The sequence below is a fragment of the Pedobacter gandavensis genome (assembly GCF_032678745.1).
GTDB classification, from domain to species: domain Bacteria; phylum Bacteroidota; class Bacteroidia; order Sphingobacteriales; family Sphingobacteriaceae; genus Pedobacter; species Pedobacter gandavensis_C.
In genome coordinates this window covers 56,212-113,882 of sequence record NZ_JAVTST010000011.1, presented here as the reverse complement: position 1 = coordinate 113,882, position 57,671 = coordinate 56,212, and the positions used below count along the sequence as shown (strand labels likewise).

Sequence of the window (57,671 nt, the reverse complement as noted above, 5' to 3'; positions counted from 1 at the left end):
TAATGAGCGCATCTTAATCCATACGTCTAACTTTAGAAAAGTGAAGCGTACCCAGGATGTGATCAAAACGTTTGAAAAGATTCAGAAAAAGATCCCTTCTAAATTATTAATGGTGGGTGATGGTCCTGAGCGTGTTTATTGTGAACAATTGTGCAGAGACCTGGGGATTTGCGAGCATGTACGTTTTCTTGGGAAACAAGATGCGATAGAAGAAATCCTTTCTGTATCTGATTTATTCCTGATGCCTTCAGAGTCTGAAAGTTTTGGATTGGCAGCATTGGAAGCAATGGCTTGTAAGGTGCCTGCGATCACTTCTAACGCAGGTGGACTTCCTGAGTTGAATGTGAATGGCTTTTGTGGTTTTATGAGCAACGTAGGCGATGTAGAGGATATGGCTGCTAAAGGGATCCAGATTCTGGAAAATGATGAGATATTACAACAGTTTAAGGAAAATGCCTTTATTAGAGCGCAGGACTTCGACCTGAAGAAAATCCTTCCAATATATGTAGCTTATTACCGCCAGATTATTGAAGAAGCAAAAATTAACAACCCTGTTAAAGTAGTCTTAAAAGCAGCTACGAAATAAATTACTCTTGTAATTTCAAACTTAAAAAAGAAAGGCCTTCGGATATTCCGAAGGCCTTTCTTTTTTAACACCTTTTGATCTTATAGCCAGTTGTTGATTATTTAACTGGAGCAAAGATTAAGCAAACCGGAGCGCCTACTTCAATTCTTTTACCGGTATCAGTTAATGCACCCGTTTCGACATTACGTTCAAAAATAACAATGTTATTGGTGTATTGGTGTGCTACTAATAAGTATTTTCCGCTTGGATCAATGGCGAAGTTTCTCGGGCCTTTCCCTAAAGTAGGGACATAACCTCTTACGCTAAGTAAGCCACCCTTTTCAATAGCAAAAATGGTGATCTTATTTTCGGAGCCTCTGTTACTTGCATATAGAAATTTACCATCAGGAGAAAGGTGAATATCGGCAGCTCCATTTTCTCCTTTGAAACCATCTTCTGTGATTTTAGTCTCCTGAATTTCGGTCAGATTACCATCGCTGTAACTGAACACGGTGATTCCACCATCGATTTCATGAATCAGGTAAGCATATTTACCATCTTTACTGAAAACAAGATGTCTGGGGCCAGCTCCAGGGTTAATTGCAACACTATCTTTAATACTTAGTACTTTATTTCCACCATTTGGATTGTATGCATACGTATACACCTTATCCGTACCCAGGTCGTTCACGACTACATATTTGTGATCAGGACTAAACTGTACCATATGTACGTGAGAACTTCCCTGACGGTCTTTATCAACACTTCTTCCACTATGTTTCACAAGTTGCTTAATAGGGGATAACGCAGCATTCTTTTCAATGCCAAATACGGAGATGCTACCGCCTGAATAATTTGCGGTAATCACGTTCTTTTGATCGGCAATAATAAAACAAGGATCTGCGCCATTGGTAGGCTGTTTGTTTATTAAAGTCAATTTTCCGGATGGGGCGTCAAAAGTAAAGGCAGTTACTGCGCTGGTTCCTGAAGTTTCATTGACTGCATAAATAGTTTTATTTCCATCACCCAGAGCCAGGTAACTTGGGTTTTCTACATTTTTAATGACGCTTTTTGCTTTAAAAGCAGAGGTGTTGGCATCGAAGTCGTAGACATAAATCCCCTCACTTTTCCCTGTATTGGTATATGTACCTACAATTAAATTATAATCTTTTTTTTGAGCGCAGCTTTGTAGTGCCAGCATAATGATTGGGAAAAATAAGAGTTTCTTCATGAGGGCTAATTTATTTAAAATTATCTTAAAAAAACAAAAGCCTGTTCCTTATGGTTAAGGGACAGGCTAATGATGTTTTATTGGATCTTTTTAAGGAGATTACTTGATCAGATGTTTGATCTGAATCAATTCATGCTCTTCTAAATATCTCCATCTTCCACGTGGAAGGTCTTTTTTAGTCAGGTTACCGTAAACTACACGGTCAAGTTTCACGACATCATAACCTAAGTGTTCAAATATTCTTCTTACGATTCTATTTTTACCACTATGGATCTGGATACCGATTTCTTTTTTAGAACCACCAGCTACATAAGAGATATTATCAGGTTTGATCAAACCATCTTCCAATTCTAAACCGAACTGAATTTTGTTGAAATCACCTTGACTTAAAGTCTTACTTAATTCTACATGGTAGATTTTTGTGATGCCATTTCTTGGGTGAGATAACTTATCAGCAAGATCGCCATCATTGGTCATCAACAATAAACCTGTAGTGTTACGGTCTAATCTTCCTACCGGATAAATACGTTCTCTGCTTGCTTTCTCTACCAATTGCATTACGGTACGGCGTTCCTGAGGATCATCAGTAGTCGTAATATAATCTTTAGGCTTGTTTAACAACACGTAAATTTTCTTTTCGCGTTTCAACAATTCACCGTTATAACGGATTTCATCTTTCGCAGGGTCAATTTTATGACCAAGTTCAGAAATTGCTTCTCCATTTACTGATACCACACCAGCAGCAATCAGCTCATCCGCTTTACGACGGGAGCAAATGCCTGAATTGGCGATGTATCTGTTCAAACGAATTAAGCCGTCATCTTTAACGATAGGTGCTTTTCTACTACGCATAGTAGTATTGCCACCTTCTGCGCGATCAGGACGTGCATCACGAGGTTTGAAATCTCTTGAACCGCCTTCGTCTTCTCTTTTTCTAAAAGGTCTGCTGTCAGTACTTCTTGAAGTACCACCTTTATTATCATCAAATTTCCTGAAAGGTTGATCCCCTTTTCCGAAATGGTCTTTCTTTATATAACTACGGGTTTTGTCAGAAGGAGGTACATCTCTTGAGCTTCCTGCACTATGAGGTTTGAAATCTCTTGAACCGCCTTCACGAGGTTTGAAATCTCTTGAACCGCCTTCACGAGGTTTGAAATCTCTTGAACCACCTTCACGTGGTTTGAAATCTCTTGAACCACCTTCTCTAGGTTTGAAATCTCTTGAACCACCTTCACGAGGTTTGAAATCTCTTGAACCGCCTTCACGAGGTTTGAAATCTCTTGAACCACCTTCTCTAGGTTTGAAATCTCTTGATCCACCTTCACGTGGTTTGAAATCTCTTGAACCACCTTCACGTGGTTTGAAATCTCTTGAACCACCTTCACGTGGTTTGAAATCTCTTGAACCACCTTCTCTAGGTTTGAAATCCCTTGAACCACCTTCACGTGGTTTGAAATCCCTTGATCCACCTTCTCTAGGTTTATAGTCTCTAGAACCGCCTTCTCTTGGGTTAAAATCTCTCGGGCCACCAAACTTTTTATCTTTCCCCTCTTTGTCGTCAAACTTGCTTTTGCCTTTATAGGAGGAATCTCCTCCGCTACGGCTTTGGCCTGTTGAACTTCTGTTTCCCGGTTTGGACTTGTCATCCCGACTGTTCCTGTTGTTGTCTTTCATCATGATACGCTATTATTCCGCATAATTTATGCGGGTGCAAATTTAGTAAAAATCGAGCAATTTATTGCTAATATTTTGCGAAGTTGTAAGAGTTGTAAAAAATCGCTGTCTATGGGTGTTTAAACGTGGATTTTGGAGACACTTTCTGTAAAAGGTTGATAATTAAGATAATATACGTTATCTTTGCAAACGTTTTAAAATTGTTAACCAAAAAAAGGAGGAAAATGATAAAGAAACACATAATAACATTAACGGTAATAATTACATTACTGGTAATCGCAAAAGTGTTTGCTTACAACATGCCCCAAGCAGCAGAAAGTCTTTTAAAAGAAGAAAAAACAACAAAAAATACGGATACATTAGTATCAGAGATCGAAGAGCCAGCTCAAACAATGGCTGATCTAAAATTTGCAGAGGAAGGACTACCATTAGGGGATGCCATTGTGGAGCGGAAAATGGAAAGAGCCCTTGCTAAATTTAGTTACAGTAATCTACAAACCAACCGTTTGCATAATAAAGCAGCAGAATGGTTTCCTGTAATAGAACCAATACTTGCCGCCTACGGCATTCCTGAAGACTTTAAGTATATGCCTTTAGTGGAATCAGGATTAAAGTCGGGCGTATCTCCAAAAGGAGCAGCAGGATTCTGGCAGTTTATGCCGGCTACTGCACGCAGTTATGGTTTGAGAGTTAATTCGAAAGTAGACGAGCGAAACAACTTACGCAAGTCAACAATCGCTGCCGCCAAATACATCAAAGAACTCTACGGAATTTTTGACAATTGGGCACTCGTTGCAGCGGCCTATAATGTTGGTGACAACCACATGAGGAAGCAGATTAACAGGCAAAAACAAGACAATTATTTCAAGATGAAACTGAACAGCGAAACGGCTAGTTACGTTTACAAATTGATTTCCATGAAACAGATCATGGAATATCCGGATCAATACGGTTATAAAGCGCCAAGAGCCTTTATTGCTTACAATGCGGAGAAAGCTGCAAGCGAAGCTGATAAAGCAGAGCGAGCAGAGTAATAAAAGAATAAAACACACACAAAGGGGGGAGCCGGAATTTATTCCGGCTTTTTGTTTTCTCGGAAAATCACTATTTTACTGCCCTATGAAACTGTTAAAATTGCGCATTACCGGAATGACCTATAGTCCGGGCGAAACACTGCTCATCAGTTTTGAGCCAATTGCAGCGCCGAAACCGAGCTATCTGGCCGGACAATTCTTAACGCTTGTATTTGAGGTAAATGGAAAAGAATTGAGGAGGTCATATTCCCTTTGCAGTTCTCCGGATCTGGATGAACCCTTAGTTATTGCGATCAAAAGAGTAGAAAATGGAGAAATTTCGAGGCTCTTACATCATAAAACTGCCATAGGTGATGTGCTTACCGCATTAGAACCGAATGGACAATTCAGCTATCTTCCGCAGGAAGAGATCAAAAGAACGGTATTTTTATTCGCAGCAGGAGTGGGGATCACGCCATTATTCTCGATATTAAAGACGGCATTGACTGTTGAAAAACATACCAAAGTCATTTTAGCATACAGCAACAAATCTGCTGAAGGCAGTTTATTCTATGAGGAACTCAATGAATGGCAGCAAAAGTATCCGGATCGTTTAAAAATCATTTACTTGTTCAGCACCGCTAAAAATCTGATGATGGCCCGATTAAACGGCCAGCTTATCGAGCGTATTGTTGCTGAAAACAATGAATTTGAAAAAGAAGACACCTTACTTTATACCTGTGGTCCGGTAGATTACATGGATGTCTGTAGAATTACCTTATTAAATCTGGGTTTCCAGCAGGCGCAAATCAAAAGAGAAACTTTTGTGCTACCTGAAGATGAGGCTGATGAAGACGATACTACAGAAAAGATCGTAAAAGATACCAATACCTATTCTGTGATCCTCAATTTCAAAGGAGAAATAAAGGAAATCATGGTTCCTTACCACCAGAGTATTTTGGATGCGGCTTTAGAACAGGGCATCAACCTCCCATATAGTTGTCATGCGGGCATTTGTAGCACCTGTACTGCCAATTGCATCAAAGGGCAGGTAAGAATGGATTATAATGAAGTTTTAATGGACAACGAGATTGAAGCAGGAAGAGTGCTAGTCTGTACCGGACACCCGACTGAAAACGGGACTACATTAGTTTGGTAATTATGATCAGCCCTATGGCTTTAAGCTTTTCTTTTGATAAAATTTTTAGCATTTTTGTGGCTGAAAATTTGTTGTCTTAAATATATAGATATCAGTATTGTTTTAATAAAAATATGAGCAAAAATACCGTTGACCTGGGCGAGCAAAAGGATGTAGAAGTATATGGTGCCAGGGTACATAACCTTAAAAATATAGACATCTCCTTTCCCCGAAACAAGCTGGTAGTGATTACCGGATTGAGTGGAAGCGGAAAGTCCTCTTTGGCATTTGATACCATTTATGCGGAGGGACAGCGTAGGTACATGGAAACTTTCAGCGCGTATTCCCGCCAGTTTATGGGTGGAATGGAGCGTCCTGATGTGGATAAAGTATCAGGATTAAGTCCGGTGATTGCCATTGAGCAAAAAACAACCAGCAAAAACCCAAGATCTACCGTTGGTACCATTACAGAAATCTACGATTTCATGCGTTTATTGTATGCCCGTACGGCGGATGCTTTCTCTTACAATACCGGGGAGAAAATGGAACGCATGAGCGAAGATCAGATCCTTGGAAACATCTATAAGAAATTCGCAGGTATGCCGGTGAATATCCTTGCACCCGTAGTAAAGGGACGTAAAGGACACTATAGAGAATTATTCGAGCAAATTCGCAAACAAGGATATATTAAAGTGCGCATAGATGGAGAAATCCAGGATATGAGCCCTAAAATGCAGGTGGATCGTTATAAGATCCATGATATTGAGGTGGTTATAGACCGTCTGATTATCGATAAGGAAGACCAGAAAAGACTTCAGGATTCTCTTCAAACTGCAATGAAGATGGGAAAAGGCATCATTAAAATCAGCGATAAGGACAATAATGTCTCTCATTTTAGTCGCTTTCTGATGTGCCCAACCACGGGGATTTCTTATGATGAGCCACAGCCTAACAGTTTCTCTTTTAACTCTCCTTACGGAGCTTGCGAAAGTTGCGACGGTCTAGGTTACATTTTCGTGATTGATAAAGAATCGGTGATGCCGAATCCTAAGCTGAGCATCATGAACGGCGGTTTAGCACCATTAGGCGAATACCGCGACATCTGGGTATTCCAGGTATTGAAAGCATTGGCTAAAAAATATAGCTTCTCTTTATCTACGCCGCTTGAAAAACTTACTGAAGAACAAATTGGGATCATTCTGGACGGTTCTCATGAATTATTAAGCGTAGCTGTAGAGTATAACAAATGGAATGTTCAGAACTACCAGATCACCTTTGATGGGATCATTAAGCTGTTAGAAGAACAACAAGAGAAAAAAGGCGAAGGTGCAATTGATGATATGGAGACCTTCCGTAAACTGAAAACCTGCCCGGTTTGTAATGGTGCAAGGTTAAAGAAGGAAAGTTTGCACTTTAAAATTGACGGAAAAAACATCTTTGAGCTGGCAGAAATGGATATCAACAGCTTAAAAGCCTGGTATGTGGACTTGGAAAGCCGTTTGTCTGAGCGTCAAAATACGATTGCTAAAGAGATTCTTAAAGAAATCAGGACCAGATTGGGCTTCCTGACAGATGTAGGCTTGAATTACCTTTCTCTGGACCGTACGGCACGTACTCTATCCGGTGGAGAGGCGCAAAGGATCCGTTTGGCGACACAAATCGGCTCTCAGCTGATGAATGTGATGTATATTCTGGATGAGCCAAGTATCGGTTTGCATCAGCGCGACAATGAGCGATTGATCGGTGCCTTGAAAAATTTAAGAGACCTTGGGAATACCGTATTGGTGGTAGAACACGACAAAGACATGATTCTGGAAGCAGATCACGTAATTGATGTTGGACCTGCAGCGGGAGTTCGCGGCGGTGAAATCGTAGCACAGGGTACTCCCGCGGAGATTCTAAAATCGGATACCTTAACCGCAGCTTATCTGAACGGTAAAAAAGGGATTGAAGTCCCTAAAAAACGCAGAAAAGGAACTGGACATAAATTATCTATCATTAAAGCTAGCGGACATAATTTAAAAGACGTATCAGTAGACTTCCCACTGGGTAAATTTATTGCCGTAACTGGTGTATCCGGAAGTGGGAAATCCAGTCTGATTACCGAAACCTTATATCCGATCTTAAACCATCATTTTTTTAGGGCTAAGAAACATCCTTTGCCTTACGAAAAAATCAGTGGCATCAAAGAAATAGATAAAGTAATTGAAATCGATCAGGCACCTATCGGGCGTACGCCAAGATCTAATCCTTCCACCTATACAGGCGTTTTTTCTGACATCAGGAACTTGTTTGTACAATTGCCGGAAGCAAAGATCAGAGGCTATAAACCTGGTCGTTTCTCCTTCAATGTAAAAGGAGGAAGGTGTGAAACTTGTCAGGGGGGAGGAATGAAAGTCATAGAAATGAACTTCCTTCCGGATGTACAGGTGCCTTGTGAAGAATGCGGAGGAAAAAGATACAACAGAGAAACACTGGAAGTGCGTTACCGCAGTAAGTCCATCAGCGATGTACTTGACATGAGTATCGAAGAAGCTTGTGATTTCTTTGAGAACATGCCAGTGATCTACAGAAAGATCAAAACCCTTAAAGATGTAGGTTTAGGATATATCACTTTAGGTCAGTCTTCTACCACGCTTTCCGGTGGAGAAGCCCAAAGGGTAAAACTGGCTACTGAACTTTCTAAAAAAGATACGGGAAAAACATTTTATATTCTGGATGAGCCTACTACTGGCTTACATTTTGAGGATATTAATGTACTCCTTGGGGTGTTGAATGAACTGGTAGAAAAAGGAAATACCGTACTGGTCATAGAGCATAACCTGGACGTCGTAAAAGTAGCGGATTGGGTGATCGATTTAGGAGAAGAAGGTGGTATTGGCGGTGGTCGGATCATCTTTGAAGGAACTCCTGAAGGATTGGTACAAAACCCGATTAGTTTAACCGGTAAATTTTTGAAGAAAGAAATGGGTTTATAAAATCTATCCTATGTCAGTTTTCTTAAATGCCTATTTACCCGATACAGATCCATCGAGTAAAGAACAGGTAGTTGATTCTGGATTAAAAAAACAAAGTGCAGAAGCGAGTGCTTCTCCATATAAATTAGTTGAACTGGCCGATATACGCGGTATGGTAAAGCCCAGAGTGGCTTTTTCTCATAAGGGAACTTATGGCCATGCCCTGCTCATTGCCGGCGAAGAAAAGACCATGGGCGCTGCGTTGCTGTGTGCTAAGGGCTGTTTATACGCAGGAGTTGGATTGCTGAGCCTTTCTATTCCTGCGCAGGGCTTAATGGCGCTAAATAGCACTTTGCCAGAGGCAATGTACCTGGAGCGCTCCAGTTTGCTTAGATCAAGAACATTAGATAACTACGATGCGATTGCTATCGGACCGGGCATTGGCCGGATGTTAGATAGCATTACCATTATGGCGGGGATTTTCGCATTGAAACAACCGGTGGTGATCGATGCGGATGCTTTAGCCATATTAGGAGGCCATCCGGATCTATTCCATCTTTTGCCTAAAGATTCCATACTTAGTCCACATGTAAAAGAATTTGACCAGCTTTTTGGTCCCCATGAAAACTGGTGGGATCGCTTGCAAACTGCCAGAATGGAGGCTAAAAAGAGAGGAATAGTGATCCTGCTTAAAAATCAATATACTTTCATAATCGATCATGAAGGGGATGTGTCTATCAATCAAACGGGCAATCCGGCGATGGCGCAGGGAGGAATGGGGGATGTGTTAACGGGCATACTGACTGCTTATCTGGCGCAAGGATATAGCGCTAAAGCTGCGGCCTTACTGGCTTGCTATTTCCATGGCAAGTCCGGTGACGAGCTGAGCAGTACGCATTTCAATGTAACAGCCTCACAGGTAGCGATGCAAGTTCCAATTACTGTAAAAAGCATATTTGATAATAGATAAGGGAAAGTGCTTAAACGCCACCCATGGCAATCATTTGATCCATTGTTGGACCAGCTGAACCACCTCTTTTTTCTAAAGTAACGGCAAAGGCATCTGCACCTGCAATTTCCTTCATTTTCAAAAGAATGTGGCTACTATCTGTCTTCACATCAAATACACCAAGGTCTACCGGTTTTCCTTTTACCAGGGCCCAAAGTTGATATTGATGTGCCTCATCGTTTTTAGGAAGGCTCATTTTAGAATTATCCAACATGACATGGCGACCTGAAGTATGCCAATACACCGTCATTTTAGCCTGAGGATCCATTTTCGTTCCTGCCAAACGCACAGTTTTCCAGTCCGGATCAGCAGGCATATCTGCAATGGTTTGCAATTCCTTATTGGTTTCTGTCATGTAATTCACCGTAGCGGCAAATCGTTGTTTATCTTGATTTAAAGCAATGATCTGATTTTTTGCAGTATCTAATTCCGTGTGTGCAGAATAAAGGGCAATGCCACTTACCACTAATAATGTTGCGCAGGCTGCTAATGCAATTTTTAAGGTTCTGATTTTCGCATCATATCCATGTGGTGCCAGAGGCAAAACTTTTGTTGCTTCCTGTTGATCAGCAACAGCTGGAATGGGTTTGGCCACAGGTGTTTCCTGAGCATTTTCCATGGCAGTGATTTTACCCAGGATAATACTTTCTAATTCTGGAGAAGGGCTGATGGCATTTTGCATGGCATATTTTTCCATAGCAATTTCAATTGCAGTAATCTCCTTTTTTACATCCGGATATTTTGCTGCCATTGCTTCCACTTCACGTTGTTCTTGCGCGTTAAGATCGCCGAGAACGTAAAGTTCAAGTGTGCCTGATTCAATATATGCTTTTCCCTCTTCCACTTTAATTAAAATGCTTTCTTAATTCCATAATAGCCATCCTGATGCGGGTTTTAACCGTACCTAATGGCAAGTCTAATTCTTCTGCCGCTTCAACATGTGTGTATCCTTTGAAATAAACCATATTCAATACATGATTGAATTCTGGTTTCAATGCAGTGACCATGTCTTTCAAACCGATCAGGTCTGAGTTGAAAGTTGTTTCTTTCTGTGCGTCAATGAAATCTACGTTATTTTCGATGTCTTGGTTTTTATTGGCGTTCTTAAAATCTTTTGAACGGAGCTTATCGATTGATAAATTCCGGGCAATATTCATCATCCAGGTAAACAGACGTCCTTTTGAGGGGTCATAACTATCTGTAGAGTTCCAGATTTTTAAGAAAGTTTCTTGCAGTATATCTTCCGCTACTTCAGTATGGGAGACAATTCTCGAAATTACGCCAAACAAAGAAGCTGAATACATATCGTATAATGCTTTCATAGCATTAGTATCTCTGGCTTTTAAAGCCAGAATGAGCTGATCTTCAGTGAGGGAGATTTTCTTTGTCGTTGTCAAGGTTTACTAATATACAGATATACAGTAAACCTTAACAAGAAAAGTTAAATTTTGTTTGCTTTTTATCGCTTATAGATCAAATAGGTGTTTTTCAGCATGATAAGAAGAACGCACCAATGGTCCGCTTTCTACATATTTGAAACCTTTTGCCATTCCTACCTCTTTGTATTTGGCAAACTGATCTGGATGTATCCAGTCCAGCACCGGGTGGTGATTGCGGGTTGGCTGCAGGTATTGTCCTAAAGTAAGGATATGAACGCCATTGGCAACTAAATCGTCCATTGCTTCATATACATCTTCTTCCGTTTCTCCTAAACCAAGCATAATTCCTGTTTTAGTTCTCAATCCGAAATCAGAAATGCGTTTAAGACATTCTAAACTTCTATCGTATTTTGCCTGGATGCGTACTTGTTTGGTTAAACGTCTTACCGTTTCCACATTATGAGACATCACCTCTGGTCTTTCCTCCAGTACGCGGTATAAATTGTCCCAGATCCCTCTAAAGTCAGGGATTAAAGTCTCTAAAGTAGTTTCCGGACTTTCTCTTCTGATCGCCTGTAAAGTCTCTGCCCAAATGATAGAACCACCATCTTTCAGGTCATCTCTATCTACGGAGGTAATTACACAGTGTTTTACCTGCATCAATTTTACTGAGTTTGCCACACGATTAGGCTCATCAGTATCCACAGCTAATGGTCTGCCGGTAGCTACTGCACAGAAAGAGCAGGAGCGGGTACAGATATTTCCAAGAATCATGAAGGTTGCAGTACCGGCACCCCAGCACTCGCCCATATTCGGGCAATTGCCACTTTCGCAAATGGTATGCAGTTTATGCGTGTCTACCAGACTACGTACTTGTGCATATTCTTTACCAACAGGAAGCTTAACTCTAAGCCAATCAGGTTTACGTTGTACTGTGTTTGCGGAAACAACCGGAAGTTCGATCATGGGACAAAGTTAAGCAATAGGTTTGAATAGTTATAAAAATGCCTGCTTTAACAACGCTAATCTGACAGTTTTAAAAAAATATGTTAATCTTGCAGTCTAAATACTAAGCGATGGCAACTTCAAAAATAACTTATAACGGAAGTTTGAGGACAACTTCTGTTCATGAACGTTCGGGAAATGAGATCATAACTGATGCACCTGTAGACAACCAGGGTAAGGGGGAGGCGTTTTCGCCGACAGATTTATTGGCTACTTCTTTAGGAAACTGTATGCTTACGATTGTGGGAATTGCTTCCGCATCACATGGATTCAACATTGATGGGGCTACTTGTGAGATCACAAAGATCATGGCCGAAAATCCAAGGAGGGTTTCGGAAATTGTGGTCAATTTCCAATTCCCTGCAAATGGTTATTCTGATAAGGATAAAACGATCATTGAGCGTTCGGCACATACTTGTCCGGTGGCGATGAGTTTACACCCTGATATCAAGCAAACGGTATCTTTTAATTATTAATCATTTCGGCAACCTCCTCCGCGGAGATGTCGCTATGTGAAGCATCAAGTATACAATCTCCGTCTTTGATCAATAAGATCTGTGGAGATTCGTGATGCACCTGGAAGGTTTCTGCAATATTTGCAGAAATCTCCCTGAAGCTCACTAAATCCAGGAAGTATAGATTTGTAGTTTCAGGAATCGCTTCCCAGTCCAGCTCAAAGCGTCTTTTTGCCATGCTACTTACCGAACAACGGGTACTGTGTTTAAAAATTAAACTGTATCCTTCTTTATTTTTTATCTCGCTGATCTGAGCCAGATCATTTATCTGTGTCCACTGCATCAAAATTCTTTTAATAGGTATTATATCTTTCCTTATCGTCTTTTCTGCGGATAAGAGCCATAAGCCGGGCATAGTTTATTAGAGCAGGCTTGTAGCAGCATCACCGTACAGGATAAGCAAAGCAATAAAATGACTAATTTTTTCATTTTCAAATGATTTAAAAAATTTCTTCTACTAAATTACCAATTTTAATACGAAGAAACAATGCTTTGCTAAGCAGTAACTGCCAGTTCAGACATTTTCAGCGCTGTAATTGCCGCCTCATCGCCTTTGTTGCCATGTTTCCCACCTGCGCGGTCAATTGCCTGTTGTAAATCATTGGTAGTCAGTACGCCGAAAATTACGGGCTTACTGTATTTTACGCTCACCTGAGTTACACCATGTGCCACTGCATCGCAGATAAAGTCGAAATGTTTCGTGTCGCCCTGAATCACACAACCTAAGCAAATTACGGCATCCAGATCCTGGTGTTTCTTTAACAGGATATCAGCAGCTGAAGTTAGCTCAAAACTACCCGGTACTGCGATAGAAAGAATGTTCTCTTCCGCAACGCCATGGTCTAGTAAGGTTTTTAAAGCGCCATTATATAGGCTGCCTGTGATTTCTGCATTCCACTCCGCAACAGCGATTGCGATCTTAAACGCCGCACCATTAGGAACGGTAGTATGTGAAAAGTCAGATAGGTTTTTAAGTTGTGTTGCCATAATGCAAATATAAGGAAAGGGTACAAAAAAAGGCTAGCCGTAATGGCTAACCTTTGTCATAATATTTTTTAACGTCCTACTTCAGCTGAACGGAAGCGCGTGCGATGTATTCATCGATCATTGCTGCTTCCTGGCTTTCCGGAAATTGAGTTTTAATTTTTGTGTAAGCTTCTTCTGCAGATTTGAAATCTTTCAGATGCTCATAAACTAATCCTAGTTTTTTAAGGAACATTGGAGAAGTGAATTTGTTGCTCGCTTTATCAGCTGCTTTCTTGTAATAAGTAGCCGCTTGTTTGAAGTCTTTCAACTCGCTATAAGCATCACCTAATAAACCTAAAGCCAATGGATCTGCTACAGGACTTCCTGTTTCAGAATATTTACCCAAAGCTTCTGTCGCTTTTTTGTACTCACCTTTACGCAAATAGATACCACCTAAATAAAGGTTGGCTAAGTTTGCTGATTTGGTATTGTCGTACTCTTCCGCAATTTTTTCTAAACCTGGATAACCACCTTCGCCATTGATTGCTTTGTTGGCAAGAGAATCTACACCAAGAAACTGCTCTGCTTTATACATTTTAGCCGATGCTTCTTGTGCTCTGTCTTTTAGATACACATTCTGATACCAAAAATAGATTCCAATTAATAGCACTACAGCGCCTGCAATGAACAAAAGGCTTTTTGAATTTTCTTCTAAAAAGGAACCCTTTCTTACCGGGTGACTCGTTTCTTTTTCTGTTGTAGACATTTTATTTAAAAAAATTAAGGATTGCAAAAATACATTTTTATGGGAAAGTATCAACCCCTTTCGGTCGATTTCTTAAACTTTGTTACCTAAATGGTTAAACCGAACTACCTGATGGTTAATAATCTACTGCATAGAGGCTAAAAACTGCTTTGAAGCTCGAATATAAAAGGATAAATAAATGATACCACCGCTTGACTATATTCACAAAGCTAAACGGTAACTTTGCTGCATACAACTATGTGGTTAAAAAACATTACACTCCTCAACTTTAAAAATTATTCTGATGCAAGTCTTAGTTTTTCCAAAACTGTAAATGCGTTTGTAGGGAATAATGGTGCAGGAAAGACCAATTTATTAGATGCAATTCATTACCTCTGCTTATGTAAAGGATACTTCAATCCCATAGATAGCCAGCAGATCAAAACATCCGAAGATCTATTTTTGATCCAGGGGGATTTTGAGCGTGAAGCAAAGAATGAGAAGATCACCTGCGGGGTAAAAAGAAATCAAAAAAAACAATTCAAGCGCAATAAAAAGGAATACGATAAACTCGCCAACCATATTGGCTTATTCCCATTGGTGATGATCTCACCTTACGACACCACGATCATCATGGAGGGTAGCGAAGAGCGCAGAAGGTTTATGGATAATGTGATCTCTCAAACGGATGCACAATACTTGGATGAGTTGATGATGTACAATAAGCACATGTTAAACAGAAATGCTTTATTGAAACAGATTGCGCTGACGAGGAGGTATGATCCTACTTTATTGGAAATTTACAATGAGCAGCTGGTACAATCTGGCGATAAGATCTTTGCCAAACGCGAGCAGTTCATGGCTGATTTTATTCCTTTATTCAATAAATATTATCAGTACCTGACGGATGATAAAGAAGAGGTGAGTTTAACCTACCTCAGTCAATTGAAAGATACTCCTTTTCTGAAACTATTAAACCAGTCTATTGAGAAAGATAAAATCCTGGAACGTACCACCACTGGTATTCATAAAGACGACCTGATCTTTACGATTACGGCCATGCCTTTAAAGAAGTTTGGTTCCCAGGGCCAACAAAAATCTTTTTTAATTGCCTTGAAATTAGCGCAATATGCTTATCTTCAGAAGTTTAAAGGGTTCAAGCCCTTGTTGTTGCTGGATGATATCTTTGATAAACTTGATGACAACAGGATGCATAAGCTAATGGAAATGGTATCACATCATGATTTTGGGCAGATCTTTATTACAGACACCGGTAAGGAACGGGTGATGGCAGTATTCAATAAGATCGATGTGGCAGTCACTTTATTCGAAGTAAATAACGGGGCAGTAGAAAATGCGTAAACCTAATGATATCACCTTAAAAGAAGGCATTGGCAAATTGCTCAATGTCTATAAGCTGAAGGGCAAATTTGATGAAACCACCATCATTGCACTATGGCCGGAACTGATGGGCGTAGCCATTGGCAATCGCACCACGCAGATCTACATTTTTCAAAAGAAACTTTTTGTGAGAATTGAATCGTCGGTGATTAAAAATGAACTGATGATGGTCAGAACCGGAATCATTGAAAAATTAAATGAACGTGCCGGTTCTGAAGTAATCATAGAAATTGTATTTCTATAAGGTTTAACTGCGACCTCCAAAGATTCGGCTAACCAGCCAGATCACCAATGCAAGCACCAGTACAATCACGATAATACCGGTCCATACGCCAGCTTTGAATATACCTGTTACGAGTTCACAGCTCATGAGCGTGCTGGACAGTAGGGCAACAAGGGCCAGTGGGAAATATCTTTTTGCGATCATAAGCTTTTCTTTAGCTCTAATAACAAAGCAATTTCCCAATGGTTTTCCTCGGGCTTATTCGCCGTTTACTTTCAATAATTCTACTTCGAAAATTAAAGTGCTGTAAGGTGGGATATCCTGTCCCGCGCCACGCTCACCATAAGCCAGGTTATAAGGGATGAAAAATCTGTATTTTGAACCTGTAGACATCAATTGAATTCCTTCTGTCCATCCTGCAATCACCCTGTTTAAAGGCAATGAAAGTGGCTCATTTCTATCGTAAGAGCTGTCAAACTGTTTTCCGTTTAACAAAGTTCCTTTGTAGTGTGCTAAAACCGTATCCGTAGCCTTTGGCTTGATGCCGGTTCCTTCCTGAAGCACGATGTACTGTAATCCACTAGGGGTAACCTGTACGCCTGGATTTTTCTTGTTGTTTTCTAAAAATACTTTTCCTTCGTTGATCATAGGTAAAAATTTCTTTTTGCTCAGGCCATTAAATAGGTTGCTGATTGGTGTTTGTGAATCTTCTTTTTTAATTAGTAATGTTTTTCCCTCTAATGCGTCTTTCATCCCTCTGATCATCAGATCATAGTTTAAGGCCGCTAGTCCATCTTTTTTCATGCTAGCCGCCATATTCGCACCTAAAGCATAACTAGCAGAATCCAGGTTGTTTTTGAAAACAGGTTTTACCGGACCTTTAGCCTGTGTTTTTGCTGCTGTAGCTTTTTTAGCAGGACTCGCCTTTGTTCCTTTTGTCTGTGCCATAGCGACGAAGCTGCAGCATGGAAGTAATAAGGTGATCAAAATTTTTTTCATCAATTCTATGTGTTTTATAAATAAGCCAGCATCCTCATGCAAAGCCCAGGGAGTTGTTTGTGGCGGAAAGGTACAAAGTATCCTCAAATTTTTTGTAAAGATTGATTGGCTTAGCCATAAATGTGAAAAACAGGAGCCTATTAAAGGTAGATATAAAACAGCGGAAATCCCCGGGAAGAATGGCAGGTTCAGATAGGGTTGGCTTAGGGTTGATATAGGGTCTGGTTAGTTAAACCCTATATCAACCCTAACCGAACCCTTACTGAACCCTATCTAAACCTGCCATTCTTCCCGGGCACAAATCCTACAATTTTGGCAAAAAAAATAAGCACCCTGTTCAGGATGCTTATTTTTAAAAGGTCAGGGAAATTGGAGTAATGAATACTTCCTTTCCAGACCATGAGGTGCTTTCCTGTTCAGGAAGACTAGAAACGCTCAGCAGCAGTAAAGAAGAAATCTCCTTCAATTTGTGCATTTTCGTCAGAGTCAGAACCGTGAACAGCATTTGCATCAATAGATTTTGCATATTTTGCACGGATTGTACCTTCAGCTGCATCAGCTGGGTTAGTAGCACCGATTAATTTTCTGAAATCTTCAATTGCATTGTCTTTTTCTAAGATAGCAGCAACGATTGGTCCTGAAGACATGAAAGTTACTAAATCTTTGTAGAAAGGACGTTCAGCATGAACTGCATAGAACTGACCAGCAGTTTCTTCTGTCAATTTAGTATATTTTAAAGCAACGATTTTGAAACCTGCTGCAGTAATGTCATTGATGATTGCGCCGATATGTCCGTTTGCAACAGCATCAGGCTTAATCATGGTAAATGTTCTGTTTGTAGTCATCTTATTTCAATTTTTTTGCAAAATTACGTTTTATACTGTTAATATTATAGCATCAAATATAATAGGCTCCAATTAATCATTTAATCACTAGCTTTGCAGTGAAAATTATGCTATCTGTTCCTGAATTAAAATCATTGCTGGCAACGCCGCAGAAAATTGTAATCACGACCCACCATAAGCCTGATGGCGATGCGATGGGTTCATCCTTAGGCTTGTACGCTTATCTGATCCAGAAAGGACATCACGTTACCGTGATTACCCCTACGGATTATCCTTACTTTTTACATTGGCTTCCAAACAATTCCGATGTGATCATTTACACCGAACAACAGGAGAAAGCTGCGCAATTAGTGGCTGATGCTGCCATGATCTTTTGCCTGGACTTTAACAACCTGAGCAGGATTAATGAGTTGGGTGAACTGGTAAGAGCATCAAGTGCTTTAAAATTGATGATCGACCACCATTTGGATCCGGAAGATTTTGATGATTATCGCCATTGGAGTATCAATGCCTGTGCTGCGGCACAACTGGTATATGACTTTATTGTGAATGAACTGGAAGACGGCGAATTCATGAATAAGGACATTGCAACCTGTTTATACACAGGAATCATGACCGATTCTGGTTCTTTCCGCTTCCCTTCTGCCAATGCAACGGTTTACCGAATTGCTGCGGATCTGATTGATTTGGGTGCGGAACATTGGAAAATCCACCAGTTGGTGTATGACAATGCAACAGAAAACCGCTTGCGTTTCCTTGGCCATTGTTTGAGTAATAAACTGGAAATCATTCCTGAATTCCATACAGCAATCATCACGGTGACCAAAGAAGAATTGAAATCATTCAATATTCAGACAGGTGATACAGAAGGTATTGTGAACTATGCATTGTCCATAAATGGGATAAAATTAGCTGCATTTATTATTGAAAGAACTGATAAAGTTAAATTATCTTTGCGCTCCACGGGAGATTTCCCTGCAAATGAGATTTGTAAGAAATATTTCAATGGTGGCGGGCATAAAAATGCTGCCGGTGGGTTTTCAGATGAAAACTTAGCAGATACGGTAACGACTTTTAAAGCGTTATTACCAGATTATAAAGTGCAATTGAAACAGTAAATAAAGGCTATTGCTGTTCGAGGTGTAAATAAAATTGAAAACAATGGAGGGGCAACCTTCCTTGCAGAAATAAAAGAAATTAAATAAAAAACAAAAACTTAATAAACCACATGAAGAAAGGTATCGTAATTCTTTTCGCAGCAACACTTGGATTAGCTGCTTGTAACCAATACAAAAAAGGTCCGGGTGGCCTGATGTACACCATTCACAAAGATGGTGGAAAAGATAAAATTAAAGAAGGTGATATTGTAAAATTGAACTTTATTCAAAAAACTGAAAAAGACTCGGTAACTGTAAATACATGGGATATGGAAGCACCACAAGTGTTCCCTGTTCAGAAAAAAGTATTTGCTGGTGATATGAACGACGTATTGACCATGTTTGGAGAAGGCGATAGTGCTACTTTCAAATTAGATTTAGATACAGTTGCTAAATATTCTGGTCAGCCGAAACCAGCTGGTCAAAAAGATAAATACCTTATTTTTACTATTAAAGTAGAAAAAGTATTAGCAAAAGGTAAAGACGAAGCAGATTCAACTTTCCAGAAAAAAGCAAGAGAGTTTTTTGAAAAAGATTACAAAGCAAACATTGAAAAAATGAAAGCTTCGGAAGCGGGTAAAATCAAAAAATACATCGCTGATAACAACCTTAAAACAACTACTACGGCTTCAGGATTACAATATGTAATTGTTAAACCAGGTAACAACGAAAAACCTGTTTTAGGAGATACCATGATGGTAAACTATACTGGTAAATTAACGACTAAAAAATCTGACGGTAAAGACAATATCTTCGATACCAGTGATGAGAAAATCGCTAAAGAATCAGGTAAACACAATCCAATGGCTACTTATGGTCCACGTGCAATCGTTTTAGGTAGAGCAATTCCTGGATTTGATGAAGGTTTACAATTGATCGGTAAAGGTGGTAAAATGACTATGGTGATTCCTTCAGCTTTAGCTTATGGCGAAGGTGGAATGCAACAAGGTGGTATCAGTCCTTTCGCTCCTCTAGTATTTGACGTGGAATTGGCAGATATCAAAAAACCTAAAGCACAACCTGCTGCGGCATTAACACCTGCAACAGTTGCTCCAACAGGAAAAAAATAATAAAAAAGCATAAAATAGAAGAGCCCGTCCGCATATAGCGGACGGGCTTTTTTTATTAACTTTGTCCATGCTTTTTACGGATACCCATACCCACCTATATTACGAGACAGACCCTGAAAAATTAGATATCTTGATGCAAAGATGTCTCGATAATAATGTAGAACGATTGTTCCTGCCCAATGTTGATGTTGCCTCTATTGCCAAAATCAATGCAATGGTGGAAAAATATCCTGCCAATTGTTTCGCAATGGCCGGTTTACACCCGTGTGATGTAAAGGAAGACTATGAACTGGTGTTGGACGAGATCTGCGAAAGTATAGTCGGTAGAGACATTTATGCCATTGGCGAGATCGGAATCGACCTCCATTGGGATAAAACGACTTTAGATATTCAAAAAATCGCCTTTACTGAACAAATCAAATGGGCGAAAGATCTCAACCTGCCTATTGTTATCCATTGCAGAGAAGCTTTCGATGAGATCTTCGAAGTCCTGGAAAAAGAAAAAGATGCCAAATTAAGAGGGATCTTACATTGCTTTACCGGGAATGTAGCGCAAGCAAAACAAGCCATCGACCTTGGTTTTTACCTGGGTATCGGTGGAGTAGTTACCTATAAAAAAGCTGGACTGGACGAGGTTTTGAAAGAAATCCCGTTGGCCAATCTTGTGCTGGAAACCGATTCTCCTTACCTGGCACCTGTCCCTTTCCGTGGTAAACCAAATGAAAGCAGTTACCTGATTCATATTGCGGAAAAATTAGCAGACATTTACCAAACCGATATCGAAGAAATTGCTGCAAAAACTACTGCCAATTCTAAAACTATCTTCAACATCTAACCAATGACTAAAATACTGATCATCTACACCGGCGGAACCATAGGAATGGTAAACGATCCTAAAACCGGTGTACTCATTCCCTTTAACTTTGAGCAAATTCAACAAAATGTTCCGGAACTGGCCAGGTTAAATTACGACCTTTCCGTGCATTCTTTTGACCCCATCATAGACTCCTCCAATATGGACCCCTTGATTTGGGAAGAATTAGCCAGCTTAATCAGGGATAAATATGAGGAATTTGATGGTTTTGTGATTCTTCATGGCTCTGATACCATGTCCTTTACCGCTTCAGCATTGAGCTTTATGCTGGAAAACCTGTCTAAACCCGTGATCTTAACCGGATCTCAGTTGCCGATAGGTGAGATCAGAACAGATGCCAAAGAAAACCTGATTACCGCATTGGAAATCGCGGCCACCAAGAAACAAGGGAAAGCAATGGTGCCTGAAGTATGTATTTATTTCGATTATCAGCTGTTTCGTGGCAATCGCTCTATAAAATACAATTCAGAAAAGTTTGAAGCTTTCCGCTCGCCAAATTATCCGATTCTGGCAGAAGCAGGCGTACACCTTTCTTTCTATAAAAACTACATCGCCAAACAACCTACTGAACCTTTAAAGGTGCATACGAAGTTCAATGCCAATATCGGTGTATTGAAACTGTATCCCGGAATTTCTCCTCAAGCCGTTCATGCCATTACCAAATCCGGAGTGGATGCCATCGTACTGGAGACTTTTGGTTCCGGAAATACCAATACCGCCGATTGGTTTATCGCCAGCTTAGAGGAAGCCATCAATAATGGCAAACTGATCATCGACATTACACAGTGTAAAAGAGGATCTGTGGAATTGGGGAAATATGAAACCAGTAAAAAATTACAGCAAATGGGAGTGGTATGCGGTTACGACATTACTTTCGAAGCTACCGTTACTAAACTGATGTATTTAATGGGACAGGATTATACCAATTCAGAAGTGGCTGCTTTGATGGAGCAATCCCTTCGCGGAGAGCTGACTGCCTAAATTTGTTATCCTGCCAATGTAATTAAAAACCAAAATCTTGGTCTATTCAATTATAACCTTAATTTTGCAGCTCATAGCAAATTGGAATGAAGATAGAGCAGATATATACAGGTTGTTTAGCAGAGGCAGCCTATTACATAGAAAGTAATGGTGAAGCGGCAATTATTGATCCCCTACGGGAGATAGATCCCTATCTTAAACGTGCGGAGAAAGACAATGCAACAATAAAATATATTTTTGAAACTCATTTCCACGCCGATTTTGTATCAGGACATGTAGACCTGGCAGAAAAATCAGGCGCGGAAATCGTTTACGGTCCAACCGCTCAAACAACTTTCAAATCTTTGATCGCCACAGATGGACAAACCTTCAAAATTGGCGCATTAACAATCACTACTTTGCATACACCTGGCCATACTCCGGAATCGACCACTTATCTGTTAACAGATGAGCAAGGGAAAGTACATTGTATCTTTACCGGAGATACCTTGTTTATCGGTGATGTTGGCCGCCCGGATCTGGCACAAAAAGGAGAACTGACGATGGAAGATATGGCAGCTACACTTTACGATTCCCTGCATAATAAAATTCTATGCCTTCCTGATGACGTATTGGTATACCCTGCACATGGTGCCGGTTCTGCCTGCGGAAAGAACATGAGCAAGGAAACTTTCGATACTTTAGGACATCAGAAAGAAGTCAACTACGCACTTAAAGCGAAGTCAAAAGAACAATTTGTAAAAGAAGTAACGGAGGGTATTTTACCTCCACCGCAATATTTTGCCAAAAATGCCGCCATGAACAAACATGGTTATGAGAGTTTTGAAGAAGTTTGTGAGAAAGGATTGACGCCTTTAACACCAGACGAATTTGAAGCTATGGCAAACAACACTGGGGCTTTGATCCTTGACACCAGAGATCCTCAGGTCTTCGCTAAGGGCTTTATCCCTTCTTCTGTGAATATTGGGTTAAATGGGCAGTTTGCCCCTTGGGTAGGCGCTTTAATCACCGATTTGAAACAACCTTTGCTATTGGTAGCTGAACCAGGTAAAGAAGAAGAAGCGATTACGCGACTTTCCAGAGTAGGCTACGACAATACCATTGGATTTTTAATGGATGGCATCAGCCTTTGGGAAGCCGCAGGCAAAGAACTGGATCGCATTACTTCCATCTCTGCTGCGGAATTTGAAGAGGTATTGAATAACAATGAAAATGTGAAAGCCCTGGATGTGAGAAAACCAGGAGAATATGCAGCAGAACACCTGGAACAAACGTTAACACGTCCTTTGGATTATATCAACGATTGGACCAATGAGATCGACCATAAGGAAACTTATTACATCCATTGTGCCGGGGGATACCGCTCCATGGTAGCCGCCTCCATTCTTAAAGCCCGTGGAGTGGAAAATGTAATCGACATTGCCGGTGGTTATGGAGCCATCAAAAATACAAGATTGAAACGTACTGATTTTGCTTGTCCTTCTAAAGGCATGAAAGCTTAATCCTAAAGTAAAGCGGATAAAATGAACAATTACGATGTACTGATTATTGGTGCCGGCCCGATAGGGATGGCTTGTGCAATTGAAGCTAAAAAGGCCGGATTGACCTATGTCATCGTAGAAAAAGGGGCATTGGTGAACAGCCTGTTCAATTATCCGGTGTTCATGACTTTCTTTTCTACTTCCCAACGACTGGAGATAGGAGAGGTACCCTTCGTGAGTATCAATCCAAAGCCCAATCGTAATGAAGCAGTTGAATACTATAGGAGAGTCAAAGAAAAGTTCTCTTTGAATATTCATCTTTTTGAAGAAGTGGAGAAGGTAGAGAAACAGGCAGATGGTATTTTTCAGGTCGGGACTTCTAAAAGAAAGTATCAAGCCAAAAAAGTAATTGTGGCCACTGGGTTTTATGACATTCCCTTAATGATGAATATCCCCGGAGAATCGCTGCCAAAAGTGACTCACTATTATAAAGATCCGCATTTGTATGCTTTTCAGAATGTAGTAGTGATAGGGGCGAACAATTCAGCCATTGATGCCGCTTTGGAAACATACCGTAAAGGAGCTAAGGTAACGCTGGTGATCCGTAGTGGAGAAATTGGTTCTTATGTGAAATATTGGGTTCGTCCGGATATTGAAAATAGGATTAAAGAAGGTGGAATTACCGCTCATTTTCATTCGGAAGTAACGGAGATTATGGTGGGGCAGGTTCGAATTAAAACTCCTGAGGGGGAGCATACGATCGACAATGATTTTGTAATTGCCATGACCGGTTATCATCCTGATTTTACGATGTTAAAAAACTTAGGCGTAGAAATGGGAGATGGTACGCAGCCTTTCTATAATGAAGAAAGCATGGAAAGTAACCTACCAGGCTTATACCTGGCAGGAGTAGTATGTGGAGGTATGGATACTCATAAATGGTATATAGAAAATAGCAGGGTACATGCCGAACAAATCTTTGCGCATATCGCAGCAGGTAGCTAAAGCTTCTATGTTCAGTAATTAGGATAGAGACTGCTAAAGTATAAAGGCCGCTGATCAACCATTAAGGTTGTACAGCGGCTTTTTCTTGTACCGGAATTTTTAATACCTGCTTTACAAAATCATCGATCGCCTGTAATACAGATGGGATGTCTTTTGATGTAATGTAAGAACCTAAAACATGGTCCCCGCCATTAGGAATTGCCTTTTTAACCTTTAAGGAAGCAGGCGTACCCAATTCATCAAACATTCTTAATTCAGCAGATACTTTGACTGTTTTATCTTGTTCCTGTTCATTTTTATAGTAATACAACAGCAAGGTGGGCTGTGTTACTTTTTCAAATGTCTGTTTGTTCATGGTCGTTTCCACCAGCTCCTGTAGTTGAACAGCAGATTCCAGACGGTATTTGGTGTACCAATATTTGTTGTATTCAGGACCATCACCGGAAACTTCTCTTTCTTTACCACCAAAGTTTAAGCGTGCAATTTGTAATCCCCATGGATTGTTTAACAACCAGGCGAATTTATCATTGATCTCAATGTTTGGAGAAATCAGCATCAGGCTGTATACTTCCTTAGGATAGGTAGCAGCCAGCTTTAAAGCTAAAGTACCACCGGTAGAAGTGCCAACTAAAATTACTTTTTTCCCTAATCTTTTTCCGATTTCCAGGGCCTGTTTGGCACTCTCCCAAGCCCTATCTGGCGTATAATACTCCATCGCCGCAACGGTATCTACTCCGTGATCAGCAAGTCTGGCCAGATATAAATTGGCATGAATCTCTTTAGCCAGATGCGTATGAACCGGGTTTCCCTCTTCTTTAGAAGCGCTATACCCATGTAAATACACAACCGAATACTCCGATTGCTGCTTTAACGCAGAATCGGCCCATACAATCTCCGCCTCGTTACCGGGCTTGATCTTGTGCTTCGACTCAATAGTTTTTACATAATTTTCAAGCTCTGGAAGTTGAGGAACAACAGGAAGCTGAGCGCTGTATAGTGGTTGTGCAGGTCTTGGACCCATAAAATATACCACGAGAGCGACTAAAATAACGGCGATAAGTACTTTGAATGTATTTTTCACTTTAAACTTTTTACTAAAAGTACGCTTTTAAAGATATTTAATTTATGTTTGCACACATATTTTTTCACCTGAATGCCGGGAATAAATCAGATAAAACTACCCATAGCCGCCGACATTGCTGCCTTCGAAGAAAAGTTCAAGGCCTCAATGCACAGTGACGCACCATTACTCGATAGAATTACCCATTATATTGTTAAAAGAAAGGGTAAACAAATTCGTCCGATGTTCGTCTTCTTTGCTGCAAAACTTTGCGGCGGAATCATTGAATCTACTCATAGAGGTGCCGCTTTAGTGGAACTTTTACATACTGCAACACTGGTTCATGATGATGTGGTAGACAATGCCTATGAACGTAGAGGTTTCTTTTCCATCAATGCCTTATGGAAAAACAAAATTGCTGTATTAGTAGGTGATTATCTGCTGGCCAAAGGCCTGTTGCTTTCTGTCAATAATGGGGAATTCCGTTTGCTGCAAATTGTTTCCGAAGCAGTGAAGCAAATGAGTGAAGGCGAGTTGCTGCAAATTGAAAAAGTGCGTAAGATGGACATCAGTGAAGAATTGTACTTCGATGTAATCCGTCAGAAAACGGCTTCTCTAATTGCTTCTTGCTGTGCTTGTGGAGCTGCATCGGCCGGTGCCGATGAAGAAACCATTGAGAAAATGAGGTTGTTTGGTGAAAAGGTAGGTATCGCTTTCCAGATTAAAGATGATACTTTCGACTTTGGAACTGATGATGTTGGGAAACCATTAGGCATCGATATTAAAGAGAAAAAGGTAACGCTACCTTTGATTTATGCGCTTAACCGCTCCGATAAAGCAGAGAAAAAGAAAATGATCAGTCTGGTGAAAAATCATCAGGATGACCCCGCAAAAATCCAGCAAATCATCGATTTTGTGAATGCAAAAGAAGGAGTTCGCTATGCGCATGAGAAAATGGTGCAATACCAGCAGGAAGCCTTCGATATCCTTTATAGCTTTGAACCCGGTGATGCCAGGACAGGATTAGAGCAATTGGTGCGCTATACCACAGAACGGAAGAAATAAACTACCGACATAAATTTGTTGCACAATAAAATGACCCGCAGGTAGGACTTGTAGGGGCAAAATCCTTATTTTCATTGAAAATCCCATTTTATGAAAGCTTTTTTTAGTTTACTAATTTGTAGTACCGCTATTTCTGCTGCGGCACAAACAAGCGTACAAGCACAGGTACAAACACAAATACAAGTGCAACAAGTGGCTCAGGATGATTTTATGCCTGTTTTTAAAGAAATTAATACGGATGTACAAGCCAATTCTAAAGCGTATAGCAACCTGAAATTCGCTACAGAAAGTATCGGACACCGCTTAACAGGGTCTGAAAATGGAGAGAAAGCAGAAGCCTATGTATTTCAATTGCTGAAATCTTATGGGTATGATGTAAAATACCAACCTTTTGAAGTGGAAAGCTGGAGTAGGATCAGCAATGAAACAAAAATCGGCGATTCTGAAATTGAGTTGAAAAAGATAAACTCGGTTACGTTGGCACATTCGCCGGTAAAAGCTAGTGTAATGGCAGAGCTGGTAGATTTAGGGAATGGCCTGGAAGCAGACTATATCAAGGATGCCGGAAAAGTGAAAGGAAAGATCGCATTGGTATACCTTGGAGTACTTCCCGGATCTCCGGAAAAAACACCTTATTTACACCGTTCAGAAAAAGCAGCAATTGCCATTCAGCATGGGGCTAGCGGAATCATCCTGATCAATGGGGTAAAAGGAGGCGTATTGCTCACGGGAACCGTCTCGGTTACCGGAAAGCTGATCCCAATCCCTGCACTTTGCATCGGTTTGGAAGAGGGAATGACACTGAAAGAAACACTGAAAAGTAAGAAACAATATGCCAGCTTAAACATGCGCAATTTCTCGGGTTTGATTAAAGCCAGGAATGTGATCGCAACGCTTAAAGGAACTACCTTGCCAGAAGAGAAAATTGTAGTAGGTGGCCATTTAGACAGCTGGGACCTGGCAACGGGGGCAATCGATAATGGGATCGGTTCTTTCGCTATCATTGATATGGCACGCACGTTCAAAAAGCTAAACCTGAAAACGGCGAGAACGCTGGAATTTGTCTTGTTTATGGGTGAAGAGCAAGGGTTATTAGGCTCTAAAGCTTATGTTGCTGCAGCGCAAAAACAAAACGCATTGGATAAAGTCAGGTTTATGTTAAACTACGATATGGCCAATAACCCTAAGGGTTTTTCTACGAGTAGAAAAGAAATGAAAGGTTTGTTTACTGCATGGGGTAGTCAGATCAATCAGTTGGATGCTGGTTTCAAAAATATATTTTATGCAGGCGCAGGCTTGCATAGCGATCATCAGCCTTTCTTATTGGAAGGGATTCCAACCGGCGGTGGCGCCGGCGAAGCATTGCCGAATAACTCGGGCCCTTTTTATCATTCTGATGGAGATGTATTCGCATTGGTAGATGATCAGGAATTGAGAAATACAGTTCGCTTTAGTGCCATGCTGGTGTATGCCCTGGCGAATACACCAAACATTCCGGTCAGTAGGCAGTCGGACGAGGTTTTGAAAAAGTTCCTTCAGGAAAATAACCTGGAAGTGCCGCTTAAAATCGCCGGTGAATGGCGTTGGTAAATTTAAAAGCACTGAATTCCAGGTCATGGAACTCAGTGCTGAAAACACAATTGCCCTTTGCTTTTATGGTTGGGAAATAGCCTCTTCAGGTTTATTCCAATTGATTTTAACTGAAAAATACATCAGACAGGCCACGGTAATGAACAAGCCAACACTGCCGAAAAGTAGCGCGAGATCTTGTAGCTGGATGATGACATAGATAAAACTATAGAATATACTCAGGATGATAGCGAAAGCTATAGCTGCTTTTTTATTCCTTAAGAAAGCACCAATAAAAGTACTTACCAGTATCACAGTAGCCGCTGAGGCGATAAAATAAGCGATGCCAAATCCAACCTGCTCGGTAAAGGAAAGCAGAAGGGTATAATAGATAATCATAGCGGCACCAATCAATACATATTGTAGCAGATTCACTCTTACTTTATTCAGCAATTCGATAAAGAAAAGGGAGATAAAACTAAGTAGAATGATGAGGATCGCATATTTTGCAGAGCGCATCGTTTTCTGATACTGATCTACCGGCAGCAAAAATTTAACTCCAAACGTAGCTTTTTCCTTGTTTTGAGGACTTAAGGTCTGTTGACCACTGAGCCATTGCTGCGGAAAGGACCTATTGAAATTCGACATTTTCCAGGTACTGCTAAACTGCTTTTCTGTAATGTTTCTGGCCTCAGGAAGGAACGCTCCGGTGAAACTAGGATTGTTCCAGTTGCCATTTACTTTGATGACGCTGTTCTTGCCAAGGTGAAGGAAATTTAAGGCCTCACTGCCCCTAAGGTCTAGCTCAACGTTGAATTGTATCGCGGTATTCTTTGATGCCTGAAGGTCTATAGGGACAGCCAGGTTATTGGCAAAGAGGTTTTCAGATGCAAAGTCCGGCTCAGCTGCATACGATTGCCCTTCGATTTTAATCACAGGACTGTTTTTTAAACCTTTAAAATCGCTGATTCCTGCAACTACCTTCGCTTTATCCCAGAGGATAAGGTCGGGGTTGATACCCGATTTCGTCCATTCCAAGGCACTAAACTTGCCATTTAAACGGATTTTCGCATGATAGACTACCGCATCAAAGATTCCCCGATGTAGGATTTCCGGATTCACCTGACTTTGGATATCCAGTGTTTCAGGAAGAAGGTATATGGTAGATAAACTTTCTTTCATCATTGGTTTTCCAGCAGCATCTGTAGCCTTGATCCATGTCTTATAAGGGAGTTGAAGTACCGGACTTTCAATTAGCTGTGGACCGGACCACTTCGCGGAGATTTCTTTTATGGCCTCCTCCTGTCGGCCTTGCCGTTCTTCAATCAAGTATTGAATCCAGGTAGAGGGGATCAATAGCAGCAATGTAAGTACTGCAATTAGAAATAATTTAGCGCCCATAGACTCTTGGACTTGGGCAAAGAATGATTTTTCTTTTGGGGCTTGAAAGGTTTCCATAGTTTTTGTTTTAAAAAGTACTTTGTTTTTCAAAGTAGTTGGGTAAAAAAAATTAGAACTTCTGTTGTTTGATTAAATTTTCGAGGGATTCCAGGTGTTTTAAAAAGGCGATTCTTCCATTTTCAGAAGCTGCATAGCTGGTATTTGGCTTTCTTCCGAGAAAGGATTTATAGACGTTGATATAGGCTTCTTTTTCCAGCGCTTTAAGGTGGGAGGCCAGGTTGCCATCCGTCACCCCCAGCAATTCTTTCAGAGAATTGAAGTCGTAGTTTTCATTGGCCACAAGAATGCTCATGATCTGCAAACGAACACGGTTTTCAAAGGCTTTATCGAAATTTGCTAATGTGGTTTTCACTTGTCGTATTTAAAATGCATGATCGTACCGTAAATGATGTGGAGTAATCCGAATCCTATTGTCCAGAAAACTAAGCCATATCCAGGTAATAAAGCGGCAAATATACCTAGAATCAACTCCATTAAGCCTAACCATTTTACATCTTCAAAGGTATAAGTGCTGGCGCCAACCAAGGCAAGGCCATAAAATATCAAACATGTAGGAGCGATGACCCCATAGTATCCTCTGAAAAACAGAATCAGAATCAGACTGCCTCCGGTAAGTAAAGGAACCAACATGCTGAACAGTAGTTTTTTGCTAATCGGGTTCCATACTTTCTGTTGGTTCTTATTGGCTTTTCTAAGGGTAAGGAAAATCCCTGTGCCTATAGAAAGGATCAATACGGCTAAAGCAACAAAAAATAAATTCCAAAGGAGCTTTGGTTCATTCACGAAATGCTCCCGGTAATCCATGTCAAGAGTTTGACCGTATACCAGTGAATAGGCGATGCCCGCACCAATCAAGGCATAAACTCCCGCCAAAATTCCAGATAACCCGCTTAAGGAGATGAATTTTGCAGAACGCTCCATCAGGTTTCTGATAGAATGGAGTTCAGAATAGATTTCTTGCTTTTCCATAAAAGTACTTTGTAAGACAAAGTAAAGTATTAATTATGGAAATTACAAGTGGGCTTAAGTATTTTTTACAAGAATGCTTTCCAGAACGTTAGCCACATCATCGCATTTATCTGCTGCCATCTCCAGAATTTGCAAAATCTCCTTTTGTTTGATCAATTCAATCGGACTGATTCCTGATTGGAATAAAAAAGCCAGGGCTTGGTTACATACTGCATCTGCCTGACCTTCGCCTTTATAGATCCGCAGACAAACATCACTGATTAATCCGGTGTTTTTAAAAGTTCGAAGTTCTTTGAGTGCAATCTCCAGATCACGGCACATTTCAATCAGGAGCTGTGCCATCCTGATCATCGGTTTATTGAGTTCCGTTACCTGATAGAGGTCTACGTTGATGGCTGCAGTATGCATATAATCGGCAATGGCATACAAAGCGCTGATGAGGGCATGGATGTCTTCCCTGCTGAATGGGGTAATCAGACTCTTGCTGAGGCTAAGGAATACTTTAGTGCGGATTTGTTCGCCCGTATGTTCCATGCGTTCGATTTCCTTGATGTGTACTTTTCGTTGTTCTAAATCGGTGGTGCTTAAAGTCAGCAACAAGGTTTCAGATAAGCGCACCAGGTTCCCCCCACATTGTTCAAATAAGGGCTGAAACTTTTTATCTTTAGGACTAAAGACTTTGAAGAAGTTGTTCATATGCAGATGATATAATTCAAAAATATCGATCGCAATATTAACAAGTGATGAAGTTTTTGCTATTTTAAACGATGGAGACTTCAATCCCTAAACTTTCCAGCTGCTGTAAAACCTGTGGGGAAATCCCATTATCGGTAATCACATGGTCCACTTCCTCAATGCCGCAGATTTTTCCGAATCCTCTTTTTCCAAACTTCGTAGAATCAGCCAATACAATCACTTTTTGTGAAGCATCCATCATTTGTTTATTCAGCTGTGCTTCAAAAGCATTGGTGGTGGTGAGGCCAAACTCTAAATCAATGCCATCGACACCAAGAAAGAGTTTACTGCAAAAGACATTGCTTAAGATGTTATCAGAATAAGGACCGGTTACCGAAGCAGAACTTTTCCTCAATAGTCCACCCAATTGGATGACCTCAATATGGTCATGACGGATCAGCTCTAAAGCAACATTTAATGCGGAGGTAATCACAGTAAGGTTGCCCTTTGGCTGAATCGCTCTTGCTAATGCCAGCACAGTGGTGCCAGAAGCGATAATAATAGAGTCGTTGTCTTTCACTAAAGCCGCTGCCGAACTTGCTATTCTTAGTTTCTCTGCAGATTGTAATGGCTCTTTCTCATTTACAGGCCGGTCTACTGTATAGGGATTGTTTAAAGTAGCACCACCATGGGTTCTGAAAAGTAGCTTTTTGTCTTCGAGTAGTTTCAGGTCCTTACGAATGGTCACCGAAGAAACATCCAGTTCCTTACATAAAATCTGTACATCTACAGATCCCTCTGCTTGAATTCTATGAAGAATGTACTGGTGTCTTTCTGCTATGTTGATCATCGTTGGGCTTTTTTGTGGTGGTTTTGGTTGCTTAAGAATTAAAGATGCAACAAAATTAAATGAAAAAATAAATTATTCGCTTATGTTTTTACCGCAGCCTTTGTTGGTATTTCATTTTGTTATGCTTTAATGTTAAGCGAAGGTTAACGAAGCTTTGTTCTTCTGCTTGGCTAGAATTCTATTCCCTTTTTCAATTGAAATTACCGATAGTTAGCCGCTAAGCCGGAGCATTTATCAATGGTTTTTAAGTACGCTTTCGTTTGCTTTGGTTATGAGAAGTGCCATTTTTTGGATAATAGAGGCCATTTTTGAACTTTAACTTAACACATCAATAATGTATGGTTAACAGTATTAGGGAGATATTTGCGGCGAAACGCAAAATGGAAATGAAACGAAATGTGGCTGCTCCAGGATGTTAAACACACACAATTGATAACGATAATGAAGAAAACTTTTACCAATCATCTGCGGTTTACGAAATTTTTCAAGTACAGGGCAATCGTTCTGGCTATGGCAATGGTACCTGCCAGTCAAATGTTGAGCGCTGCACCAGTAGTTAAATCGCTGACTATTTTACAGGAAACGGTTACGATTAAAGGTATTGTGAAAGACCATAAAGATGGGATGCCAATGCCGGGTGTCACCATTACAGATCAGGATAGAAAAGTACTTGCTGCCACAAATGGCGATGGTGCCTTTAGTGTAAGTGTTCCAAAAGGAACCATACTATCCTTTAATATGATTGGCTATAATGTAGCTAAGAAAGCATTCTCCGAAAACCAAAGTAATGTGGTGATTTCACTTACAGAGTCCAGCAGTGAGCTGAATGAAGTGGTGGTTACGGCATTGGGGATTAAACGTGAAGCAAAATCCTTAGGTTTTGGTGCAACAGTAGTGAGTGGTAAAGAAATCTCTGATGCGCCTTCCAATAACTGGTCTGACGCTTTAAAGGGGAAGGTACCTGGAATGACACTAACGCAAACGGGCTCTGGACCGATCAATAGTGCGAGAATCAACCTTCGTGGCGATCGCTCTCTGAGTGGCAACAATGAGGCATTGATTGTGGTAGATGGGGTGCCTATCTTAACCCGTAGCGCGAGTTCAGGTGTGAGTGATGCTTATGGTGCCGGTTCTTCAGGGGCAGATAAAGACATTCCAATCGATTTTGGAAACGGAATCTCTGATATTAACCCGGATGACATCGCCTCGGTTACGGTATTAAAAGGAGCCGCTGCAGCCGCACTTTATGGCAGTAGGGCACAAAATGGAGCCTTGATCATTACGACTAAATCGGGCGCTAAAAGAGAAAATGGCCTTGGAATTACATTTAACTCCAATACTAGTTTTAACGATGTATTGCGCTGGCCAGATTATCAATATGAATATGGTCAGGGAAATAACAATAGAAATGCTGCCGGGGAATTGTACTACTCTTATGGCGCTTCTGCCGATGGCGTAAGTACGAGTGCCACTTCCAGTGCATTCGGTCCGAAATTTAATGGACAGAGCTATTTTCAATATGATCCGAATTTAGAAGGTCAAGGGTTAACACGTACACCATGGGTTCCTTATAAAGACAATATCAAAGGATACTGGCGTACCGGTTATACGCTACAGAATGGTGTAGCCCTGGATGGTGGGACGGATAATTTTACAGCAAGAGCCTCCATCACACATACCAAAAATGAATGGATCATGCCAAATACAGGATTTGAAAGATTAGTCGCTTCCCTGAATACCAGCATGCAGATTTCTAAGAAAATGAAACTGAATGCAAAGATCAGTTATACCAATAAAACCAGCGATAACCTTCCAGGAACTGGGTACAATGGTCAGTCTATCGCCTACTTTATGATTTTCCAGAACCCCAATGTGGACCTGGATTGGTATAAACCAATGTGGAAGAAAGGTCTGGAGCAGCTGAAACAAATTCATCCATTTAGCTCCTACATAGAAAATCCTTATTTGATCGCCAATGAAATGACCAATAGTCTAAACAGCAATAACCTAGAGGGGAACCTGCAAGGGGTGTATACTTTTAATGATCAATGGGAGTTAATGGTACGTTCCGGATTAAATATGCGTGTAGATGCCCGCGAGCAACGCCGTACTTTTGATACTTCTAACTTCCCATTAGGATATTACAAGCAACAGGATGTAAACTTTCAGGAATATAATACAGACGCTTTATTGAGCTATACCAAGAATCTGATGCCTAAACTGGGCTTCCGAGCTTCCTTTGGTGGTAACTTAATGAGAAGAACATTAAAAGAAAATAATTCGGTTGTACGTGGCTTATTGTCGCCAGGAGTATATAAATTGTCGAATGCGCTAACCAATGCGCTTGCTGAAAATGAATTGATCAGAAGGGAAACACAAAGTGCTTTTGGTTTGATCAATATGGATTGGGACAAGAAAATTTACCTGGACATCACCGGACGTAATGACTGGTCTTCTACTTTACCTAAAGGAAATAACTCTTATTTCTATCCTTCGGTAAGTACCAGTTACATTTTATCGGAAATGTTCAAAATGCCAAAAGCAATTTCTTTTGCGAAATTAAGGTTGTCATGGGCGCAGATTGGTTCGGATACAGAACCTTATCGTACTCAAAAATACTATGGCTCTTCCCTGTTTCCAGGCTCTGCCGAAGCACCGGGAATCTTATTCAATGACAATCTGAAACCCGAAATGTCTACTTCATGGGAAACAGGTGCCAATGTCTCTTTTTTCAAGAACCGCATCACTGCTGACTTGAACTTATATGCTTCTACAACCAGCAATCAGGTTTTATTAGTGCCATTAGACATCACAACCGGTTATTCTAAAGGCTTTGTGAATGGTGGTAAGGTACGCAATAGAGGGGTAGAGGTAATGTTGAGCGGGAAACCAGTGGTGTCAGGTGATTTTAGCTGGACTTCAACAGTAACCTGGTCGAAAAACCAAAACAGGATCCTTGAATTGAGTAAAGATGTATTGAGTGCACAGCAAATTATCGCGCAAAGTGGTTCTGGTGCAGCTTCTATCATTGCCACCGTTGGTGGAACAACAGGTGATTTATGGGGTTACGGATTAGTTCGTAATGACCAGGGACAGGTGATTTTTGATAAAAAAACAGGATTTGCTGTTCGTCCTACGGACATGAAAAAGATAGGCAATGCTTATGCAGACTGGCGAGGTGGTTTCCACAATGAGTTCAGGTATAAGGATTTTACTTTAAGCGTTTTGGTTGACGGTCAGTTTGGTGGTATCGTTTATTCTCAAACACACCATAAAATGACTGAACAAGGAAAACTAACACACACGCTTGCCGGTAGGGAAGAAGGTGGTGTAATTGGTGATGGTGTAATACAAAATAGCGATGGTAGCTTTTCTCCAAATACTACTAAGGTGCCTGTGGCAACATGGTATGCCGATTATTATCGCCGTGCGAACGTAGAAACAAATAGCTTTGATGCATCCTACCTAAAGCTAAGAGAAGCCAGAATCGAGTACCGTTTGCCTAAAACATGGATCAAGAGAATGAACATCACTGGTGCTACAATCGCATTTTATGGTAGAGATCTGGCAATGATTTCTAAATTCCCAGCCTTCGATCCGGAAACCGCTGCATTGAATGGTTCGACCATTATGCCAGGTGTGGAAATGGGCCAGTTGCCAAGCACCAGGACTTTTGGATTGAACTTAAGGTTGCAGTTGTAAGTAGGATGGCGATCCCGGATATTCAGCAAATAAGCCTGTAACCTCCGGGAAGAACCCGAAAAAATTAAGATAATGGGCCATTGGCCGAAAAGTATAAAAGGTTACAAAAAATATAATCAAATGAAAATAAAGATAGCAGCCATTCTTGCTTTGGTGAATCTGATGGTTTTTTCTTCTTGTACGAAGGATTTTGAAGAACTAAATACCAACCCTAATTTGGTGCAAACCGCTGTTCCTGGAAGCTTATTAACGCCTACAGTATATGGCATGAGTACTTATTTCACGGTAAGGAGTTATAATTTTACCTGGCAAATGATGCAGGTAGGATTTCCCAACCCAAGTCTTTCTGCTGGTATTCATCGCTATGATGTTCAGGAATCCGAAGGAAATGGAACCTGGAATAATTGCTATAAATATTTGCGAAATGTAAAAGAAATGGAAGCCTCAGCAAAGGTGTTTAATATGCCGGTTTATAAAGCGGTAGGGGCAACAATGAAAGCTTATATCACCGGAATTCTAACAGATAGCTTTGGGGATGTGCCTTTCTCTGAAGCAATGCGCGCAGAAGAAAAGATTACCCAGCCTCGTTTTGATACGCAAGAAGAGATCTACGTTTCTTTAATCCAACAGCTGGAAGATGCCAATACCATTTACGCAACGGAAAAAGGAGCAATGTCTGGCAATGACTTTTTATACGCTAATAAAAAAGAAAACTGGCAGAAGTTTAACAACTCCTTGTTGATGCGAATGCTGCTACGCCTTTCTAAAAGAACAGAATTCAAAAGCTATGAACGCTTAAAAGCAATGATCGCCGATCCGGTAAAATATCCGGTTTTTACCAGCAATGCGGAAGCTGCAATTGTTAAGGTTTCCGGAATAGCTCCCTATGATTATGCCTGGGGTAGACGTCAGGATTATGTGAACTCTGAGGCCATGGGCGCTTTCTTTGTAGACATGTTGAATGGTCTTGAAGATCCAAGAAGACCCTTGTTTATGACCAGAGCCTCAAAAATTATAGATAAAGTTCCGGTAGATTTAGGTTTTAAAGGATATACGGCCGGACATTCAGGTCAGGATTCACAGTTTGGCTTTACGCCAAGCGGTCCTAATGGGGACCTGATGTTCCCAAGTGCAGTAGGTACACCTATCAATGAGGTAATCATGAGTTATGCAGAGGTCGAATTTATCAAGGCAGAAGTAGCTTTGCACAATGGAGAGTTGCCAGTAGCTAAAACAGCTTATGAAAAAGGGGTAACCGCAGCAATTACCCAATGGCCAAATGGTCTGATGCCTGCTGGATATTTTAACAACCCTAATGCCGCCTTTAATGGAACATTGGAGCAAATCATGAATCAGAAGTATTTAGCTTTATTTTTCAATGATTACCAGCAATGGTTTGAATACCGTCGTACAGGTTTTCCTAAATTGCCGAAAACAGAATTTATGCTGCACGACGGAGTAATGCCTACCCGCTTTATGTACCACAATGATGTGCGCAGGTTCAATGCTGAAAATTATAAAGTCGCTGCCGATCGCATTGGTGGAGATAACGTGATGACTAAAGTTTGGTGGGAGAAATAAATCATGAACAGAAGATTATTTATACAGAATTTTAGCTTGCTGACTACCGGTTTGGTGGTCAGCTTGAATAACGAAGCCTTTTCGCAACTGCAAAGAGGGAATACGATTAAAGGAAAGGTAACTTCCGGTAAAAAGGGACTGGCTAATGTGGTGGTTTCTGATGGTTACTCAGTAGTGCTGACGGATAAGAAAGGAAATTATACGATGAAGACCGATCTTATGGCGGCTTCTGTATGGTTAAGTACCCCAGCAGGATATGAATTTCCAACGAAAGCTAGTCTGGCAAGTCATTACCATATCCTGGGCAGTAGAAATGAATATAATTTCGACCTGAAAAGATTAAAAAAAGACGATCACCAGCATCGCTTTATCATCTGGGCAGATCCACAAATCAAGAATAAAAAGGATGTGGTCCAAATGATGGAGACCGCTGTTCCTGATGTTCAGGAACTGGTAGCCTCATTTGGAGCAGATGCCCTGATCCATGGGATAGGAGTTGGGGACCTGGTATGGGATAACCATGCGCTCTTTGAAGATTATAATGCTGCGGTGGCAAAAATGAACATCCCGTTTTTCCAGGCACTGGGAAACCATGATATGGATTATAGGATAGGAGAAGATGAAACTTCAGACCGTACTTTTAAAGAGATTTATGGACCTACTTATTATTCTTTCAACAGAGGAAAAGCTCATTATGTAGTGTTAGATGATGTGCGCTACCTGGGTAGAGAAAGGGAATATGATGGTTTCATCTCCGAAAATCAATTGGCCTGGCTAGAAAAAGATTTGCAACAGGTTTCAACAGATCAGCTCTTGATTATAAATCTTCACATTCCGGTATACAATTCTGTGAAAAATAATGCGGATCTCTATGCCTTGTTAGCAGGTTATAAAAATGTACACATCATGTCTGGGCATACACACTACAATGCCAATCATATTCAAAAGGGCATTTATGAGCACAATCATGGAACAGTTTGTGGCGCATGGTGGACAGGTCCAATCTGTAGCGATGGTACGCCAAGAGGATATGGAGTTTATGAGGTTTCTGGAAATGAATTGAACTGGTATTATAAATCAACCGGAAAAGATAAAAAGGAGCAGATGAGCATGTATGTGGATCAGCTAACCAATCAGACCAGAGTTATTGCCAATGTATGGAACTGGGATCCGGAATGGAAGGTCGTTTATTTCCTGGATGACCGTCCGATGGGCGCTTTGGAACAACAAAAGGGCTTTGATCCTTTAGCGGTTAAACTGTACCTTGGAGATAAACTGCCTCTGGGCAGAACATTTGCCGAACCACAGAAAATGGATCATTTATTTATTGCACATTTTCCACCTTCAGTGAAAAAAGTAAGTGTATTGGCTACAGACCGCTTTGGGAATGAATACCGTATGGAGATGCCTTGCTCCTGAATATGAAAATATTCAGGATTTAAAATTATTAATTGCTGTGGTTGAAATTAGGAATTGCTTTTAATCATAAATTGAAAACCTTAAAAGTATAAACTGGAAAATATGAAATTTACTTCCTTATTAATGTGTATCGCTGTGATGGGTTTATCTTCTGATCAGCTGACAGCACAAGTAAAAGCGAGCTCACAGGCAAATTTCCCCACTTTTAGTACCGAAGGTCATCGCGGGGCCCGTGGATTAATGCCTGAAAATTCCATCCCGGCCATGATAAAGGCAATAAACCTGGGAGTAACAACATTGGAAATGGATACCCATGTTACCAAAGACGGGGAAGTGGTTGTAACGCATGATGATTATTTGAGCCCGGCATTTATGCTGGATGGCAAAGGAAAAGAATTGCTTCCATCAGATGCTAAAAAATACCCTGTGTATCAAATGACCTATGGGCAATTAAAGGCTTTTGATTTGGGTTCAAAATATTACCCTGCCTTTCCTCAACAGGAAAAGATAAAAACATTTATCCCTCGCCTGGAAGAATTGATTGATTCAATACAGCAGTATTTAAGTCAAACGGGTAAGAAACAAATGTTCTATAATATTGAAACCAAATGCGGTCCGGAAGGAGATGGGGTATTGAACCCAGATCCTGAAACTTTTGTGAAACTATTGATGTCAGTGATAGAGAAGAAGGGAATTGCTCCATTTGTGGTAATCCAGTCTTTTGATAAAAGAACCTTACAGATTTTAAATAAAAAATACCCGGAAGTAAGAACTTCTTACCTGGTGTCTAACCAGAAAAGCGTCGAGGAAAACCTTGCAGATCTAGGTTTTTCACCTTTCATTCTGAGCCCTGCTTATAAAATGGTAAATGCCGAGCTGGTAAAGAAATGCCACGATAAAGAGATTAAAGTGATTCCATGGACGGTAAATTCAGCAAAAGATATTCAGGCACTTAAAGATTTGAAAGTAGATGGCATCATTTCCGATTATCCGAACTTATTGATGCCTTAAGTGCCGCGGTGGGTGGTATGGTTTTCCATGGTACCTGCTAATATTTTCGCTTTCATAAAGATCAGGTTATTCGTAGTTTAGTAGGTATATGAAAAAAATACTTGCACAGCTAATCTGCGGAATTAGCCTGATCTTTCTTTTAGCACCAATAAATACCAATGCTCAGTCGATCAAATACGACACGGCTTACAAGTCTAAGGGCTATATAGAACGGTTGGAAAAGTTTAAAACTGATCCGATTTCCAAAAATGATGTGGTTTTTTTAGGGAATAGCATCACGGCAGGTACTAATTGGGCTAAATTACTAGATATGCCAACCGCAATAAACAGAGGGATCTCGGGCGATATTACTTTTGGCATCCTAAACCGAATGCAAGAAATTATTGACGCAAATCCACGTAAGATTTTTATCCTTATTGGTACAAATGACATCTCCAGAGAGATTCCTGATTCCCTTGTAGTCAGTAATTATAAAGAGATAGTAAAACGTATCAAAACAGGATCATCATCTAAAATATACTTCTTTACCATCTTACCGGTGAACCAAAAAACTAACTTTCAAAAACACAAAGGAAAGGCTGTTCATATCAATTGGGTTAATTCTGAAATCAAAAAGCTAGCCTCAAAAAGGGTTAAAGTGATCGATTTGTATAGCTATTTTGTAGACGGAGACGGTCAGTTGAAAGAAAACCTTAGCTACGACGGACTACACCTCAATGACGCAGGGTATCAGGAATGGGCGAAAGTACTTAAAGAGGGAAATTACCTGAAATAAGAAGAGACTGATCATAAAAAAGGTATTCCTATTATAGAGATAGAGTAATACCTTTATGCTGAAAAGCGATTACGGAATTTTTAGTTGCGAATAGGAACTGGCTCAGCAGTTAAAAATACAGGCTCTGGGAAAGGGATAATTACCCGGTTTACATACCTGTCGTTTTTGTAGGTCTCTTTTCCAAGTTTCTTCAACATCTTGTAATGAGATCTTAAAGCATCCAGGAAAGTAGGGCACTCATTATATGGAAGGTTGTATTCCATTGCAGTTTGCTTTACAATTTTGCTGATCGCCGGATAATGAATGTGACAGATCTTAGGAAACAAATGGTGTTCTACCTGCCTGTTTAAACCTCCACATAAGAAAGCTGCTACTGAACTGTTCACCGCAAAGTTAGCAGTAGTTTGTAACTGATGTGCAGCCCAGGCCTCTTCGATATTACCTTCCTGATTAGGGAAAGGGAATTCTGTAGCCTCTACCACGTGTGCCAGCTGAAATACCAATCCTAAAACTAATCCTTGTGCGAATTGCATCACCAGAAAACCAATAATAAATTGCCACCAAGTGATGTTCATGACCAATAAAGGAAGGACAATAAATAGGAAATAATATATAGCCTTGTAAAAAAATAGGTTAAAGTATTCGATTTTTGGATGACTCAATACGTGTTCACCAATCTTTTTCTGAAAGAATTTCTTGTAATCTTTTCTGAATACCCAGGAAAGCATGGCCAGACTGTATAACGCAAAAGCATAGAAATGCTGGTATTGTTGTACCCTGTTTACCGTTTCTGAAGTAGAAAAACGGATTAAACCTGGCGCCACATCGATGTCCTCATCATGCCCCGCAATATTTGTATAGGTATGGTGTACGATATTGTGGCAGATGTTCCATACATATGGACTGGCACCAATCAGGTTAAAGATAAAACTGAATATTTTATTTACCGTTGGATTCGGTGATAAAGCCTTATGGATGGCATCATGACAAACATTAAAACCTACAAAGGCACCAAACATACCCAATAGGACTGCCAATAGCAGCATTACAGGTGTGCTGAAATTACCCAGAAGTAACAGTAGATAAATACTGGTTAAGCCAGTAAGAAAGAAAAAAACTTTGAACCACATCGCCGGATTGGCGTAGGATGTGGTATTGTTTGCTGTAAAATAAGCGTCAACTCTCTTTCGGACTGTAGTGTAAAATGTTGATTTATTGGTGTTTGTGAACTTTATCTTTCTCGCCATAAATTGTTTTGTCCGTACTGAATGTATGGCTTCTCCCTGATGTAATTTTAGCTAATGTAGCACAATTAATACGGACCTGTTGCTTTCCTATATTATTATTTAGTTACGAAAATACCAGCAGTTTAGATTTTCATCTATATTTACCCTAAATTAATGGTTCTATATCAACCATTATTGGCACATAGATGGAGAGCATCAATATCAAGCAATTAGCTAAAGCACTGAATTTATCTACTTCAACAGTTTCCAGAGCTTTCAGAGACAATAGTGACATTAGTAAGGAAACGAAAGAAAAGATTCTGGCGAAGGCCAAGGAGTTAAATTATCAGCCAAATCATTATGCAAGCAACCTGAGGGAGCAAAAAAGTAAAACCATTGCCGTGATCGTTCCAGAATTGGCAAATAATTTTTTCTCGCAGGCCATCCATGGAATTGAAAAAATTGCAAGAGGGAAGGGCTATCATATTTTGATTTATGCCACAGATGATGATTATGAGAAAGAAGTCTCTTTTATCAGACATTTACACAATGGCAGGGCAGATGGGATCATTATGTCGGTATCCGGAGAAGCAAATGACCATACTTATCTGAATGAGCTTAGCCAGAAACGCCTGCCTTTGGTGTTTTTTGATAGGGTATATGAAGATATCATTACACCAAGAGTAATTACCAATGATTATGACAGCAGTTTTTCTGCCACAGAACATTTGATTAAACAAGGCTGTACAAAGATTGCTTACCTGGTGATCAACAAAAACCTATCTATCGGTAAGTTTAGGATGCAAGGTTATTTGGACGCGTTGGCGAAGTATGATATCCCTTTTGAAGATAGTCTGGTAGTAGACTGCACCAATAGCTATGCGAAAAACTCCTTAATCCTGAAGCGTTTGCTATTGGATATTAAACCAGATGGCATTTTTACTTCCGTAGAAAGACTTGCCTTTGCCACCTATTACGCCTGTTATGACCTGAAGATTTCTATTCCTGATGAACTGATGGTGATTGGTTTCTCCAGTCTGGAGATTGCACCCTTACTTAATCCTTCTTTAACTACCGTGACGCAACCCGCTACGAAGATTGGAATCGAGGCCGCTAATCTATTGTTTAAAATGTTGGAAGATCCGGAAGAGGTAAACCCAAATCAAAAGATAGTACTGAACTCTAAATTGATTAAGAGACGCTCGACAGAAAAAATATAAGGTCGTAATACCTTGGAATTTAGCATGTAGTTGCCCAAAATTATAATAATCCCAACAGAAAATAAAATTTGACTCGAGAGATGGCTATTATGGTAATTCTCTGAATTGAAAACTGTTGCTGTGATTCAGGATCATGTCTTCTAAACCGCCCTTTTTTTGTAGAAAAAAAAAAGGCTTTTTTACGCGTTTTTTCTCCCCCTAAATCCCCCGTTTTTTCTGGCTAAAAAACAGGTGTTTTTTTTAAAAAGTTTTCAGGGTTTTGTGATTTTACGCAGAATTTGGCTTCGGACTTTCCACAAGTTTTAAGAAAGCTGTTAAAAACCCCGGGAACGTTCCCGGTATCGTTCCCGAAAAAGCAGTCGAAAACAACAAAGTGTAAAAAATACACTTTGTAAATCAATTTTTGTTTGTAAGTAATTGATAATTAGTGATTAATGATTTTTACTGCTAATTTTTCAAAAACTCAAAAACAAATTTATTATCCTATTTTTTGATTTTTAAAGTATAAAATATGGTGTTAAAAAAAAATAACATATAATATTTTGATTTCTCAAGTACGCTTCGCTTATTTACCATGAGCATTATAAGCACCGAACACTAACCAAATATTTACCCTAAAAACGAGCTATAAATATGAAAGTATTTTACCTGCTGAAGCCTTGTTTATTGTTGTTCATTGTTCTTGCAACATTGACAGCCCAGGCACAAACCAGTTCATTAACTGGAACAGTCTTAGATGAGACCGGATTGCCACTTCCCGGTGCATCTATCCAGATCAAAAGTATCAACAAGAGTACCACTACCGACGCCTCCGGGAAATATCGCTTGAGCGGATTATCAAATGGCGCAACTACTGTTATTGCGAGTTATATCGGTTATACTTCTTCATCACAAGCAGTAACGATCTCCGGTAATACTGTATTGAACTTATCACTTAAACCAGATGCCCAGAGTTTGAATGAGGTAGTTGTGATTGGTTATGGTACCCAACAAAAGAAAGATTTAACAGGATCTATCGCTACAGTGAGCGCCAAAGATTTCCAAAAAGGAGCCATTACTTCACCAGATCAATTGATCCAGGGTAAAGTAGCCGGTGTCAATGTGATCTCCAATGGTGGTCAACCAGGCGGAGGAAGTACCATTCGTATTCGTGGTGGCGCTTCCCTGAATGCCAGTAATGATCCATTAATCGTGATTGATGGAGTGCCTTTTAGTGGAAATACCGTGAACAACGCGCCTAGTCCGCTTTCCTTGATCAATCCAAATGATATTGAGACTTTCACTATCCTGAAAGATGCGAATGCAACAGCAATTTATGGATCAAGAGCCTCTAACGGAGTTGTTTTAATCACCACCAAAAAGGGAAGTTCTGTTGAACCGGTGATTAATTTCAACACAAACAACTCTTATGAAACCGTTGCCAAAACTGTAGACGTACTTTCAGCAGATCAAATTCGTGCTTATGTAAACCAATACGGAAATAAGAGCTATGATGACAATCCTGCCCATACCTATGTCGCTTTATTGGGTAATGCCAATACGGACTGGCAGAAAGAAATCTATAAAAATGCTTTTTCTACCGACAATGCCTTGAGTATTGGTGGTATTTTCAAAAATGTACCTTACCGTGTTTCCGCAGGTTATCTAGACAAACAAGGTTTGTTAATTACAGATAAATTCGAACGGGCAACCGGTACTTTTAATCTTTCGCCAAGATTATTTAAAGATCATTTGAAAATTGACCTGCATTTAAATGGATCTTTATCTGAGGCAAGGTTCGGAAATGAGGCGGCAAGAGCTGCTGCCATTCAATTTGACCAGACTCAACCAGTGAATGCAGATAACCAGTTTGGTAACTATTTTGAGTGGGTCAAAGGAGCAGTGCCAAACCCGAATGCACCTCGTAACCCCGTTGCTCTGGCTCGCCTACGCAACAATACCGGTAAGACGGAAAGAAGTTTTGGTAATGTCAGACTTGATTATTCCTTCCATTTCCTTCCAGAATTACATGCAAACTTAAACCTTGGATATGATATCTCTAAAGGATACGGTAGAATTTATGTGCCTGCTTATGCAGCACAGAATGCTGCGACAGAAGGTTTTCAAACTCGCTCATTAGATGAGCAAAACAATAAAGTTTCCGAGTTTTATTTGAACTATGCAAAAGATATTGCCAGTTTAAAAAGTAGGATAGATGTGACTGCTGGTTATGGTTACTATGACAATTCCAGCACTAGTTATGGGTTTTCGAATTATAAAGCAGATGGGGTTTCTGAAACCAGTAAACCAACTAATCTCTCTAATGTGGAAAGAGAAAAATTGGAATCTTTTTATGGTCGTTTGATTTATACCTACGCAGATAATTACATTCTTTCTGCCACCATGCGATCGGATGGATCTTCGAGATTCGACCAAGATTACCGCTGGGGATATTTTCCTTCTGTAGGTTTTACATGGAGAGCAATCGGGGAAGATTTTATGAAAGATAGTAAAGTGTTTTCTGACTTGAAATTAAGGTTAAGTTATGGGCAAACCGGAAATAAAGACGGGATTGGTAACTATAACTATATGGCAAAGTATTATAGAAACAGCAACCAGGGACAATACCAGATTGGTGACACTTTTTATGACTACTATACTCCATCCGCTTATGAGCGAGTTTTGAAATGGGAAACCACCGCTACTTATAATGTGGGAATGGATTACGGTTTGTTCAAAGGCAGAGTTTACGGTAGTGTAGATGTGTATTACAAAAAAACTAAAGACCTTTTATCTACCGTAGATATTTCATCGGGAACAAATTATAGTAACCGATTGCTGACAAACGTGGGAAATATGGACGTTCGTGGTTTAGAAGCGAGCATCAATGTTGCCCTGATCAAATCTGATAATACAAACTGGGACATCGGTGTGAACATGGCTTATAACAACAGAAAAGTAACGAACCTTACGTTTGATTCTGACCCTAATTTCAAAATCGATGCTGGTGGGATCACAGGAGGTACCGGAAACAACATAAAATACAATGCAATTGGTCAGACACCACAATCCTTCTATGTGAAGAAACAAATATATGATGGAAATGGAATGCCTTTACAGGGAGTTTATGCGGACTTAAATGGCAATGGAGTGTCTAATACAGATGATATGTATTTCTATCATTCTCCGGATCCTAAGTTTACTTTCGGTTTCAACAGTGCTTTCAGCTATAAGAAATGGACAGTAAGCACTGTCATGAGAGCAAATATCGGCAACTATATCTATGATAATGTGTCTTCAAATTTTGGAGTAAGAAGCAATATTTTAAGTCCAAGTGGATTGATCAATAATGCCAATGTAGATGTTTACAATACCAATTTTACCAATAATGAATACCTGAGTGATTACTATGTGAAAAATGCTTCCTTCCTGAAAATGGACAATGCAGGATTGGCATTTAATGCAGGAAAGATCTCTAGAACTGGAAATACCACACTTCGCGTGTCGGCAAATGTTCAGAATGTATTTGTATGGACCAAGTATAAAGGATTGGATCCGGAAAGTACTACGGGTATCGATTATAACTTATACCCAAGACCTAGAACTTATACATTGGGCTTAAATGTTGGCTTTTAATTTTTATCAGGATGAGAAATTTATTTAGAATATTCACCATATCAAGTGTTTTACTGATTTTTATCAGTTCATGTAAAAAAAACGACTTGAACCTACGACCTACTAATGATTTGGTAGCGGATCAGGCTTATGCTACACCAGCAGGGTATAAAAACCAATTGGTTAAACTATATGCAAGTTATGCTTTAACACACTCAAGCGGCGCGACCGGGGAAAGTGATATCGGCGGATTAAATCCCGGCTTTACAGATTTTCTGAGGTTATTCTGGATGTCGCAGGAGTTGCCTACTGATGAGGCGATCTGCGGATGGAATGATGAAGGAATTCCTGAATTGAATAAGATGACCTGGACTTCGGAAAACATCTTTATCAGAGGATTATATTCGAGAAGTATTTACCAGATTACTGTGTGTAATGATTTCCTGAGAGAGAGTACTCCGGAAAAATTAGCAAGCCGTGGAATCACTGGAGCTGACGCAACAAATGTGCAACGCTACCGTGCAGAAGCACGCTTCCTGCGTGCCTTCCAATATTGGGTGTTACTGGATGGTTACGGGAATCCTCCTTTTGTAACAGAGAATGACCTCATTGGAAAAGTGCCTCCTATACAAATTCAAAGAGCAGAGCTTTTCAAATACGTGGAATCTGAATTGAAAGCAATTGAAGTTGATTTGGCTGAACCTAGAGACAATGAATATGGACGTGCAGATAAGGGTGCAGATTGGTCATTGTTAGCCAGATTATACCTGAATGCCGAAGTATATACAGGTACTGCCAGGTATACAGATGCCATTACTTATGCTAGTAAAGTGATCAACAGTGGTTATGCTTTGTCAACAGTTTACAAAAACTTGTTCCTGACAGACAGCCGCAACACGAGTAAAGAAAACATTTTAACGATCAATTATGATGGTTTGCATACGCAAAATGATGGTGGAACTACTTACCTGATCAATGCGGCAATTAACGGAGATATGAAGCCTGCCGAGTTTGGTGTACCAACAGGTGGATGGGGTGGTAATCGTAGCCGTATTAACCTGCCTCAGTTATTTACTGACTATAGCGGTGCTACCGATAAAAGAGCCTTGTTCTTTGGTGTTAAACTGGAAAATGATGATGCAAATACTTTTACTGATGGTTTGAGGGTAGTGAAATTTAGAAATGTGGATTCAAAAGACGTTCCTGCACCTTCAATCGAAGGAAAGTTCAGTTCTTTAGATTTTGCATTATTCCGCCTGGCAGAGCAATACCTGATCTATGGGGAAGCGGTAACACGTGGTGGTACCGGAGGTACTGCAGAACAAGCGTTAAAATATGTAAATGGTTTGCGTCAGCGTGCTTATGGTAATACCTCAGGAAATGTATCTTCTTTAAGCGTTGATTTCTTTCTGGATGAGCGTGGTAGAGAATTGTACTGGGAAGGTTTCCGCCGTACAGATTTGATCCGCTATAAAAAGTTTACGGAGGGTGGATATCTATGGCCTTTTAAAGGTGGTGCAAAATCAGGTATTGGAGTAGCTGCAACACGTAATCTGTATCCTCTACCTCTAGCAGACATGATTGCCAACACCAATCTAGTTCAAAATCCTGGTTATTAACCGTAAGAAAGAAATTAAGATGAAATCAAATATCATAAAATATATTTCCTTGGTTTTAGTAACCATAGGTTTATGGTCCTGTAAAAAGGATGGAAAAGAACTCGTATCAAATGTGAGTCCGGCAGGTACGCTAACTGCGAGCACCACAACACTTAATTTATCATTAGCTGCCGCAACGAGTACGGCAGTAACCATTGCATTTCCTGCTCCTGTAATCACAGGGACAGTTATTCCCGTGACTACCATCATTCAGATTGATGTGAAAGGTAAAAACTTCTCTAATCCTAAGGAAGTTGTCGTAACTACCACTAGCTATGCGCCAAAGGTAGCTGATATCAATGCCATTTTGCTTGGTTTCGGACTAAAAGCTGAAGTTCCTGCGGAATTGGAAGTAAGATTAAAATCTGCTCCGGCACCAAATGCAATCACTTATTCGAATGTGTTGACACTAAAAGCTACACCCTATTTTGCTGCTACCTGGGTTTATGCGCCAGGCGCTTATCAGGGATGGGCACCAGCAACAGCTGATAGCCTGGTTTCTCCAGATAGTGACGGTAAATACTCAGGGATTATTGTATTTCCTACGGGACAGTTTGAGTTTAAAATTACCCCTCAAAAGAACTGGGATCTTTCCTATGGCGTACTTAACGAATTGCTAAGTAGTGCAGGGAATGCGGGTAATCTCGTAGCACCAAAAGCTGGCCCACAACTGATTACAGTAGATATGAATGCGAAAAGTTTTAAGTTTGAAGAGTCAAAAATATGGGCGATGACAGGTAGTGCTACGCCGTTGGGATGGGGTAGTGATATTGATATGAAATTCATCAATGACGGAAAAGGCACCTATAAAGTAACTACAGATCTGTTAGCTGGAGAATTGAAGTTCAGAGCGAATCGTGCCTATGATTTCAACTATGGTGGAAGTGGCGGTAATCTAGTATTTAATGCCAGCACCAATATTCCAGTCTCCGAAGCAGGAAACTATACTGTTACCTTCGATATCCCCAATTTAAAATATACACTCGTTAAAAACTAATATCCAAATAGGTAGTCCCGCAGGTTTTCATGACATGCTGGACTACCTGTTTTTTTTAATTCGAATTCTTATTCTCTTGCTTATGAAAAAAATCATCCTTTTACTACTCCTGAGTATTTCTGTGACCACCTTTGCCCAAAAATTGGAGCGCATTGAACCGATGTACTGGTGGGTTGGTATGAAAAATCCTAAGCTTCAATTGTTGGTCCATGGCGAACGTATTGCTGAGTTGGGAGTTGAACTGTATTACCCTGGAGTAAAGCTGCTGAGCGCTAATAAAGTTGAAAATCCCAATTACCTGTTCTTGGATCTTGAAATTTCTGAATCTGCTGCTGCGGGAAAATTCTCTATTGCTTTTACCAAAGGAGGGAAGAAGGTACTGCAGTATACTTATGAGCTGAAAAACAGAACTGCTAACTCCAGCCGGATACAAGGAGTGAGCAGCAAAGATTTGATTTACCTGCTGATGCCGGACCGCTTTTCTAATGGCGACCCGAAAAATGATGTGATTAAAGGGATGCAGGAAACAAAATTGAACAGAGATTCTATGTATTACCGCCATGGTGGAGATTTACAGGGATTGATCAATAAGTTAGATTACCTGAAAGATTTAGGCGTAACCACTATCTGGATGACTCCGGAAATTGAAAATGACATGGCCAATGCTTCGTACCATGGCTATGCTGCTACGGATCACTATAAGATAGATCCACGCTATGGAAACCTGGCACTGTACAAATCTTTCGTAGATAAAGTACATGAAAATGGAATGAAAGTAGTGAAAGATATTGTACACAACCATGTGGGCACCGGACATTGGTTCTATAAAGATATGCCAATGAAAGACTGGGTAAACCAGTGGCCAGTGTATACGCAGACCAGCTATCGCGATGAGCCGGTGATGGATCCTCATGCTTCAAAAGCTGATCAAAAGAAAATGCTGGACGGATGGTTTGTACCTAGTATGCCAGACCTCAACCAAAGAAATCCTTATGTACAGAATTACCTGACACAAAACCACATCTGGTGGGTAGAAGATGCAGGAATCGACGGACTAAGGTTAGATACTTATCCATATAACGACCCGGACTACATGAGAGACTGGGCGATCAAGATAAAAGCAGAGTTTCCAACGCTTTCCGTTTTTGGAGAAACCTTGGTGAATTCCGCAGCCGCACAAGCTTATTTTACTGGTGGAAATACGGTAAGCAGGGGTTTCGATACGGAACTTCCTGGTGTAACTGATGCCGTGCTAAAAAATGCAATTTATGAAGCTTTGAATGGGAAATCTGGCTGGACAGATGGGATATTTAGACTATACACGACCATAGCACAAGATTTCCTTTACCAGGATGCCGACCGTAATGTGATTTTCATGGATAACCATGACATGAGTAGGTTTTATTCCATGGTGAAAGAAGATATTGACAAGTATAAATCTGGTATGGCTCTATTACTTACCCTAAGAGGAATTCCACAAATGTATTACGGAACAGAGATCTTAATGAAGAACTATTCAGATCCTGATGGTTTGGTACGCTCCGATTTCCCTGGTGGATGGCCGGGTGACAAAACAGACAAATTTACTGTAGCTGGTCGTACGGCACAGGAAAATGAAGCCTGGAACTTTGTTCGTATACTGGCCAATTACAGAAAAAACAGTCCGGCCTTACAAACCGGGAAAATGATGCAGTATGTACCTGAAAATGGAATCTATACTTATTTCAGATATCTGCCGGAAGCTGGAAAAACCGTTATGGTGATCGTCAATATCGATGATCAAGCGAAAAATCTAGAAACTTCAAGGTTTGACGAAAGAATGGGTCAGATGAATTCCGCTATAAATGTGATAACCAAAGAAAAAATAAACTCCTTAAAAAATATCGCTGTGCCTGCAAAGACCACATTGGTTTTAGAATTAAATTAATACGATATAAATGCAACATACTAAAGAACCTATTGCTTGTATTTTCGACCTGGATGGCGTATTGGTAGATACCGCCGTTTATCATTATCAGGCTTGGAAACAGCTGGCCAATTCCTTAGGCTTTGATTTTACAGAACTACAAAACGAACAGCTGAAAGGCGTGAATAGAATGCGCTCATTAGATATGATCCTTCAATGGGGAGGGATAGAGAAATCATCCGCAGAAAAGGAAGAATTAGCCGCAAAGAAGAATGAACAATATGTGGCCATGATTAGTAAGATGACGGTTAAAGAAGTATTGCCGGGTTCACTGGAACTGCTGACCGATTTGAAAGCAGCAGGGATTAAAATTGCCCTTGGCTCTGCCAGCAAGAATTCTTCCCTGATTTTGGAACGGACGGAACTGGCTCACTTTTTTGATGCCATCGTAGACGGAAATTCGGTGACGAGCTCCAAGCCAGATCCGGAAGTATTTTTGAAGGCTGCGGAATTGTTGAATACCGCTAAAGAAAATTGTTTGGTATTTGAGGATGCACTAGCAGGTGTACAGGCGGCATTGGCGGCGGATATGATGGTGGTAGGGATAGGTAAAACTGAGCATTTACCCGGAGCACATGTGGTCATCAACGACCTCTCGGAAATTACGATCAGCGAGATTGAAGCATTGAGAAATCACTAAGAAAATATTCATGGAGCAATTGCTTAAGTATAAAGGGATCACTATAGCACATTGCTTTTATAGCTAAGCCGAATTAGCACGAATGAAAAGACATTAATCGAAAACGCACAACAGGTGGGTCGAATAGAAAAATAAATGAAAACGTGTTCCGGTTACATCAACCGCCGGAATACCAGAGCAGCATATACCATGAAAAATTATATAAAAGCAGACGAGTGGAACATTATTGAGGAAGGTTTTGATCCTCATTTAAATAAAATATCAGAGAGTTTATTCAGTATTGGAAACGGCAGAATGGGGCAACGTGCCAATTTTGAAGAGGATTATACTGGAGAAACTTTGAAGGGTAATTATGTAGCTGGAGTATATTATCCGGATAAAACTCGCGTAGGCTGGTGGAAAAATGGTTATCCAGAATATTTTGCCAAAGTATTGAATGCGACAAATTGGATTGGTTTAAACATCCAGATTGATGGAGAAATGTTAGACCTGAATACTGCCGCAGTAACCGATTTTAAACGGGTACTGAATATGAAAGAAGGAACTTTGGGCCGCCAGTTTACTGCCAAATTGAAAAGTGGTAAAATGGTACAAGTGGAGTCGACCCGTTTTTGCAGTATTGTAGACGATGAGGTGGCTGCTTTACATTACCACATTAAAGCCCTTAATTTTGAAGGTCAGATTAGCATGACTTCATTTATTGATGGTGACGTGAAAAACCAAGACTCGAATTATGATGAGAAGTTCTGGGAAGAAGTGTCGCAGCACCAGGAAAGAAATGCCGATTACTTAGTGCTTAGGACTAAGAAAACGGAATTTGAGGTATGTACGGCAAGTCAGACCAGGATTTTCAAGAATGGCGAGCTGCAAACGTTAATTCCGTTGGCCAAAGATAAATACCTTGGTCAGAAGACTTCTTTTGCATTAGCTCAAAATGAGGTGATTGATTTGTATAAGATCGCAGCCAACTTATCTTCGCAGAACTACGATAAATCAGATTTATTGAGCGCTGCAAAAGCAACTATTTTGAAGGCCTCGGAGAAAGGTTTTGAGCAATTGAAACAAGAGCAGGCCATTGCCTGGGCACAGAAATGGGAAGAAGGAGATATTGTGATTGATGGTGATGTAGCCGCTCAACAAGCGATACGATTTAATATTTTTCAACTTAACCAGACTTATACTGGTAAAGACGCCCGTTTAAATATAGGGCCTAAAGGTTTCACAGGAGAAAAATACGGTGGCTCAACCTATTGGGACACCGAAGCATATTGTATTCCTTTTTATCTATCTGTAGCCCCACAGGAGGTGGCAAAAAACTTACTGATCTATCGCTATAAACATCTGGATAAAGCAATAGAAAATGCCGTTAAGCTTGGTTTTAACAATGGTGCTGCTTTATATCCAATGGTAACGATGAATGGGGAAGAGTGCCACAATGAGTGGGAGATTACTTTTGAGGAGATTCATAGGAACGGGGCTATTGCCTTTGCGATTTTCAATTATGTCCGTTATACAGGAGACCATAGTTACCTGGAGGAATATGGATTGGAAGTATTAATTGGCATCGCCAGGTTCTGGAAACAAAGGGTAAACTGGAGCGCAGAGAAAAATAAGTTTGTGATGCTTGGCGTAACCGGGCCCAATGAATATGAAAATAACATCAATAATAACTGGTACACAAATAAATTAGCAGCATGGTGTTTAACTTATACCATGGAAGTTGCAGGAAAATTAAAAGCTCAGGCACCGGGACAGTATTTGAGAATTGTTGAAAAGACAAATCTTAATGACTTGTCGGAATTTAAGGACTGGAATGCTATAGCTACACATATGTACTATCCTTATCATGAGGGGGAAAATGTGTTCTTGCAACAGGACGGTTTTATGGATAAGGAGCAGATATTGGTTAAAGATTTACCTGCTGATCAACGTCCATTAAACCAAAAGTGGAGCTGGGATCGGATTTTACGTTCTTGCTACATCAAACAAGCAGATGTATTGCAGGGAATGTATTTCTTTGAAGAAGAATACGACCTGGAAACGCTTAGAAGAAACTTCAACTTCTATGAAAGCAGAACTGTACATGAGAGCTCTTTATCACCATGTGTTCATAGTATCCTTGCTGCAAAGTTAAATGACGAGGAAAAAGCTTATGAGTTTTACCTGCGGACTGCCCGACTGGATTTGGACGATTATAACAATGATACTGAGGATGGATTGCACATTACCTCTATGGCTGGTACCTGGATGAGTGTGGTAGAAGGATTTGCTGGAATGCGTGTGCGTGATGGAAAATTGTCTTTCCAGCCATTCTTACCGAAGAACTGGTCTGCTTTTTCTTTTACAATTGGCTTTAGAGGTATACAGTTGAAGGTTCAGATTAATGAATCAGAGTTAATCATTAGAAACAATTCTGAAGAGACTGTAGAAATGAAAGTTTTTGAACAGTTGTATACTATTCCTCCGGGAGAAAAAACAATAGCTTATAAAGGTTCGCTGGTATGAAATTTAGTGGTGTAAAAGAATTATCTAAGGATAAAAGAGGACTTTTCCTTGTAGTCATTTTTACCGCATGCGCATTTGTCGGATTTTCAAGTCAAAGTATGGCCCAGACCAAACCTATTATTTATCAATTATTGCCCAGGTTATTTGGTAATAAACAAAGTCAGAATATCCCTTATGGAACCATTCAGCAGAATGGTTCTGGAAAGTTTGCCGATATTAATAACAAGGCGCTGGATGGAATTAAAGAATTAGGCGTAAGTCATGTGTGGTATACCGGCGTAATTGCCCATGCTAGCTTGACCGACTATAGTGCCTTTGGCATTCCCACTGCTGATGCAGATGTAGTAAAAGGGCGCGCAGGATCTCCTTATGCGATCAGCGATTACTATGATGTAGATCCCGATCTAGCAGTAGATGTGAAAGATCGAATGTTAGAGTTTGAAGCTTTAATTGCTAGAACACATCAAAAGGGGATGAAAGTGATCATTGATTTTGTGCCCAATCATGTAGCTCGTAGTTACTATTCTTTAGCGAAGCCAGCAGGTATCAAAGATTTTGGCGCTGAAGATGACCTTGGTAAGAGTTTTAGTCCGGTTAATGATTACTATTATATTCCCGGAAAAGATCTCGTAGTTCCGGTAAGGAATGAATTGGCAAATGCCTTAAGACCTCTGGAAGACCAAAATTTTAAGGAGATTCCAGCCAAAGCAACCGGAAATAATGTGTTTTCAGCAATTCCTTCAAAAGACGATTGGTACGAAACTGTTAAATTGAACTATGGGTTGGATTATGCTAATGGCGAACAACAATATTTTAATCCAAGGCCTGGAGTATGGCTCAAGATGAGAGATATTCTGAGTTATTGGGCGGTAAAAGGAGTGGATGGTTTTCGTTGTGATATGGCAGAAATGGTGCCTGTCGAATTTTGGGAATGGGTAATTCCTGAATTAAAAATGAAACACCCAGGATTAATTTTCATCGGCGAAGCGTACAATCCAGCAGTTTATCAGACCTATCTGACTAAAGGTCATTTTGATTATCTATATGATAAGGTTGGCTTATATGATGGCCTAAAAAAGCTGATTAGAAATGAGGAGGGAGCTAATGTACAGGAGATTTCGAAAGTCTGGCAGGTTCAAACTGCTGGATTTGGTAATCGTATGCTGAGCTTTTTAGAGAACCATGATGAAGAACGGATTGCTTCTGCTGGTTTTGCAGGCGATCCAACTCTTGCCATTCCCGCAATGGTAGTTTCTGCTACGTTATCTGCCGGGCCAGTGATGTTATATTTTGGACAAGAAGTAGGGGAGCCAGGAAAAGGGATAGAGGGTTTTGGAAAAGAGGACAACCGGACTACTATTTTTGATTATTGGGGTGTGCCGGAGCATCAGAAATGGATGAATAATGGAGCTTTCGATGGTGCATTATTAGATTCTAAGCAGCAAAATCTTAGAGCATTTTATAAGGATCTGATGCACATTGCAACTAGTTCAAGGGCGATTACCAAGGGTGATATTTTGGAAATTCCATTAGGAGAATCGCGCATGTATGCCTTTCTGAGGTATACAGATGGACAACGGTTACTGATTGTGGCCAACTTTGATGCCAGTAAAGTGCTAGAAAGGAATCTGGAGATTCCGGTAAGTATTTTGAAAAACTTGGGAATTAAAGAAGGCAAAGATTTATTGTCTAAGTTGAAAGTAGAAAATACGTCGCAATCGCTATATTTAAAAGTGTTACCCCAAACTGCTCAAATTATTGAATTTTAATTATTAGTACCTGATGGAAAAGAAAATCGCGCTTAGTAAACCAAGATTGTCGTCCTTACAGATTTTTAACATGAGTGCCGGTTTTTTCGGAATTCAGTTTGGATTTGCATTGCAAAATGGAAATGCTTCCAGAATTCTGCAAACGTATGGTGCAGATGTAGAACATTTGTCGCTTTTTTGGTTAGCAGCACCTTTAACAGGGATGATTGTACAGCCTATCATTGGTTATTATAGTGATAAGACCTGGAACAGGTTTGGTAGAAGAAGGCCATACTTCCTGATTGGTGCGGTGTTAACCGCAATTGCATTGATTTTAATGCCAAATTCTGCGGCAATGGCAAGTCTTTTACCACCTATTATAATTGGAGCGGGGATGCTGATGATTATGGATGCTTCTATCAATGTAGCGATGGAACCATTTCGTGCTTTGGTCGCAGATAAGCTCCCTGAAAGCCAGAGGAGCTTTGGCTTTTCTATGCAGACTTTTCTGATTGGTGCAGGGGCGATCACTGGTTCTTGGCTACCCTATATCCTTTCCGAATACATGGGGGTATCAAAAGTGGCAGCAGTTGGACAAGTTCCGGATAATGTGATTTATTCCTTCTATGTGGGGGCTGCGGTTCTGGTGGGCACCATTTTGTGGACGGTCATCACCACTAAAGAATACCCACCGGAGGAAATGGAACGTTATCATGACGGAGCTGCAGAAGAAGAGACAAAGGGCATCATGTCTATTTTTACTGATTTCTCTAAAATGCCTTTAACAATGAGGCAATTGGGATTGGTGCAGTTCTTTTCGTGGTTTGCGCTTTTTTCTATGTGGGTATTTACCACGCCGGCTATTGCCCAACATATCTATAAGGTACTTCCAGGAGATACTTCTTCGGTACAGTTTGCCGATGCCGGAAATTGGGTGGGGATTCTATTTGGGATTTATAATGGTGTTTCTGCGATTTATGCACTTTTATTACCGGCCATTGCCAGGTTGACCAGTAGAAAGATTGTTCATGCCTTTTCATTAACAGCAGGGGGATTGGGCTTGTTGTCTATTTATTTTATCACAAATCCACAACACCTCATCTATTCCATGATTGGCATAGGTCTGGCTTGGGGAAGTATCCTTTCTATGCCATATGCGATTTTATCCAGCTCGATTCCTGCACGTAAAATGGGTGTATATATGGGGATTTTCAACTTCTTCATTACAATGCCTCAAATCATAAACGGTTTTTTTGGAGGGATGATTGTTGAGAAGTTCTATGATGGGAAAGCGATTTATGCGATTGTACTGGCGGGAATTTTTATGATTCTGGGTGCTATTTCAGTACTTTATATTCAAAATAATCAAGAAAAAGAAGCGTAATAACCAGCGGTAAATTCTGTTTAGGAGCCATAAATAGGGCTATATTATGGAATTTGGATTAAAATTTTTACCTAAAACCGGGCGGTCTGCAAAGTTTTAAATAAAATGCCTATTTTTACAGCCCACTTATGGAACAGATAAAAACATCATTTGATTTCGAAAAACCTTTAGTTGAATTAGCTCAGCAGATTGAAAAGGTTAAACAGGTTGCCGATAAAACGAAAGTAGATATGTCTGCTACCTTGACTGAACTGGAAGAGAAGTTAGCTGAGACACAGCAAACGCTTTACAACCATCTTACAGGATGGCAGAAAGTTCAGATGTCCCGTCATCCGGAAAGGCCACAAACCCTGGATTACATCA

General features: G+C 40.3%; 49 protein-coding genes (2 of these 49 only partly in view). 31 read left to right on the top strand and 18 right to left on the bottom strand.

Going from position 1 to position 57,671, the window contains the following annotated elements; genetic code table 11:
• On the top strand, nt 1-586 hold the 3' end of the coding sequence (bshA, locus tag R2S10_RS23750; RefSeq protein ID WP_316842888.1) for an N-acetyl-alpha-D-glucosaminyl L-malate synthase BshA. The gene continues 587 nt to the left of window position 1, outside the view; the window shows 586 of its 1,173 coding nt (coding positions 588-1,173); its start codon lies beyond the left edge, outside the window; it ends in the stop codon at nt 584-586.
• A gap of 97 nt (nt 587-683) precedes the next feature.
• Here bshA and R2S10_RS23745 read toward each other — a convergent pair whose 3' ends face one another.
• Together R2S10_RS23745 and R2S10_RS23740 are read right to left on the bottom strand one after the other, a co-directional pair.
• Entirely contained in the window at nt 684-1,796 is a 1,113-nt protein-coding gene (locus tag R2S10_RS23745; RefSeq protein WP_316842887.1) for a lactonase family protein, read from the bottom strand.
• A gap of 99 nt (nt 1,797-1,895) precedes the next feature.
• Nucleotides 1,896-3,473: a pseudouridine synthase gene (locus R2S10_RS23740; RefSeq protein WP_316842886.1), complete on the bottom strand. Its 1,578-nt coding sequence runs from the start codon at nt 3,471-3,473 to the stop codon at nt 1,896-1,898.
• 221 nt (nt 3,474-3,694) lie between these two features.
• Between R2S10_RS23740 and R2S10_RS23735 the strand changes: the two genes are divergently transcribed.
• The 4 genes from R2S10_RS23735 to R2S10_RS23720 all read left to right on the top strand — a co-directional run bounded on the left by R2S10_RS23735 (nt 3,695) and on the right by R2S10_RS23720 (nt 9,548).
• Nucleotides 3,695-4,504 carry a lytic transglycosylase domain-containing protein gene (locus R2S10_RS23735; RefSeq protein WP_316842885.1) on the top strand — a complete coding sequence of 270 codons (810 nt, stop codon included), beginning with the start codon at nt 3,695-3,697 and terminating at the stop codon, nt 4,502-4,504.
• Nucleotides 4,505-4,589: 85 nt separating this feature from the next.
• Nucleotides 4,590-5,642 (top strand): ferredoxin--NADP reductase, encoded by a 1,053-nt coding sequence (locus R2S10_RS23730; protein ID WP_316842884.1) that lies wholly within the window; start codon nt 4,590-4,592, stop codon nt 5,640-5,642.
• Nucleotides 5,643-5,755: 113 nt separating this feature from the next.
• On the top strand, nt 5,756-8,599 hold the full coding sequence (gene uvrA / locus R2S10_RS23725) for an excinuclease ABC subunit UvrA (protein WP_316842883.1): 2,844 nt from the start codon (nt 5,756-5,758) through the stop codon (nt 8,597-8,599).
• A gap of 10 nt (nt 8,600-8,609) precedes the next feature.
• On the top strand, nt 8,610-9,548 hold the full coding sequence (locus R2S10_RS23720; protein ID WP_316842882.1) for an NAD(P)H-hydrate dehydratase: 939 nt from the start codon (nt 8,610-8,612) through the stop codon (nt 9,546-9,548).
• Between the two features lie 10 nt (nt 9,549-9,558).
• Here R2S10_RS23720 and R2S10_RS23715 read toward each other — a convergent pair whose 3' ends face one another.
• The 3 genes from R2S10_RS23715 to lipA form a co-directional block, all read right to left on the bottom strand.
• A complete protein-coding gene (locus tag R2S10_RS23715; protein ID WP_316842881.1) occupies nt 9,559-10,431 on the bottom strand; it encodes an anti-sigma factor in 873 nt (290 codons plus the stop codon).
• Between the two features lies 1 nt (nt 10,432).
• Nucleotides 10,433-10,984, bottom strand: a complete 552-nt coding sequence (locus tag R2S10_RS23710; protein ID WP_316842880.1) for an RNA polymerase sigma factor — start codon at nt 10,982-10,984, stop codon at nt 10,433-10,435.
• A 69-nt stretch (nt 10,985-11,053) separates the two neighbouring features.
• Nucleotides 11,054-11,932 (bottom strand): lipoyl synthase, encoded by an 879-nt coding sequence (lipA, locus tag R2S10_RS23705; protein ID WP_316842879.1) that lies wholly within the window; start codon nt 11,930-11,932, stop codon nt 11,054-11,056.
• 110 nt (nt 11,933-12,042) lie between these two features.
• Between lipA and R2S10_RS23700 the strand changes: the two genes are divergently transcribed.
• Complete coding sequence (locus R2S10_RS23700) at nt 12,043-12,447, top strand: OsmC family protein (protein WP_316842878.1); 405 nt, start codon at nt 12,043-12,045, stop codon at nt 12,445-12,447.
• Here the strand turns inward: R2S10_RS23700 and ytxJ are convergent.
• The 3 genes from ytxJ to R2S10_RS23685 form a co-directional block, all read right to left on the bottom strand.
• On the bottom strand, nt 12,437-12,769 hold the full coding sequence (gene ytxJ, locus R2S10_RS23695) for a bacillithiol system redox-active protein YtxJ (protein ID WP_316842877.1): 333 nt from the start codon (nt 12,767-12,769) through the stop codon (nt 12,437-12,439). The two genes, R2S10_RS23700 and ytxJ, sit on opposite strands and share 11 nt — an antisense overlap.
• A gap of 212 nt (nt 12,770-12,981) precedes the next feature.
• Entirely contained in the window at nt 12,982-13,473 is a 492-nt protein-coding gene (ribH, locus tag R2S10_RS23690; RefSeq protein ID WP_316842876.1) for a 6,7-dimethyl-8-ribityllumazine synthase, read from the bottom strand.
• 76 nt (nt 13,474-13,549) lie between these two features.
• Nucleotides 13,550-14,218 carry a tetratricopeptide repeat protein gene (locus R2S10_RS23685; protein WP_316842875.1) on the bottom strand — a complete coding sequence of 223 codons (669 nt, stop codon included), beginning with the start codon at nt 14,216-14,218 and terminating at the stop codon, nt 13,550-13,552.
• Between the two features lie 237 nt (nt 14,219-14,455).
• On the opposite strand from R2S10_RS23685, the gene recF reads away from it, so the two are divergent.
• Together recF and R2S10_RS23675 are read left to right on the top strand one after the other, a co-directional pair.
• On the top strand, nt 14,456-15,559 hold the full coding sequence (gene recF, locus R2S10_RS23680) for a DNA replication/repair protein RecF (protein ID WP_316842946.1): 1,104 nt from the start codon (nt 14,456-14,458) through the stop codon (nt 15,557-15,559).
• Nucleotides 15,552-15,842 carry a DUF721 domain-containing protein gene (locus R2S10_RS23675; protein ID WP_316842874.1) on the top strand — a complete coding sequence of 97 codons (291 nt, stop codon included), beginning with the start codon at nt 15,552-15,554 and terminating at the stop codon, nt 15,840-15,842. The genes recF and R2S10_RS23675 overlap by 8 nt, the downstream gene beginning before the upstream one ends.
• Before the next feature lie 3 nt (nt 15,843-15,845).
• On the opposite strand, the gene R2S10_RS23670 is transcribed toward R2S10_RS23675, so the two are convergent.
• The 3 genes from R2S10_RS23670 to R2S10_RS23660 form a co-directional block, all read right to left on the bottom strand.
• Nucleotides 15,846-16,025, bottom strand: coding sequence for a hypothetical protein (locus R2S10_RS23670; RefSeq protein ID WP_316842873.1), 180 nt, complete (start codon nt 16,023-16,025; stop codon nt 15,846-15,848).
• Nucleotides 16,026-16,079: 54 nt separating this feature from the next.
• A complete protein-coding gene (locus tag R2S10_RS23665; protein WP_316842872.1) occupies nt 16,080-16,820 on the bottom strand; it encodes an FKBP-type peptidyl-prolyl cis-trans isomerase in 741 nt (246 codons plus the stop codon).
• 425 nt (nt 16,821-17,245) lie between these two features.
• Nucleotides 17,246-17,665: a nucleoside-diphosphate kinase gene (locus tag R2S10_RS23660; protein WP_222537471.1), complete on the bottom strand. Its 420-nt coding sequence runs from the start codon at nt 17,663-17,665 to the stop codon at nt 17,246-17,248.
• A gap of 107 nt (nt 17,666-17,772) precedes the next feature.
• On the opposite strand from R2S10_RS23660, the gene R2S10_RS23655 reads away from it, so the two are divergent.
• From R2S10_RS23655 to R2S10_RS23630, 6 genes are all read left to right on the top strand, one after another.
• On the top strand, nt 17,773-18,783 hold the full coding sequence (locus R2S10_RS23655; RefSeq protein WP_316842945.1) for a DHH family phosphoesterase: 1,011 nt from the start codon (nt 17,773-17,775) through the stop codon (nt 18,781-18,783).
• A 110-nt stretch (nt 18,784-18,893) separates the two neighbouring features.
• Complete coding sequence (locus R2S10_RS23650) at nt 18,894-19,892, top strand: FKBP-type peptidyl-prolyl cis-trans isomerase (RefSeq protein ID WP_316842871.1); 999 nt, start codon at nt 18,894-18,896, stop codon at nt 19,890-19,892.
• Between the two features lie 67 nt (nt 19,893-19,959).
• Nucleotides 19,960-20,727, top strand: a complete 768-nt coding sequence (locus R2S10_RS23645) for a TatD family hydrolase (protein WP_316842870.1) — start codon at nt 19,960-19,962, stop codon at nt 20,725-20,727.
• 3 nt (nt 20,728-20,730) lie between these two features.
• Complete coding sequence (locus R2S10_RS23640; RefSeq protein WP_316842869.1) at nt 20,731-21,747, top strand: type I asparaginase; 1,017 nt, start codon at nt 20,731-20,733, stop codon at nt 21,745-21,747.
• Nucleotides 21,748-21,833: 86 nt separating this feature from the next.
• Nucleotides 21,834-23,249 (top strand): MBL fold metallo-hydrolase, encoded by a 1,416-nt coding sequence (locus tag R2S10_RS23635; RefSeq protein WP_316842868.1) that lies wholly within the window; start codon nt 21,834-21,836, stop codon nt 23,247-23,249.
• A gap of 21 nt (nt 23,250-23,270) precedes the next feature.
• A complete protein-coding gene (locus tag R2S10_RS23630; RefSeq protein ID WP_316842867.1) occupies nt 23,271-24,233 on the top strand; it encodes a YpdA family putative bacillithiol disulfide reductase in 963 nt (320 codons plus the stop codon).
• A 61-nt stretch (nt 24,234-24,294) separates the two neighbouring features.
• On the opposite strand, the gene R2S10_RS23625 is transcribed toward R2S10_RS23630, so the two are convergent.
• Nucleotides 24,295-25,314 carry an alpha/beta hydrolase gene (locus R2S10_RS23625; protein WP_316842866.1) on the bottom strand — a complete coding sequence of 340 codons (1,020 nt, stop codon included), beginning with the start codon at nt 25,312-25,314 and terminating at the stop codon, nt 24,295-24,297.
• A 72-nt stretch (nt 25,315-25,386) separates the two neighbouring features.
• On the opposite strand from R2S10_RS23625, the gene R2S10_RS23620 reads away from it, so the two are divergent.
• Both R2S10_RS23620 and R2S10_RS23615 read left to right on the top strand, forming a co-directional pair.
• Nucleotides 25,387-26,358, top strand: a complete 972-nt coding sequence (locus R2S10_RS23620) for a polyprenyl synthetase family protein (protein WP_316842865.1) — start codon at nt 25,387-25,389, stop codon at nt 26,356-26,358.
• Nucleotides 26,359-26,448: 90 nt separating this feature from the next.
• The gene (locus R2S10_RS23615) at nt 26,449-27,948 is read left to right on the top strand and encodes a M28 family peptidase (protein ID WP_316842864.1); all 1,500 of its coding nucleotides are present in this window, start codon (nt 26,449-26,451) and stop codon (nt 27,946-27,948) included.
• Between the two features lie 63 nt (nt 27,949-28,011).
• Here the strand turns inward: R2S10_RS23615 and creD are convergent, their stop codons facing one another.
• The 5 genes from creD to R2S10_RS23590 form a co-directional block, all read right to left on the bottom strand.
• Nucleotides 28,012-29,385 carry a cell envelope integrity protein CreD gene (gene creD, locus R2S10_RS23610; protein ID WP_316842863.1) on the bottom strand — a complete coding sequence of 458 codons (1,374 nt, stop codon included), beginning with the start codon at nt 29,383-29,385 and terminating at the stop codon, nt 28,012-28,014.
• Between the two features lie 52 nt (nt 29,386-29,437).
• Nucleotides 29,438-29,740 carry a transcriptional regulator gene (locus R2S10_RS23605; RefSeq protein WP_316842862.1) on the bottom strand — a complete coding sequence of 101 codons (303 nt, stop codon included), beginning with the start codon at nt 29,738-29,740 and terminating at the stop codon, nt 29,438-29,440.
• The gene (locus R2S10_RS23600; protein WP_316842861.1) at nt 29,737-30,357 is read right to left on the bottom strand and encodes a hypothetical protein; all 621 of its coding nucleotides are present in this window, start codon (nt 30,355-30,357) and stop codon (nt 29,737-29,739) included. Before R2S10_RS23600 ends, R2S10_RS23605 begins: the two co-directional genes overlap by 4 nt.
• A gap of 54 nt (nt 30,358-30,411) precedes the next feature.
• A complete protein-coding gene (locus R2S10_RS23595; protein WP_316842860.1) occupies nt 30,412-31,053 on the bottom strand; it encodes a DUF47 domain-containing protein in 642 nt (213 codons plus the stop codon).
• 64 nt (nt 31,054-31,117) lie between these two features.
• Complete coding sequence (locus R2S10_RS23590) at nt 31,118-31,882, bottom strand: DeoR/GlpR family DNA-binding transcription regulator (protein WP_316842859.1); 765 nt, start codon at nt 31,880-31,882, stop codon at nt 31,118-31,120.
• A 441-nt stretch (nt 31,883-32,323) separates the two neighbouring features.
• Between R2S10_RS23590 and R2S10_RS23585 the strand changes: the two genes are divergently transcribed.
• The 5 genes from R2S10_RS23585 to R2S10_RS23565 all read left to right on the top strand — a co-directional run bounded on the left by R2S10_RS23585 (nt 32,324) and on the right by R2S10_RS23565 (nt 40,370).
• Nucleotides 32,324-35,584, top strand: a complete 3,261-nt coding sequence (locus tag R2S10_RS23585) for a SusC/RagA family TonB-linked outer membrane protein (protein WP_316842858.1) — start codon at nt 32,324-32,326, stop codon at nt 35,582-35,584.
• Between the two features lie 120 nt (nt 35,585-35,704).
• The gene (locus R2S10_RS23580) at nt 35,705-37,165 is read left to right on the top strand and encodes a SusD/RagB family nutrient-binding outer membrane lipoprotein (protein WP_316842857.1); all 1,461 of its coding nucleotides are present in this window, start codon (nt 35,705-35,707) and stop codon (nt 37,163-37,165) included.
• A 3-nt stretch (nt 37,166-37,168) separates the two neighbouring features.
• Complete coding sequence (locus R2S10_RS23575; protein ID WP_316842856.1) at nt 37,169-38,584, top strand: calcineurin-like phosphoesterase family protein; 1,416 nt, start codon at nt 37,169-37,171, stop codon at nt 38,582-38,584.
• 102 nt (nt 38,585-38,686) lie between these two features.
• Nucleotides 38,687-39,595, top strand: coding sequence for a glycerophosphodiester phosphodiesterase family protein (locus R2S10_RS23570; protein ID WP_316842855.1), 909 nt, complete (start codon nt 38,687-38,689; stop codon nt 39,593-39,595).
• Nucleotides 39,596-39,683: 88 nt separating this feature from the next.
• Nucleotides 39,684-40,370, top strand: coding sequence for a GDSL-type esterase/lipase family protein (locus R2S10_RS23565; protein ID WP_316842854.1), 687 nt, complete (start codon nt 39,684-39,686; stop codon nt 40,368-40,370).
• Between the two features lie 80 nt (nt 40,371-40,450).
• Here R2S10_RS23565 and R2S10_RS23560 read toward each other — a convergent pair whose 3' ends face one another.
• The gene (locus tag R2S10_RS23560; protein WP_316842853.1) at nt 40,451-41,617 is read right to left on the bottom strand and encodes an acyl-CoA desaturase; all 1,167 of its coding nucleotides are present in this window, start codon (nt 41,615-41,617) and stop codon (nt 40,451-40,453) included.
• A 185-nt stretch (nt 41,618-41,802) separates the two neighbouring features.
• Between R2S10_RS23560 and R2S10_RS23555 the strand changes: the two genes are divergently transcribed.
• The 10 genes from R2S10_RS23555 to R2S10_RS23510 form a co-directional block, all read left to right on the top strand.
• Entirely contained in the window at nt 41,803-42,816 is a 1,014-nt protein-coding gene (locus tag R2S10_RS23555; protein WP_316842852.1) for a LacI family DNA-binding transcriptional regulator, read from the top strand.
• A 633-nt stretch (nt 42,817-43,449) separates the two neighbouring features.
• Nucleotides 43,450-46,431 (top strand): SusC/RagA family TonB-linked outer membrane protein, encoded by a 2,982-nt coding sequence (locus tag R2S10_RS23550; RefSeq protein WP_316842851.1) that lies wholly within the window; start codon nt 43,450-43,452, stop codon nt 46,429-46,431.
• A gap of 11 nt (nt 46,432-46,442) precedes the next feature.
• Nucleotides 46,443-48,029 carry a RagB/SusD family nutrient uptake outer membrane protein gene (locus R2S10_RS23545; protein WP_316842850.1) on the top strand — a complete coding sequence of 529 codons (1,587 nt, stop codon included), beginning with the start codon at nt 46,443-46,445 and terminating at the stop codon, nt 48,027-48,029.
• Between the two features lie 19 nt (nt 48,030-48,048).
• Entirely contained in the window at nt 48,049-49,065 is a 1,017-nt protein-coding gene (locus R2S10_RS23540; RefSeq protein ID WP_316842849.1) for a SusE domain-containing protein, read from the top strand.
• Nucleotides 49,066-49,147: 82 nt separating this feature from the next.
• Complete coding sequence (locus R2S10_RS23535; RefSeq protein ID WP_316842848.1) at nt 49,148-50,992, top strand: glycoside hydrolase family 13 protein; 1,845 nt, start codon at nt 49,148-49,150, stop codon at nt 50,990-50,992.
• 10 nt (nt 50,993-51,002) lie between these two features.
• Entirely contained in the window at nt 51,003-51,671 is a 669-nt protein-coding gene (gene pgmB, locus R2S10_RS23530) for a beta-phosphoglucomutase (RefSeq protein ID WP_316842847.1), read from the top strand.
• Between the two features lie 189 nt (nt 51,672-51,860).
• Nucleotides 51,861-54,176: a glycoside hydrolase family 65 protein gene (locus tag R2S10_RS23525; protein ID WP_410479024.1), complete on the top strand. Its 2,316-nt coding sequence runs from the start codon at nt 51,861-51,863 to the stop codon at nt 54,174-54,176.
• Complete coding sequence (locus R2S10_RS23520) at nt 54,173-55,945, top strand: alpha-amylase family glycosyl hydrolase (protein WP_316842845.1); 1,773 nt, start codon at nt 54,173-54,175, stop codon at nt 55,943-55,945. The genes R2S10_RS23525 and R2S10_RS23520 overlap by 4 nt, the downstream gene beginning before the upstream one ends.
• A 13-nt stretch (nt 55,946-55,958) precedes the next feature.
• Entirely contained in the window at nt 55,959-57,308 is a 1,350-nt protein-coding gene (locus R2S10_RS23515; RefSeq protein WP_316842844.1) for an MFS transporter, read from the top strand.
• 128 nt (nt 57,309-57,436) lie between these two features.
• On the top strand, nt 57,437-57,671 hold the 5' end (the start) of the coding sequence (locus R2S10_RS23510; protein WP_316842843.1) for an acetyl-CoA carboxylase carboxyltransferase subunit alpha. 728 nt of this gene lie beyond the right edge of the window; 235 of the gene's 963 nt are visible here — the first part of the coding sequence; its start codon is at nt 57,437-57,439; its stop codon lies off the right edge, out of view.

Bases quoted from the DNA above. Each gene is read 5' to 3' on its own strand.
- R2S10_RS23525 (WP_410479024.1), top strand. From the start codon at position 51,861: ATGAAAAATTATATAAAAGCAGACGAGTGGAACATTATTGAGGAAGGT.
- ribH (WP_316842876.1), bottom strand. From the start codon at position 13,473: ATGGCAACACAACTTAAAAACCTATCTGACTTTTCACATACTACCGTT.
- R2S10_RS23720 (WP_316842882.1), top strand. From the start codon at position 8,610: ATGTCAGTTTTCTTAAATGCCTATTTACCCGATACAGATCCATCGAGT.
- R2S10_RS23655 (WP_316842945.1), top strand. From the start codon at position 17,773: ATGCTATCTGTTCCTGAATTAAAATCATTGCTGGCAACGCCGCAGAAA.
- lipA (WP_316842879.1), bottom strand. From the start codon at position 11,932: ATGATCGAACTTCCGGTTGTTTCCGCAAACACAGTACAACGTAAACCT.
- R2S10_RS23580 (WP_316842857.1), top strand. From the start codon at position 35,705: ATGAAAATAAAGATAGCAGCCATTCTTGCTTTGGTGAATCTGATGGTT.
- R2S10_RS23545 (WP_316842850.1), top strand. From the start codon at position 46,443: ATGAGAAATTTATTTAGAATATTCACCATATCAAGTGTTTTACTGATT.
- R2S10_RS23520 (WP_316842845.1), top strand. From the start codon at position 54,173: ATGAAATTTAGTGGTGTAAAAGAATTATCTAAGGATAAAAGAGGACTT.
- R2S10_RS23550 (WP_316842851.1), top strand. From the start codon at position 43,450: ATGAAAGTATTTTACCTGCTGAAGCCTTGTTTATTGTTGTTCATTGTT.
- R2S10_RS23735 (WP_316842885.1), top strand. From the start codon at position 3,695: ATGATAAAGAAACACATAATAACATTAACGGTAATAATTACATTACTG.
- R2S10_RS23685 (WP_316842875.1), bottom strand. From the start codon at position 14,218: ATGTCTACAACAGAAAAAGAAACGAGTCACCCGGTAAGAAAGGGTTCC.
- R2S10_RS23660 (WP_222537471.1), bottom strand. From the start codon at position 17,665: ATGACTACAAACAGAACATTTACCATGATTAAGCCTGATGCTGTTGCA.
- R2S10_RS23650 (WP_316842871.1), top strand. From the start codon at position 18,894: ATGAAGAAAGGTATCGTAATTCTTTTCGCAGCAACACTTGGATTAGCT.
- R2S10_RS23740 (WP_316842886.1), bottom strand. From the start codon at position 3,473: ATGATGAAAGACAACAACAGGAACAGTCGGGATGACAAGTCCAAACCG.
- R2S10_RS23745 (WP_316842887.1), bottom strand. From the start codon at position 1,796: ATGAAGAAACTCTTATTTTTCCCAATCATTATGCTGGCACTACAAAGC.
- R2S10_RS23570 (WP_316842855.1), top strand. From the start codon at position 38,687: ATGAAATTTACTTCCTTATTAATGTGTATCGCTGTGATGGGTTTATCT.
- R2S10_RS23575 (WP_316842856.1), top strand. From the start codon at position 37,169: ATGAACAGAAGATTATTTATACAGAATTTTAGCTTGCTGACTACCGGT.
- R2S10_RS23640 (WP_316842869.1), top strand. From the start codon at position 20,731: ATGACTAAAATACTGATCATCTACACCGGCGGAACCATAGGAATGGTA.
- R2S10_RS23730 (WP_316842884.1), top strand. From the start codon at position 4,590: ATGAAACTGTTAAAATTGCGCATTACCGGAATGACCTATAGTCCGGGC.
- R2S10_RS23600 (WP_316842861.1), bottom strand. From the start codon at position 30,357: ATGGAAAAGCAAGAAATCTATTCTGAACTCCATTCTATCAGAAACCTG.
- uvrA (WP_316842883.1), top strand. From the start codon at position 5,756: ATGAGCAAAAATACCGTTGACCTGGGCGAGCAAAAGGATGTAGAAGTA.
- R2S10_RS23595 (WP_316842860.1), bottom strand. From the start codon at position 31,053: ATGAACAACTTCTTCAAAGTCTTTAGTCCTAAAGATAAAAAGTTTCAG.
- R2S10_RS23555 (WP_316842852.1), top strand. From the start codon at position 41,803: ATGGAGAGCATCAATATCAAGCAATTAGCTAAAGCACTGAATTTATCT.
- R2S10_RS23615 (WP_316842864.1), top strand. From the start codon at position 26,449: ATGAAAGCTTTTTTTAGTTTACTAATTTGTAGTACCGCTATTTCTGCT.
- creD (WP_316842863.1), bottom strand. From the start codon at position 29,385: ATGGAAACCTTTCAAGCCCCAAAAGAAAAATCATTCTTTGCCCAAGTC.
- R2S10_RS23540 (WP_316842849.1), top strand. From the start codon at position 48,049: ATGAAATCAAATATCATAAAATATATTTCCTTGGTTTTAGTAACCATA.
- R2S10_RS23515 (WP_316842844.1), top strand. From the start codon at position 55,959: ATGGAAAAGAAAATCGCGCTTAGTAAACCAAGATTGTCGTCCTTACAG.
- R2S10_RS23675 (WP_316842874.1), top strand. From the start codon at position 15,552: ATGCGTAAACCTAATGATATCACCTTAAAAGAAGGCATTGGCAAATTG.
- pgmB (WP_316842847.1), top strand. From the start codon at position 51,003: ATGCAACATACTAAAGAACCTATTGCTTGTATTTTCGACCTGGATGGC.
- R2S10_RS23560 (WP_316842853.1), bottom strand. From the start codon at position 41,617: ATGGCGAGAAAGATAAAGTTCACAAACACCAATAAATCAACATTTTAC.
- R2S10_RS23585 (WP_316842858.1), top strand. From the start codon at position 32,324: ATGAAGAAAACTTTTACCAATCATCTGCGGTTTACGAAATTTTTCAAG.
- R2S10_RS23670 (WP_316842873.1), bottom strand. From the start codon at position 16,025: ATGATCGCAAAAAGATATTTCCCACTGGCCCTTGTTGCCCTACTGTCC.
- R2S10_RS23645 (WP_316842870.1), top strand. From the start codon at position 19,960: ATGCTTTTTACGGATACCCATACCCACCTATATTACGAGACAGACCCT.
- R2S10_RS23630 (WP_316842867.1), top strand. From the start codon at position 23,271: ATGAACAATTACGATGTACTGATTATTGGTGCCGGCCCGATAGGGATG.
- R2S10_RS23565 (WP_316842854.1), top strand. From the start codon at position 39,684: ATGAAAAAAATACTTGCACAGCTAATCTGCGGAATTAGCCTGATCTTT.
- recF (WP_316842946.1), top strand. From the start codon at position 14,456: ATGTGGTTAAAAAACATTACACTCCTCAACTTTAAAAATTATTCTGAT.
- ytxJ (WP_316842877.1), bottom strand. From the start codon at position 12,769: ATGCAGTGGACACAGATAAATGATCTGGCTCAGATCAGCGAGATAAAA.
- R2S10_RS23590 (WP_316842859.1), bottom strand. From the start codon at position 31,882: ATGATCAACATAGCAGAAAGACACCAGTACATTCTTCATAGAATTCAA.
- R2S10_RS23700 (WP_316842878.1), top strand. From the start codon at position 12,043: ATGGCAACTTCAAAAATAACTTATAACGGAAGTTTGAGGACAACTTCT.
- R2S10_RS23635 (WP_316842868.1), top strand. From the start codon at position 21,834: ATGAAGATAGAGCAGATATATACAGGTTGTTTAGCAGAGGCAGCCTAT.
- R2S10_RS23620 (WP_316842865.1), top strand. From the start codon at position 25,387: ATGCCGGGAATAAATCAGATAAAACTACCCATAGCCGCCGACATTGCT.
- R2S10_RS23535 (WP_316842848.1), top strand. From the start codon at position 49,148: ATGAAAAAAATCATCCTTTTACTACTCCTGAGTATTTCTGTGACCACC.
- R2S10_RS23665 (WP_316842872.1), bottom strand. From the start codon at position 16,820: ATGAAAAAAATTTTGATCACCTTATTACTTCCATGCTGCAGCTTCGTC.